Source organism: Pseudomonas sp. FG86 (assembly GCF_057808775.1).
The window spans coordinates 1-57,671 of record NZ_JBMDIS010000037.1 but is presented as its reverse complement, the minus strand read 5'-3'; the positions used below and the strand labels follow the sequence as shown (position 1 = coordinate 57,671).

Genomic DNA, 57,671 nt, shown 5'->3' with positions numbered 1-57,671 from the left:
CGGCAATCGCATCGCGGTAGGTCGCGAAGTGCCGGGGTTGGCCATCGATCAGGATGTGCCCTTCGTCCTGATGTTCGACGCCGCCGAGGATTTTCATCAGGGTCGATTTGCCGGCGCCATTTTCCCCCAGCAACGCGTGAATCTCGCCACGCTCCACCTGCAGGTCGATGGACTTGAGGGCCTGCACACCGGGGTAACGCTTACAGATATTTTCCAGCTTCAGAAGACTGCTCATACCGCCGACCTCGTATTCAGAAGGATGGCCTCAAGCCCCACGACGCACGTGGGGCCTGGGTGATTTACCAGCTGAAGTCCTTGGCCTTGGCCTGGTCGATCAGGGTGATGTCCACTGGAATGGTGGCGGGTACCTGAGCGCCCCACTTCTTCGCCAGGGCGATGCCCAGGGCCAGGCGGATCTGATCGCGGGGGTATTGGGCGGAGGTGGCGATGAACTTGCTGCCGGGTTTCTGGATCGCCTTGATCGCTTCCGGCGCACCGTCGACGCTGACCAGTTTCACGTCCAGGCCACTGGCTTCGATGGCCGAGAGTGCGCCGAGGGAGCCGTTGTCATTCACGCTGAAAATGCCTTTGAGCGTCGGTTGCGCCTGGAGCATGTTCTCGGTGACGGTCAGCGCCTGGTCACGTTCCTGCTTGCCGTTCTGGATGCTGACAATCTTGATGTCCGGATGCTTGGCCACGGCCTCTTTGCAGCCGCGCACACGCTCGAGGATCGGCACCACGGCGATGCCGTCGAGGATCGCGATATTGCCTTTGTCGCCGATGTTCTTAGCCAGGTATTCACAGGCCTGAAAGCCGGCGTCGAAGTTCTTCGAACCGACGAAGGAATCCAGTGGGCCTTCGGCCTGTGCGTCGACCGCCACGACCACCACGCCGGCAGCGTGGGCGGACTTGACCGCCGATTGCACGCCGACCGAATCCGTAGGGTTGATCAGCAGGATATCGATGCCCTTTTGCAGCATGTCTTCCACGTCACTGACCTGCTTGGACACGTCGTGGCGGGCGTCGGTGATGATCAGTTTCGCGCCGATGGTGGCACCCGCCTCTTCCAGGGCGTTTTTCATGGTGACGAAATAGGGGTTGTTGATTTCCTGGAAGGACGCGCCGATGCGCAGCGGTTTGGCGGCGTCGGCAAAGGCCGGGGAAACGGTACCGAGGGTGATGCTTACAGCCAATAAACACAGGGTTTTCGGAAGCATTTTCATGGCGTGGGTCTCTGTTTTGTTTTTATTGTTAGAGCAAATGTTATCGTTAACATTTTGCGAGAAGCTAGCAAGGAAATCCGGCAGGCGCAAGGGGCCACTGGTCGGGCGCGGTCGAAATATGGGAGGCGGCTTGTTGGAGGTACGCCGCAAAAGCTCGCACAATCTTGAGCACCAACTAAGCTCAGCCTCCAACAAAAAAAATCCGAGCACCCCGCCATGGCCCACCCTACCGAGACCTTTCGCGCCCGCTACCGCGCCAATGTCGCGCCCCATTACAACCCCTGGCTGCATGCCGGTTTCGTGTTCGGCTACGGCATCGCCGGCATCCTCCTGGCCTGGTCATCCACGCATCGAATCACCCCGCTGCAATGGCTGACCGTGCCCGCGACCCTGGTGTTCTTCAACCTGTGTATCTACCTGGTGCACCGTCACCTCGGCCATCACAAACATGCCTTGTCACGCCTGTTCTACGCGCGCCACACCGGCGATCACCACAGTTTCTTCACCCCCGGCCACATGACCTACGACAGCCCCCGCGACTGGCGGGTGATCCTGTTCCCCGCCTGGCTGATCGTGCTGCACAGCCTGGCGATCACCCTGCCCGCCTGGTGGCTGCTCAAGCAGTTGAGCCCCAATGTCGCCGGATTGTTTGCTGGCTGCATGATCCTCGGTTATTTGCTTTACGAAGTGTTTCACGCCTGTGAGCACTTGCCCGTCGCACATCCATTGGCACGCCTGCCGTGGATTCGCCAGATGCACCGGTTGCATGCCCTGCACCACCGTCGCGAGCTGATGCAGGGGCGCAACTTCAATATTGTCTTGCCGCTGATGGATTACCTGTTCGGCACCCTGCATTGGGAACCGAACCCCCACGACAACCAGGAATCGTCATGAGTACCCGTCCCAAAAAACTGCGTCATCTGTTGTTTGTGCTGCTCCTGGCAGTGATCGCCTTTTTGCTGTTGATGCCCACCCCAGTACAACCGGTGAACTGGGCGCCACCCAGGGCGCCCTCGCTGAAAGACGGCCCCTACGCCGACAACCAGCGCCTCAAGGGCATACAAAAAATCGGCGCCCAGGACATCGACGGGCCCGAGGCCCTGCTGGTGGATGCCCAGGGCTATCTGATCAGCGGGTTGCATGACGGGCGCATCATCCGCACCTCGCCCGACAGCCGCAGCCTGGAAGTGCTGGCCAATACCGGCGGGCGCCCACTAGGCATGGCGCTGCACCCGGATGGGCGCTTGATCATCGCCGATGGGGTCAAGGGCCTGCTGGCATTGGACGGCAATCGCCAGCTCAGCACCCTGAGCACTGCGGCCAATGGCGTGCCGTTCGGGTTTACCAATGACGTGAGCGTGGACGCCGGTGGGCGCTACGCGTATTTCAGTGATGCGTCGAGCCGTTGGGGCTACGGGCAGGACGGTGAAGCCGTGATCGAGCATGGCGGCGACGGGCGGTTGCTGCGTTACGACTTCAGCAACGCCCGCACCGAGGTGTTGCTCGACCAGCTGCAATTCGCCAACGGCGTGGCCTTGGGGCCGGATGAACACTATGTACTGGTGAATGAGACCGGCGCCTACCGCATCAGCCGCTACTGGCTCAAGGGCGACCGCGCCGGCAGCCATGACCTGTTTATCGACAACCTGCCCGGCCTGCCGGACAACCTCAGTTTCAATGGCCAGGACCGCTTCTGGGTCGCGCTGTATTCGCCGCGCAATCCATTGCTGGACAGCTTTGCCGGCTACCCGCTGCTGCGCAAGGTGATGGTGCGCGCGCTGATGGTGGTGCCCAAGCCCATCGAGCGCAAAGCCTTTGTGCTGGGGCTGGATACCAAGGGCAAGGTCATCGCTAATTTGCAGGATGGCAGCGCGGGCAACTACTCACCGATCACCACCGCGCGGGAGTATGGCGACTGGCTGTACCTGGGCTCGTTGAAGAGTACGAGCATGGCGCGCTTGCCATTGAAACTGGCGTTGGCGCCATAACGCAAACAGGGCATACAGGCGCCTGGCCTGTATGCCCTGGGGACTACGGGTCAATCATGTTCAGCTCTTGGTGCTGCTCAGCAAGGTCTGTTTGCACAGGTGGCCGAAGCTGACGAACTCGGTGTTGTCACCACCGACGCCGATACCTGGGTATTCCAGCACTTCCATGCGCCACACGCCGTAGTTGAAGTCGGTACGCCAGGTGTTCTTGTAGCCCTGGGCGTAATCGACAAAGGTGGTCTGGAAATCACCGAAGCAGGTGCCCACGTTGATCGTGCCCGACGCTAGCCCCGAACTGCCGGTCGCCGCCGAATACGCCTTGTAGACGATGTCGCCGTTGGCCGGGTCGATCCGCTGATCGAGATAGACAATCGGGTGCAGGCCCACCAGTGGTGCACCGGTGCTGTCCGACAGGCCCATGGTCCAGGTCAGGTCCCGATAGGCTTGGGTGGTCATGTAGCCGTAGCCCACGTCGGAAGCCGAGTACGGGATGCGCAACACGTTCGCCTCGCCCTTCACATCCGGGTTGTTCACCCGTGGATTGGAGCCAAACGACAGGTTGTATTTACCCGTCGCGCTCCACGGCTCATTCGGGTGCTGGTTCGGCCGCACACGCACCTTGACCACGCCGCCGACGCCCGGGCTCGGGATTGATGTCGACAGGACATTGGCCCCCACGGTGACCCACTGGGCACCATCGAAACGCTCAAGGATCCACTTGTTACGCGTGCTGCCACTGGCTGCATCGGCCGTCAGCGCAATACCGACACTCTGGCCACGGACTGCGGTGAAATCGAAGTAATCGACGTCATCCAGGCTGTCGGCATTGCCGCTGATGTAGTTGAGGGTGTCCGGCAGTTGGAAGGCCGTGTCCGGGGTGTCATTGGGTTCAAAGGCGTCGAGGTTGGTATCGACCGCAACACCGAACTGAAAGCTCGACCCTTGGACCGCCGCGTTGGCTTCCATGAACCAGTAGTAATCGCCGGCCGGCACCACGCCGCCGAGGCTTTCATCGCCAGTACCAGGGTTGTTCGAGGTGCCCAAAGGCAGCGGATTGCCCTGGCCGTCATCCTGGAACAGCGACAACGACATGTCGGTGCCCGCGGTCTGGTTGACCAGCAGGACGTTGATTCGCGCTTTCTGCGGCAGGTTGAAGTGGTAGCACAGCAGGTCGCCGGTTTGCACGCCATTGATCGTGTAGAGCGCGTTGACATCCAGCGTCTGCTCACAGCCCTGGACCAGCGCGGCCTGCACGGCGGGCGCCGACTGGGCCGTGGCTTTTTGTACCTGGGTCACCCGGGCCGGCGCGGTGTTGTCTTCCACCACCGAGTCGGCTTGCGCCTTGGCGGCAAACAGCGGTTTCTTCAACTGGGCACCCGTCTGCAGTTGCTGCTTGAGGGCAGTCGGCGCCTTGTTGGCCTTGATCTTCGCAGCGTTTTTCAACCCTTGCTTGACCGCGGGAGGCGCCGCTTGCGCAGCCAGGTGAGGGTATTGTTCAGCGAGGGCAAAGGCCGAGACAAAGCAGGTGGCAGCCATGGCCGCGCCCAGCATAAAGGCTTTTTTCGATTTCATTTTTTATCCATCCATAGTTAAAAACTGAAGGTCAGGTGACATCCGGTCACCTGGGATGGAATGTAGGATAAGACTGGATGGATGTACAGTATTTTTTCAGAGAAATGTGGTTTTAAGGAGAAATTCGAGTAGGAAAAAACGGACCCCCTCTGGAGCCAAGTGCCCCAATAGCCCCAGCTGACAGCCCAAATCTTCAGCGACCAGCGTGTAGGAATGTGACGTCCGTCGATCACCGCTGTGTCCAGCGGTGCCAGTTGGATGTCGGCGTTGTACAGGGTCTGGGGGCAGCCTTCGCGGTCGATCCAGGTGCCGGTCAGGTGATATCGGCCCATCTACGCCAAACGGTCCAAACGACTGTTGCAATAACCCAAATGAAACCTACGTAATAAGGCCACAACACCCAACGCTTCAGTCCTAAGGGAACCGACGCCAGCTCGGCCTCGGTCACAACACCTGCTTTCACATAGCGTGCTGAGTCAGACAGGAAATCAAACATCAACAGCATGCGGTATTGCCTGTCGATCCACCGGTTTCGTCTCCAGAATCGCTTATTGGCGCGGACCCTTTCGTTATGACTGAAATAACCTTCCACCTCGTCGAGTTTTGTATATTCGGCAAACAACGCCAGCCCCAAAACGACAAACGCCCCACCAAAATGCACAATGGTGAAGGCAAGAAAAAACGACACGATTAAGCCCCCTCTGGCCGCAGGTGCCGGTTGAGCACATCAAAATGATCGGAGCGCTGCTGGCTAGGGGCGCTGCCCATGAGGCGGGATTTCAAACTGCTGTAGTCCGTTGTGCGGTCGTTGATATAGCTCTGCGCCATGCCCTACATCCGAGATGCAAAGAAGATGGCGTCGAAATATAAGCAAGCACCTACGCCCCGGACACAAGCGCGGGTGGGCTGAAATGCATTTGAGAAGTTGCCTACTTCACGAAGAAACAGTACCTACAGAAACAACCCTAATATCCGGTCATCTCCAGGTAACCCACCCCGCCGTCAAACTGCACCGGCCCTTCCCAGTACGGAATACTCAGGTTCATCCAGGCGTTCGGGTTGACGGCCTGGGTGGTGATATCCAGCTGTTTACTGGGAATCTTCAGCGACCAGCGTGTGGGAATGTGGCGTCCGTCGATCACCGTGGTGTCCAGCGGTGCCAGTTGGATGTCGGCGTTGTGCAGGGTCTGGGTGTGGCCTTCGCGGTCGATCCAGGTGCCGGTCAGGTAGGCCGCGCCGTCGGTTTGCCGCACGCGAAACAGCATCAACTGCTCGCCACGGTCCAGGTGCAGGGAGAACCAGTCCCAACCGGTCTGGCTGGCGGTCAACGGTTGGCTGCTCCATTCGCGGTCGAGCCAGGCCGGGCCGCTGACCTGATACGTCTTGCCGTCGATGCTGACGCTGCCTTCGGCAGTAAAGAACGGCTGGCTGTAGTAGTACGACGCCTGGCCCTGGTCGGATTTGCGGCTGTAGCCGTTGTCGCCTTGCAACACCAATGGCCGGCTGGAGGTCAGGTGCAGGTCGTAGGCAAATTGCGCTCCGCGGGCCTTGAGTCGCATCGCCGCCAATGCGCTCGCGGCGCCGGGCTCGCTGGCGAAATTCCAGTCGTCGATCCAGGCGTTGAACGGCACTGCCTGTGCCCCGGCCTGGCCGACGCCGCCGCGGGCGAAGCGTTCGGCGGCGTAATGGCGAGTGGCGGAGGTGACCGCCGCGTGGCCGAGCCATACGTTTGAATCGTGCCAGCCGGCTTGCGTCGGCCCGGCCTTGAGGGCGTTGCGAAACAGCGTCCATTGCACGCCGAACACATTGCCCTGGGCGTCCTTGAGGTTGGCGGTGACGTACCACCACTCGATACGAAAGCCATCGTGGGGGCCGTGATCCTCGGGAAAGCTGAAGACCTTGCCGGGCAGCACCTGGGCAAAGTCGGCCGCGTCACTGCCAAGGCCGGCAAAGCTTTCCTGTGGCGCGGGGACTTTGTCACAGGCCGCCAGCAGCAATAACGCGCACATCAACGACCTAATCTTCATGGGCAAACGTCCTCAACAAGTCCGCCGGACGGCTGCGATACAACTGCCACAGCGGCCATGCCGACGCCAACAGCGTGGCCAGCAGCGCCAGCCCGAGCAATTGTGCGAGCTGCCAGGGGAACACTTGCAACGGCAGGCGCCAGCCAAACGCCTGCACGTTGATCACCGCATCCAGGCACCACGCCAGCAACAGGCCCAGCGGCAACGCCAGCAGCAGCGTGAGCACCGCCAGCAGCCAGGTTTGCCCCAGGTTCAGCAGCATCAATTGCCGCCGCGTCACCCCCAGCGCCCACAGCGGAGCGAGTTGGCCGAGGCGGCTTTGGCTCTGGGTCAGCAGGCTGATGAACAGCGCCACGCCGGCCACGCCCAAGGTCAGGCTGTTGAGCGCGGCGGTGGCGGCGAAGGTGCGTTCGAACACCTGGCTCGACCACCCCTTGAGTTGCTGTTGATCGACGATACGGCTGTCTTCCAAGGCAAAGGCGCGCTGCACTTCGCCCACCAGCGGCGCCACGTTTTCCGGCAACACCCGCAGGTTGAAACGCGCCGGCGTCAGTCTCGGCCAGTGGGCCAGCAGGTGCCGGGCGTTGACCAGCACGTGGCCCTTGGGGTTGCCGTAATCGGCGTACACCCCCACCACGGTGGGCGACCACACACCGTGCGGCGTGGGAATACTGACCGTGTCACCCAGCCTCACGCCGAGCCGCCGCGCCAGTTGTTCGCTGAGCATCAGGGTCTCGCCTTGCTGCAACTGGTCCCACGGCGCGCTCACCGCTTCCAGCAACGGCCAGTGCTGGCGATAGGCAGGGTCGTCGACCACGCCAAACAGATCCGCCGGCCAGCCCTGTAATTGCACCGCAACCTGCCAGGTAGGCAGCACGGTTTGCACCAGCGGTTGCTGCGCCAGCCAGGTGCTGAGTTGCTCGGCCTGGGCCGGGTTTTGCGGGTTGAGGTACAGCTCGGCGGTGAGGCGTTGCTCCAGCCAGTTATTGAAGGTGTGGCGAAAGCCCGAGGTCATGGAGCCCGCGCCGATATTCGCGGCCAGGGCCAACAGCAGCGCCATCAATGCCAGGCTCAAGGCCGGCAATTGTTGGCGGCAGTCAGCCAGAAACCACTGGCCGAGTACCGAACGGCTGCGCCCCAGCAGCGCCTCCAGCAAGCCGTTGAGCAACACCGGCAAACCCAGGGCGGCGCCGAGCAGCAAGGCCGCCATCAACACAAAACCGGCAGCCAGGCTGTCGCCCAGCCATAACGCCAGCAGCGCGATCAGCAAGGCCGTCGCCGCCACCCAGCCCTGGCGCCGCAACCAGCGCCCATGGGCCTCGTGCCAGGCCTGGGCGTTGGCCAGCGCCAGCAATGGCAGGCGGGCCGCGCGCCATAGGCTGTTGGCGCCGGCGAGCAAGGCGCCGAGCAAGCTCAAGCCCAACCCTGCCACCCACCACCCTGGGCTCAAGCTCAATTGGCCCGGCACCTCGGCGCCATACAAGCCACGCAGGCTGGCAGCCACATCCGGCAGCAGCAGGCTGGCCAATAGGTAACCGCTGGCGACGCCGAGCACGCCCCCCACTATCGACAAGGCACCCAGCTCCACCCCCAGGCCGAGGATCAACATCCGCGCACTCACGCCGCAGGCGCGCAATGTACGCAACAGCCCGCGTCGCTGCTCCAGGGCCAGGCCGATGGCCGCGTGCACAATAAACAGCCCCACCACAAAGGACAGGAAGCCCAGCGCATCAAGGTTCAGGTGAAAGCTTTCGGTGAGCCGCGACAGGTTGTTGTCTTCGCCCTGCTTGAGTTGCAGCTCGGCCGGCGGCGTGGGCTGGCTGGCGGCGTAAGCCTTGTCCACCAGCAAGCGCGACAGGCGCGCGGGCATGTCCAGCAATGGTTGGGCGAAGCCGATATCGGTCAACAGCATGCCGGGCGCCATGTCCGGCTGTACCTGCAACGGCGGCAAGGTGCGCCCGCTCGTCGTCAGCGGCTGCTCACCGGCGTGCAGCCCCAGCGCCTGCAAGGTCTGCGGAGCGATCCAGGTGCGCCCGGGCGGCTCGAAGAAGACGAGCATCTGTGCCTGGCTCAAGCGCTGCCCCGCCACCACGCCACTGCCGGGCAACGACAGCGGGTCGATGCCCATCAATTGCAGGCGCTGGTCTTCATGCCCCTTGAGCACCACCCGCCCCTGCACCACCGGCGACACCGGCCACCCGGCGCGGCGCAATTGGGCAAACAGCGCCTGGGGGAAACTGGCGCCGTCCGGCGTACTCAGGCTGGCCTGGGGTTCGCCGCCGATCAATTGGCTGGCCCTGGCGTAGCTGTCACGCGCCTGGCTGTTCAGGGCCTGTACGCCGGTCAGCAGGGCGGTCGCCAGCCATAGTCCGGTCAGCACGCTGAAAAACTGTACGGGATGGCGCCGCCAATGGCTGAGCAACGCGCGCAAGGTCCACTGGAATACCGCCATCAACTCGCATCCGGGGCTTGCACATGCCCGCGCTGCAGCACCACCTGGCGATCAAGCCGTGCGGCAATCCGCGCGCTGTGGGTGACCATCAACAGGCTGGTGGGGGTGTCGCGCAACAGGTCCAGCAGCAATTGCAGCACGTCATCACTGGTGGCTTCATCCAGATTGCCGGTAGGCTCATCGGCCAGCAGCAGGCCCGGTCGCGACGCCAACGCCCGCCCCACCGCCACCCGTTGCTGCTGGCCACCCGACAGTTGTTCGGGATAGCGCTTGAGCAAGTCGCCAAGGCCCAGGCGCTCCACCAACTGCGCCTGCCACTGCGGATCGAAGCGTCCTGCCAGCCGCGCCTGGAAGGCCAGGTTGTCGTCCACGCGCAAACTGCCGATGAGGTTGAACTGCTGGAATACCAGGCCGATTTCCGTGCGGCGCCAGTGGGCCAGTTGCGTTTCGCTCATTTGGTCGAGACGCTGCTGCCCCATGCGGATGCTGCCGCTGTCGACACGATCGAGACCGGCCACCAGGTGCAAAAGCGTACTTTTCCCGCTACCCGACTCGCCCATCAACGCCAGGCTGCTACGCTCAGCCAGGTGCAGATCAACGCCGGCCAGGACGGCCAGCGGGCCCTGCGCGGTGACGTAGCTTTTATGGACACCTTGCACCTGCAACATGGGAATGCTCGCTCGCCAATGGACTGCAATCGAGGATAACGGCTGACCGCCCTCGCCACGCAAATTTTTCACATGCATTTCACCGGTTACCTACCGATCAGCGCATAAAGTGCCGACCAACTGCCAATAACGACCAACTTTTTAGTTGCCGGCACTGGCAACTTTTAACACACCGTTTTTCAGCAAAAAGACAGCAACTGTATGACAGGCTCCTGCACCACTACGGGCGCACTCAGAGAGTTGCACCTGTTTGATAAAAAACGCTGCCTAACGTGTCGATGGTGAACAACGTGGTTAACCTGACCCTGACCAAATCGCGCTCATACCAAGCCCGGGCCAAACGCTTGAAGAAGCTCTGGTTGGGCATGGCAGTGGCTGCCTTCTTCGGGACCTTACTGGTCGGCTACCTGGCCTGGCCGCTGTCACCGACGGACCTGGGCGTAGGCAATCGCCTGCTCACCTCAGGCTTGCTCGCCAGCTGGCGCGACGGCAATGTGGTTGTGCTTGTGCGCCATGAAGAGCGCTGCGACCGCTCGTCAAACCCCTGCTTCGGCCCCGCTGATGGCCTGACCATCCACGGCACCCAGCAGGCCAAGGAACAAGGCCTTCAAAACCCTGGGCATGGAGAGCGCTGACATCCTCAGCAGCCCCACCACCCGCACCGCCCAGACCTCGCAGTTCATGTTCGGCAAGACCCTGCTCTCCCCAGGCCCGCTGGCGATCTGCGGCGACGCCATGGGCGAAGAAATCCTCAGCCACAAACAACCCGGGCGCAACCTGGTGCTGATCACCCACAGTGCCTGCATCAATGACTTCGAACAAGCACTCGGGTACCCCCATGCGGTGACCGCCGAGTACGGTAGCGCGCTGTTCGTGGAGGTGCTGGGCAACGGTCACTTCAAGACCCTGGGCATCATGAACAGCGTGGACTGGCCAGCGGCAATCAAGCAACTCTAGACAATTTTTTACATATACAAGGCGCAGGTGTTCAGCCAAACGACAGCCAACTTCTGGCATGTTTAGTCGCGCCTGTTAGTTAAGGACGTCATGACTATTTTCAGCGACTTAGTGAACATTGTGAGTCTTTGCACTACAACTTTCCTACATCCATTTCCCTCCCTTAGACGTCAAGGAGCGACGTTCGCATGACCCGAATAAAACCTCTGCCCTTACTGCTGCTGGCGATTGCCGCGTTTTATCTCCTGCCTCTTGGCCTGCACGGTTTATGGGTACCCGACGAAACCCGCTACGCCCAGATCAGCCAGGAAATGCTCACCAGCGGCAACTGGGTGGCCCCGCATTTCATGGGCCTGCGCTACTTTGAAAAACCCGCCGCCGGCTATTGGCTGATCGCGCTCGGCCAAGCGGTATTTGGGCAGAACCTGTTCGGCGTGCGGATCGCCTCGGCGCTGACCAGCGGGCTGAGCGTGCTGCTGGCCTACCTGATCGCCCGCCGCCTGTGGAACGACCCACGCAAAAGCTTCGCCTGCGCCCTGCTCTACCTGAGCTTTGGCCTCGTAGCCGGGCAAGCCAGCTACTCCAACCTCGATCCGCAGTTCACGTTCTGGGTCAACCTCAGCCTGGTAGCGCTGTGGTTTGCCCTCGACAGCCGCACCGTGCGGGCCCGGCTGGGAGCCTGGGCGGTGCTGGGCGTGGCCTGTGCCATGGGCTTCATGACCAAGGGCTTCCTGGCGTGGCTGCTGCCGGTGCTGATTGCCGTGCCGTACATGCTCTGGCAGCGCCGCCTGGGTGAATTGCTGCGTTATGGCCCACTGGCGATTGGCGTCGCGCTGCTGATCTGCCTGCCCTGGGTATGGGCCATCCACGTGCAGGAACCGGACTACTGGCGCTTCTTCTTCTGGCATGAACACATCCGCCGCTTTGCCTCCGACAATGCCCAGCATGCGCGGCCGTGGTGGTTCTTCCTGCCGATCATGGTGGTGGCCTGCCTGCCGTGGTCGGCGTTGTTACCCAATACCCTGCTCAAGGCCTGGAAAGAAAAACGTCAACCGGCGATGGTCTTCCTCGCCTTGTGGATGCTGTTGCCGCTGGGCTTTTTCAGCCTGAGCAACGGCAAGTTGCCGACCTACATCATGCCGTGCCTGCTGCCGCTGGCCTTGTTGATGGGGCATGCCCTGATCGACCTGATTCAACAACGCAAAGCACGCGCCCTCTGCCTCAACGGCGTGCTCAACTTCGTGATCGGCATGGTCGCGATGGTGGCACTGATTTATCTGCAACTCACCAGGCCGCTGTACGGCAATAGCCACGCTGAGATGTTCAGCCTGTCGCTGACCTTTATCGTGCTGCTGGGCTGGATTCTCTCCAACCTGCTGCAAGCCGTGCGCCCGCTGACGCTATGGGCAATGCCGGCCCTGGGTATCGGCTTGCTGGTGGTACTGCTGCCGGTGGGCATGCCCGAGTTCGTGGCGGATAACGAAATGCCCGACCAGTTCGTGTTGGAACACCTGGACGACTTGCAGCAAACCCAGGCGTTGCTGAGCAATGAACTGGAATCGGCCTCGGCCCTGGCCTGGCGCCTGAACCGCACACAGGTGACGCTCTATAACACCGAAGGCGAGCTGCGCTATGGCCTGCAATATCCCGACTCGGTGCACCGCAAGGTCGGGCTGGACGATGTCCAGGCCTGGTTGGCCGATGCCCGTAAACAGGGTTCGGTGGGGGTCCTGATGCGTGTCCGGAGCACCAGCGAACACATTGAAGAGGGGCAACTGCCGCCCGGTGGCAAACGCTATCGCAAGGGCGACCTGGTACTCACCCTCTATCCGCAATCCCCCTAGGAACCCACCATGACTTTCTGGAAAACCGAGCGCGGCGCCCTGTTGCTATTGCTGGGCGTGTCGGCCTTGCTCCTGCTGCTGGGCCTGGGCAGTCGCGATCTGTGGGGACCGGAAACCCGTTGGGCCAATATCGCATTGCAAATGCTGCAAAGCGGCGACTACTTCGACCCCTACCTCAAGGGAGCGCCGTACTACGACAAGCCCCTGCCCTCCTACTGGCTGATCACCGCGTTTGCCAACCTGATGGGTGGCCTGGGCCCGTGGTCGCTGCGCCTGTCCTCGGTGATCGCGGCATGGCTGAGCATCTGGCTGGTCTACCTGATCGGCGAGCGCCTGTTCCGCAAGGGCACCGGGCTGATTGCCGGCTGGATGCTCGCCACCACCTTCTACTTCCTGTTCTGGGCACGCGTGGCCACGGCGGATGTGCTCACCGTGTGTGGCGTACTGGCAGCGGTGTGGTGGTACTGGCGCGGGCCGGACGACACACGCCTGGGGCGCTACACGGTATTTTTCCTGTTGCTGGCGGCGACGTCGCTGTTCAAAGGCTTGATCGGTTTTGTACTGCCGGGCCTGGTACTGCTGCCGCACTTGCTCAGCGAACAGCGCTACAAACGCCACCTCAACCTGCGCCTGGTGCTGGCGCTGCTGATCGCTGCGGCGTTCTACGCCATCCCGTTCGTGCTGTCCCACCTCTACGGTGCGCCGACTTACGGTGAAAGCGGCCTGGCGTTGGTGTTCCGCGAAAACGTGGTGCGCTTCTTCGACCCGTTCGACCATATGGGGCCGATCTACACCTACCTGATCTACCTGCCCGCCTACACCCTGCCTTGGGCCCCATGCTGGCTGCTCGGCCTGTGGCTGGCCGTGCGGCACTGGCGCCAGACTCCCCCCAATGTGCGTTGGCTGGTCAGGGGCCTGGGCCTGTTGTTTGTGTTCTTCACCGCCAGCGGTAGCCGACGCAGCTACTACGTACTGCCCCTGGTGCCGTTCGCGCAGTTACTGGCGGCCTGGTGGGTGAGTGAGCGGCTGGCGAAAAAACCGGCGAGCTGGCCGCGTTGGCAAAAAGGGTTTGCCGCTGCGGCCCTGTTGATGCTGCTGGTATTGGGCGTGGCGTATCCCTGGACCAATGGCAACGGCGGCGTGACCCGTTTCGTCAAGGACGTTCAGGCCCAGGCCATCAAGAGCGCCCCCTGGAACCAATGGCAAATGGTATTGGTGGAGGTCGACAACAAACTGCCGATGTACCTGCAAAACCACGGCAAACCGTTCTACTACGTCGCCGAGACCCAGGACTTCCCGCGCCAGGGCACCAGCGCCGAGTTCATGGCCTGGCTGGAAAAAACCAGCGGCCAGGGCTTCGACGCGCAGCATACGATCATCATCGCGCAGTTCTCCAAGGAAGATCCCACACCGCTGGCTTACCTGGGCGCGGATCACCAGGTGATCACCACCCAGCCGGACAATGGCGAGCGCTTGTTTCACACGCGTTCGGGGGGCAGCGTAGCGTTTATCCCAATGGCGAAATAACCGAGCCTGGCGCGCGCCTGCCTTTAACCTTTTGGCAGGCTCGCGGCATGAATAAACGCCTCATCCAGGCTTGCAGCGTCATAGGCGTTCATGAAGCCCTCAGCATCAGTGAAGCGGTTGAAACGCCGCTGACTCAGCATGTAGAAGTCATCGCAGTGGGCAACGATCTCATCGACGTTATGCGATGAAACCAAAATCGCGACACCTTCCGCGGCGGCTCCCTTCAAGCATTTCCAGATGTGATAACGAAACTCAGGATCGACACCTGCCGTGGGCTCATCCAGTATCACCAGATCAGCGTTAACGGAGAGCAGGGACAATGTAAAAAACCATCGCTTTTCTCCGTAACTGCAAAGAGACGATTTCTTTTCCCATATTTCACAATAGCGCTCAGCTATCCCCGGGCTCCATTTCTCAATTTTTTCCAGCGCGTGCTTTTGTGTGACCTTTGTGTCAGAACAAAAAAGCATCATCATTTTAAAAACATCAAACATTCGCAGCACCGGCGGCGTCGCAATAATTTGTGATAGATAAAGTAACGTTGAGAACGAATTAGATATCTCACCAGAATTGGCTTTTTTCAGACAACACACCGCGTCAAAAAAAGTCGTTTTTCCAGAACCATTAGGTCCCAACAAGCCTGAAATTGAACCGGGACCGACCGTCAACGAGGCGTCTTCAAGCACCACATGCTGCGCATATCCGATACCCAGTGATTTTACGATAAGCCGTCTCATCAATAGCGACTCCACACTGGGTTAATAAGTAAAAAACGGATCAACATCAAAAACGAGATTACAAAAAGGCAAACAACCACCCTAACGAGAAATGCGCATTCAGCGACCCCCAGTGACATTATCTGGTTTGCCCACCACATCGGATTAAAATAGCGGATCACTTCAAACACGCGATGAGAGGCGTTCGCGCTGACAACTCCCAGCACCAGCATCAGGAATGAAAATATAGAAAAAACCGTATTTGTATTTTGAAACCCCATTGGAATCAACGTCAGCAGAAGCGAAGGTACGGAAAACAAGAGAAAGCAGATGTAAAACCGCCCAAGCACAACAAAAAACTCTGTAACGTCCATTACGCCAAAATAGTTTCTCGTGAACACATAAAAAGCAGAACAATAGATAACCGACATTACAGAATAGGCAAAAAACTGCCCCAAAAGAAAGATTGTTTTTGTGCGCCGCGTATAGACGAAGGATCGTAGAAACCCACTCTCCCTTCTCCCCACTATATAAAATGCCAAGCCAAACAGGGCAACACTCGACGATACGAACGCATAAAACCACGAGGTATTATCCAGATAACGCTGAGACAGCGTACCCTCCCCCACCCTGGCATAGGCGATCAAATAGAACGTAACCGCTGGGGATATAACGATCCAAAATAAAGCGACGGGCTCTTTTAACTGTTCTTTAATAAATAGACCCGCCAACAATAATGGCTTAAGCAAGGGGTAATATCTCATCACTCACCTCATGGAAACGGCACCACTCTTTCCACGCGCGCAGTGGCTGCGAATGTACCTTTGAAACGCCCCTGTCAGCTACGAGCAAACTTTCCGTTGCGAAATTCATGATTTCATAGTTAGGTAGGGTTATATTCATCGCGGAATACCCTATAGCGGTTTTCCAGCATCCGCCTTGGCTTCCTGATGCTCCAGCGCTCCCCACATACAGATTGAACCCACATTCATTATCAAAATAGAAAAACATCACCTCAAACTCTTCATCGCTCATCTCAATTCTCCTGAGACCACACAATCATTATCTTCAATGACTGATTAACGAGTGACGATAGCAATCTAGATCCAGCTAAAAAAAAGCGCAACCTTCCCAATTTCGCCTTGTAGGAAAATGAACCGGACACTTTAGGAGTTTTCTTTCACGACAATCAGAACACCAACAAGCCCATACGAAATAAAGCTGTGCTACCCATACTCGATATAAATATTTAACCCTCATAAAATTAATCACTTACCAAAATCTCAATCGGCACCTATAAAAATGTTCAAACCAAGAAAATGTGTAGAACACCGAACAGTTCCAACGAACCTCACAAGAAAATCCGACATACGGTCTTACTTAAAGTATCCGGCAAGAATAGGTCGGCCGCTCTTTGCCGCTGCACACAGGACGGTACAAACCGGGGACAAGGAATCACCCAGCCCGATTAAATTTGCAACTTGCCGCCTCCAAGTGATCGAACAACATGTATCTGCTTGACTGGATATTGCGCTTGAGTATCAGTATTTACGATGACCGAACGAACGGGCTCCAAGTGCAAAACGCTAACCGTAGAACCCTCGACAAAAGGAAGCGTCACGTAACTGGGCTCGGCCTGAACATCACCTCTTAGTTCTTGAGAGTAAAGCACCTCACTTGTTGCCGTCCTGACCCACATGGCAATGTAAATAGAAGGGAAATAGCCATGAGGTTTAGCGGCAAGCACTTCGATAGCCACCTGCTGAGTGACCGTATCAATTTTTATATCTGCCACCGTTCCCTGTCCAACCCCAGATTGGCGCCAGGTAAAATAACTTCCCGCCACGCCTGCGTCTCCGGTATCACCATAGAAGACAATCAAGTCCCTGATGCTTTCAAGAAGCTGATCCCGCTCGGGGCTTTCAAATGTATTGATCGCCGCCAACACATCCATGATGGGCGAAGAGCCCGCATGCAACAATAAATGCGGGGTTTTTCTGATTTCATCAGCCGCCAGTGCAATTCTCGTTTTCAAATTATTTGCCGGCCTATTATCCAGTTTCAAATTCCTTAAACCCTGCACCGTGACCGTCAACGTATTATCGACAGAGGCCTTATCGATAAAGGGTTGTAAGTTCGGAGTCTCTGAGAGACGAGAAGGCTCTTTATGATGAATCGTAACGGTACAGCCAGGCCCTATCAAAAACTCGTGTACGAACACCACTGCACCTTTGCCGGGAATGGATAAATCAAACAGCACAAAGCCATTAACGTCCTCGACGGAAATACCTGCATAGACAGACGTTCCATAGTAGGAATGGGGCTCAGCCCTTAAAACATTGAACGTTGCCCTATGAAATTCCATATCGACATTCAGTACAGCAAATAAACCATACAACCCGAAAAACTCGATCTTTTGCGACGCCAACGAGGTGCCTTGAGCATAAGCATAATCTAATGACACGTTATTATTCATGTTCGCACTCACTTCTAGATAATTGTGATTGATCGTTCGAACGCCACTGGGCACCGCTGGATGCTGCAAATTATATACACCTATCGGCAGCCCCTTCAGTTCAAGCACAGGCGAAGTGACTTTAACAATATGCGATTGATTACTACCCGTGCGCAGGATGAAAGATTTATTTTTGTTTTCGAGATAGGCTTGATTCGTCATCTCCAGTGTCAAGTCACCTTTAAGATCAGTCACGTTGAGCGATAGACAGTCGACCAGTGAAAACGGCGTCTTCAAATTCAACTGCTGCTGGAGGTAGGCCAGTTGTTCAGGAGGCACGACCCGGTAAAGCGGACAGCACGGGCGAAAGTTCCCATAGACATTTTTCAGAGCGCGGTCAGCGGAGACTTCCACCTCCAACAATGCCATCAAGGGTCCGATATCAATATTGAGCCTATCAGCCCAGCGTGCACTGAACAGATCCATCAAGGGATGTTCCCAAAGATCAAATCCGTTGGTCGTGGCAAGTGCTCGGTAGTACTGGTTAAACTCGGTGAAAGCCGACTCGCCGGCTTTATCAATGATGATCATGAATAAAAAAAGCACTTCATGTAAATGCCATCTCCCCGGCGGCACACTACTGTCCATTCGGCTGCGCATCGCATCGAATGTCGCCTGAGCATTGCCGGCATACATCCAGCCGCGCTCATATACACTTTGCCCCATCATTTTATGTTGATAATAAGTCGCATAAATATTATTCCAGACCTCGCCGGTCGGTACGACACTGTTATACATCGCGTATGTCTGGTAGCCGTGGGCTATCTCATGCAGTGAGCACCAGTTATCTGCGCGCGTGTCCAACCAGCAACCCGCGATCGAATCGCCAACCTGAGCTGTCCACCCATTCCCATAGTAGGCAGAGCCTCCACCCGTTTTATCTGCCTTGATGAAATACCGATTGTGAATATTCTTATCGGTCGGGACCGGTGTATCGAATGAGATACCCGCCAAGGAATTAAAGTACTCAAACACGCCCGTATAATATTTCTCCAGGCTGTCAAGCCCCTGCGCCTGATGCAGTGCTTTGACGACGGCTTTATCGACCGCCGGAACGAGCAAGCTGGCATAAGTTGTCTGGATGAGCGCAAACGCAGAATCAGTCTCATCCCACTGCTGAAAAAACAAATCCGCATTGCCATTCGAAACATAGATGGGCAGGACTTCGTCGCCGCTTGTCGAATATTCGATCTCGACATCTATCGGCTCATAGGGTGTAAGCACGAACGGAACGGAGGGATGGGTGACAGTCAAGCCTGCCCACTCACCGGTGATCCGAATATAGGTTTCCGTCACGCCGCTATCATTTAGCAGATCCAGCTGCAGTACACGGTCAATGGCACTGGACCGGCGAATGGATATACGTGCACCGGCGGGAAGTATCACTCCAAGGGGTTGTCGATCATGGTAAATGCCCTTGGAAAAACCGGTTCCCCAAAACCAGCCTGGATGTTCCAAGGTATAAGGTTTAAAAAACTTTGTAATTGCCTTTGAATCGTCCATATCGCTTTCCAGGGTGATTGAACTCATTACCTGGAAAAATCATGAAGCCCCCCACCTGTTTTCACGACTGTGATAATTCACAGTTTTTTATATCTATATCTTTGCCCGCCTAGACATAATCTTTCTATACCCGGGGTTGTCGTGCCTGCATCAACCAGGCGCCTGCTCAAAAACCAACACCCTGCCTTTTCCCCTGTTAGAAAACACCCTGCCTTCGCCCTGGGCGGCAGAGGTGTTGCCGTTGATACGCGCGATTAGAGGCGATATCGCCTGTCACGTCCGGGAGCGAGCTTGCTCGTGCCCCCTGAGACCGAGGGTTGAAACGATGAAATCGATGTAGGACATCAGCTATATCTGTCCGCTGCCGAGTGACGAACACGCCGCTAAAAAACGACAATTATGTTTAATATCAAATAGTTATTCGTAATGTTGAGCCGCCGCGGTTTCTTCTACAGCGCAAAGGGCCGTGAAATACGTCGGATTAATGACGCTATTTTTATGGCAGATTGTGTCCCTTGTTTCCGCCGCACACCTGGGCCCCGGCGCCCACGCCAGGGCGCCCGTTGAGGTTTTCGACATCAAGGATGAAAGATGGCTATGAGTCTGCCGCGCAGTATCAACACCATGGAGAACCCGGTTTTTTACGCCGAATTGGGCGAGTTGATTGCAACCAGCGGCCACGCCGCATTCGCCGCCCATCTGTGGCAGCTGGTGGACCAGTGGGTACCGATCCACGGTGCCGAGCTCAATGAATGGACCCTCGACGAACAGCACGGCCGCGTGCTCGACATCCAGCGATTGGGCCGCGCCGGGCAGAGAAGTGAGCTTTCGCCCGCCCACACCCCGCCCCCACTGAACGAGCATCCGCTGCTGCGGGACATGCTCGACATGCAGGACCCATTGCTGATCCAGATAAGGGCCCGCGCCGACCGCTCGCACCAGTGCAGCCTGGTGTCACGCCAGGGTGATCGACGCTATGTGATTTCGTTGTACCGTCCACCGGCCCAGCGCGGTTTTTCCCTGGCCGAGCTGTCGTTTCTCAAGTGCCTGTCAGACACCCTGTTACCGCTGATGGAGCGGCACGCACAATTGCTGCGCCAGGCTGCGCCTCCCGAACGCGAACCGGCGCACACCCTGCTGGAACACTCGCAGTTGCAGCGCGAGTTCGACAAGCGCCTTTCCCTCAGCGATATCACCCTATCGGCCCGCGAGCAGCAGGTGTGTCTCGGTCTGTTGACCGGCGGCACCGTGCCGCAAATGGCAGAACAGCTCAGCGTGAAAAACAGCTCGGTCGAAACCTACCTCAAGCGCGCCGCCGCCAAGCTGGGCGTCAGTGGCCGGCATGGGTTGGCGAAATGGATGATCGGCGCCTGATGCGCAGGCCGATGCTTACCACAAGCGGCATAGCCTGAAGCCTTGCGCGCTGGCCTCGGGTGGCGGTCGCAGCCGCTCCCGCCCCCTCTCCCCCATCTACCGACGGCCCATCGCCAGACTGAACGGTGAAAACTCCGCAAACCGCCACCTCAACGCCAACGCCGCCGGGCGGCGAATGACATGCTCCACGGTCACCGTCCACAACCGCTGTGCACCGTCGAACTCGTCGACTTCCGGGCCGCCGAGTATCAGCGAAGTCCGGCCGGCCAGTTGCATCACATCGCCTGATGCAAAATCGATGAACAACAGGCCCGCCACAGGGTTGGCCGCAAGGTTGCCCAAGGTATTGAAGAACAGATTGCCGGCAAAGTCGGGGATGGTCAGCACATTGCCTTCGACCCGCACGAACCCGGTGTTGCCGCCACGATGGGAAACGTCCACCGAGCGTTCGCCGTCCGCATCCACGTAGCTGGCAACGAAGAAGGTGTCGGCGTTGCGGATCATCACGCGGGCGGCATCATCCAGGTGGTTGGCGTGCTCGGCCATGCAACCGGGTTTACGCGCGATTGAATCGACGGGCCGCAGCTGGATGTACTTGGGGCAGTTGCCGAAGGTGTGCACCACGTTGACGGAGAAACCGTCGTGATCCAGGGCACCGATTCGCCCGTTCATGCGATTGCGTCGACGGGTATTGAGGTCGATGCCCAACAAGCCCACAGCAGCATCGCTGTGCAAAGCGGCCCTGGCGGGGTCGCTTGCACTGGGCAGGCTATCGATCTGCAAGGTGTGGGGGTCGGGTGAATGGGCAAACCCCGGAGCGCCTTCGAGCATCGTCGCCCAGGGAATGCCGTGCTCATCCACCACACCGAGTATCAGGTACGGCAGCAAGGGATAGAAATCCCGATGCTGCTCCGGCAAATGATCGCGAATCACCTTCGGCCCGATCACGGCCATGCGTTCGGCAGCGCCGGCACTTGCCTGTATCTGCCGTTCACCGGCATGCCAGGGGGACTGTTCGTTCGGGTTCATGGCAATCACCTCAAGTTTGGACAGCCCCATGCTGCACCCCGGCGAGCACCGAGAGAATGCCCACCGCCGGCAATCCACTGTTACGCCAACTGAAATGCCGGGTGTTCGCGCAGGGCTGCCACGCAGTGGTCGACAAAACTGCGCACGCGCATCGGCGCATTGCGGCCTTCGCGATACACCACGTGCACGGGCATGGCTGGCGGCTCATAGCCTGGCAAGACGCGAAGCAACTGCCCACTGAGCAGATGCTCATGCACGGGATAGCTCAAGCAACGCACCAGGCCCGCGCCCTGCACCGCGGCACTGATCGCCCCTTGTACCGTGGCACACCCCAGGCGCGCACGGGCCTTGAGCTGATAGCCCCGAAACGCCCAGGACACTTGATCGACGCTGGCGATCAGATGATGGCGCTTGAGGTCGGCGGGATGCGCTGGCGCACCGTGGGCTTGGAGGTAAGCGGGGCTGGCGCAGAGGATATGCCGCACGTGCCCGACTGGCCGTGCGATCAGCGCCGAACTGGGCAGTTCACCCACCAGGATCGCCACATCCAGCCCCTCTTCATGCAGGTTCGGGTAGTAGTCGTGGTAATGCGCCGACAGGTGTACATCGGGATAGCGGTCCATGTAGCTGGCCAACACCGGCGCCATCACGTGGCAACTGAACAGGAACGGCAAGAACACCCGCAAATTGCCCTGGGCCTGCACATGCAAGCCTTTGGCCGAGGCTTGCGCGGCCTCCACGGCGGCCAGCAGGCGCACGCAGTCGGCCATGTAGGCGCTGCCCACGTCGGTGAGGCTGGCACCCTGCGTACTGCGTTGCAGCAACGGCACGCGCAGGCGCGCCTCCAAACGGGCAATCGCACGCATCAGCGTCGGCCCGGACACCTGGGCGCTGCGCGCAGCCGCGGCCAGGCTCGGCTGCCCGGCCAATGCCACGAACAGCTGCATGTCGTGATAGCGCTCCATCAGCCGCGCCGCATCGGCGGGTTCAGGGCTGCATCCTGGCCGAGGCGATGGGCGAGGAAGTCCACGAAAGTCTGCACCTTGGCCGGCACCCGGTTGCTCTGCTGGAACACCACCTGGATCGGCAGTGGTGCCGGCTCGAACGCTTCCAGGACAATTTCCAATTCACCCGCCGCCACCGCCGCCGCGACCTGGTAAGACAGCACCCGGGTCAAGCCCCAGCCCAGCCGCGCCAGGTTGATCGCCGCGTTATTCGCCGTGACCACCAGGCGCGGCTCAATAGGCACCGTCAACGGCTGGCCAGCGTCGACAAACTGCCATTCACCCACCCGCTGGCTGGCGGACGAGGTCACCACCTTGGCCTCACGCAAGTGTTCGGGGCGTTGCGGCCGCCCCCACTGATCCAGATAACCGGGCGCGGCGCACACCACGCGGCGCACTTCACCGACCTGGATCGCCTGTTGGCCAGGCTCGTGCAGATGGCCGATCCGCACGGCCACGTCGACGCCTTCGTCGGTCATGTTCACCACGCGGTCGACCAGCAAGGCATTGATATTCACCAGGGGGAAGCGATCCAGGTAATCCCCCAGCACCGGCGCCACATACAGCTCGCCAAACAGCACCGGCGCGGTCACCGCCAGATGGCCGCAGGGGACGGAATAACTGCCCGCCGCCGCCTCCTCGGCTTCATTGAGTTCGGCGAGAATGCGCCGGCAATCTTCCAGGTAACGCTGGCCGGCTTCGGTCAAGTGCAGGCTGCGGGTGGTGCGCGCCAGAAGTTGCGTGCCGATGCGCTGTTCCATGGCGGCGATGGCCCGCGTCACGCTGGGCGGCGAGGTCTTCAGGCGGCGCGCGGCGGCGGCAAAGCCCGCCTCCTCGGCCACCGCGAGGAACACCTGCATTTCATGAAATCGATCCATCCGCGCGCCTCGTGAGGGTTACTGTGATTGCAAACCCACCGCCGTACGCGGCATGCCCACAAAGCCTGGCAAAGCCTCGATGCTGGCGAGCCAGGCACGTACCTGAGGGTAGTCGGCCAACGATACATTGCCTTCCGGTGCATGAGCCACATAGGTGTAGAAAGCGATATCCGCGATGCTCGGCTGCTCGCCAGCCAGGAAGCGGCTTTGGCCCAGTTGCTGCTCCACCAACGCCAGCAAGGCATGGGAGCGGCTGATGGCGGTGACGGTATCGACATCGGCGCCAAACACCACCGCCAACCGCGCGCTCGCAGGCCCTGCATGCAATTGGCCGGCAGCGGCCGAAAGCCAGCGCTGTACGCGCGCCTGGCCCACAGGGTCGCTGGGCAGCCATTGACCGTCGCCATATCGGTTGGCCAGGTAGACCAGGATGGCGTTGGAATCGGCCAGTATCGTGCCGTTATCGTCAATCGCCGGTACCTGGCCGAAGCTGTTGAGGGTGGCCAGGAATTCGGGGGTTTTATGCGCGCCTTGCTTGAGGTCGACCAGGATGAATTCACTGGGCAGCCCCAACAGGGACAGCATCAACTCGACCCGATGGGAGTGGCCGGACAATGGGAAACCATAAAGTTTGATCGCAGGCTGGGACATGAAAGGCTCCAAAGGTAGGGGTTCGACGCCTCGCAGGGTCCTCCGCGGCCTCGATCAATGGAATGACCAGGATTGACAATCCAGCATTTCATCCAGTGAAACAATCACCCGCCGAAGTTTTTTCCCGTCGCTGCAACGTACGCCAACTCGGCGCGGGAGAGTCCTTCAGCGTTCTTCCAAGCGATCGCGCAAGAATCGATGGCTCTTGGAAAACAACCGCCGGTAGGTCAACAGCACCGCGCCGACCGTGCCCAACGCCGACGACGCCGCGATCAAGAACATGATCACGATCTGGTAGCGCACCGCATCCACCGGGCTCTCCCCCGCCAGCACCTGGCCGGTCATCATGCCGGGCAGGCTGACGATACCGACCACGGTCATCTGGTTCAGCGTCGGGATCATCCCGGCGCGCACTGCCTGGCGAATGGCTTCCTGCGCCGCTTCCCAGCGCGAACCGCCGAGGGCCAGGATCATCTCGATGGTGTTGCGGCCCGATGTGAGTTCCTGGGTCATGCGCTCGATGCCCAGGGACACACCCGTCAGGGTATTGCCGAGGATCATGCCGAGGATCGGGATCGCGTACTGCGGCTCGTACCAGGGGTGGATGCGAATCACCGCAAACAAACCCACCGCCGTCACCAGCCACGAACTGCCCCATACCGACACGATGCTGTCGACCCGTTGCCCACGGTAAGTGCGCCGCCCGCGCCCGGCAGCCGACAGCCCGGCGATCAGCGTCATCGCGCACATCAGTGGCAGCACCACGTACCAGTAGGCGAATTCGAACACCCAGCCCAGCAGGTAACCGATCGCCAGCAGTTGCACCACGGTGCGCACGGCGGCCCACAGCAACTGGCGCTCCAGGCCCAGGCGCAACGCCAGCGACAACGCGCCGTTGATCAGGATCAGCGAAGCGGCAATGGCCATGTCCAGGGCCGTGAGGTTTTGATAATTCATGGCTGGGCGGCTCCACTCAATACCCCGGCACTCATGTGCAGGTGGATATCGCTCATGCGCCGGGCCTGGTCGAGGTCATGGGACACCCAGATATAGGCACGCGCGTTGTCAGCGGCGAACCAGGCATCGATCAACGCTTCCACCTCACGGGATGACGCGGGGTCGAGGGCAGCGGTGGGTTCGTCCAGCAACAGCACCTCGGGGTTGAGCTGCAACGTGCGGATCAACGACATCACCTGGGCCTCCCCGCCCGATAGGTCACCGGCATTCTTCGCCAGGAAGTCGGGCGACTTGCCGGCGTGGCCCAGCAGCGCGATGACAGCCGCCGGCTCGAAATGGCGTTGACGCAGGGTCTTGAGGCTGAAGGGAAACCGCAGGTTGTCTTCCACCGTACCGTCGATCAGCGCCGGGCGTTGGGACAGGTAGCTGATATGGCTGCGGTAGTGGGGAATCTGGGCGTTGCTGATCGGCTGGCCGTTCCACAGGACCTGCCCCGAAGAGGGGGCATCGAGCAGCGCCAAGGCCCGCAGGAACACGCTTTTACCGGAACCGGACGTGCCGGTGATCGACACGCGGTCGGTGCGGTTCAAGGTGAAATCCGTCGGTTGGAGCAAGGGCACCTGGCGGCGCTCGTCCATGCGCGTCAGGGCGCGGGTTTCGATCAGTGCGCTCATGAACGCGGTGTTCCTCGTCTGTCGGTCGGACGCAATGGTGAAGCAGACGAGCAGGCTTTTCATAGCAAAAAATCAAACGATGGCGCCCCGTCCCATAGCGGTGCCTTGCAATCGACACCTGCCCTGCCTATATTTGCCGCCTGGCGCTCTCTACGCCACCTTCCGCGGAAAGGGCTGCGCCCAAGACAGTGAAGCACCCCCTCATTTCTACGACTCCCAACCTTAAAGCGGAAAAGGTTTGTGCAAGGAGCTCGTATGTCACAACGCCCCCTGACCTCCACCACCGATGGCCGTATCAACCTTGAGCAGCAGCGCAAGCGCGCCAAGGAACTGCTACCGCGCCTGAAAGCCGAAAACCCCGGCGCCACGTTGTCCCAGGCCCAATGGCAGGTCGCCAGACAACTGGGTTTCAGCAGTTGGCCCAAGCTCAAGGCCCACGTCGACGCCCTCGATTTCGCCGCCCGCCATCCCGACTTCGACGCCAGCGATGAAGCCCGCACCACCCATTGGCGCTGCGGTAGTGACATTGCCCACAGCCTGCAGCTGGCCGGGTTCAAGGGCCAGTTCCAGATGCTCACCGACCCGTTGTGCATGGGCCCGGTTCGCGACCTGCCCCGCGACGCATTCCGCGCGATGCGCAGTGCGTTCATCAGCCAGGCATTCACCTTGGACCTGGCCGATGTCACGCGTCGCGTCAATGATGAGTACAACCAGCTTGAAACCCTGGCCGACGCCGAGCACAGCGTGCTCTGGTGCGAGGCGGATGCCTATGACCAGTTGTTCCTGATCCGCGCCTTGGCCAGCCTTGAACGTGTACCCCGTAAGCTGGAGCTGATCGAGGTCGACCGCATCCCCGGCGTCGAACGCTTTATCGGCATAGGCCAACTGGCCCCCGATGTCCTCGCCTGGCTCTGGCCGCAACGACGGTTGATCGATGAGGCTGCGCTGCAACTGGCCCGCGAGGCTTGGTCAGCCTACTGCGACAGCGCTCCACTCAAGTTGGCCGCCCTGGCCCAGCACCCGCATCCCGCCTTGCCCTTGCTGGCACCCGCCTTGCGGCGACAACTGCAGGAATTGCCAGGCGCGCGGGATGGGTTATCGCTGACCGAACGCCTGTCCCTGGCGTACATCGCCGAAGCCGGCCCGGTGACGTTCGGGCGCGTGTTTGCCGAATTGATGGCCAAGCGCGAACCGCTGCCGTTCCTGGGAGACATGATGTTTCACGCGCTGTTGCGGCCGTTGATCGATGGTGAGCAGCCGTTGCTGATCGAGCACGATCCGGATCGCGAGTGGCCGCGACGCGAACTGGCGCTGACCCCGTTGGGCCATCGCGTGCTCAATGGCGATGCCTGTTGGCGGGACCATGCCAGTCATGAGCGCTGGGTTGGCGGGGTTTGCCTAAGGCCCGGCCAGCCCCAGTGGGCGATGGGTGAGGAGCACCTGCCTGTCTGGGTTCACTGACTCAACAGCGCCACCACTGGGGTGGGCTCACGGCCACACTGGCGCCCCAGGTTCAACATCAGGCGAAGATCGCGATGGCGTGAATCAGGTCAAGGATCTCACCGTTATCCAGGCCCTGTTCGCGCAGCGCCAGGAGTGATTCGCCATGCACTTCATCCGGGTGAAGCGCCAGGTCGATCGCAAACTGCACGATGGCCTTTTCCCGTGGCGTGGTGCCCGCGGTGCAGGGGTCGGCAAACACCTGGGCAATCACATCATTGCGCTTGGCCAACGGCTCAAAACGCTGGGCATGCGGCGAGGCTGCAGAACACACATTGATTGATGCGCGACACCACCGCACTCGCCAGTTCGCACTCGGCCAGCATCTGCCCGGCGCCAGTGACACTGCCTGCCGACCTAACCGCGGCAAATGCTTCCAGTTGGCATAGATCCTCCAGGATCTCCTTTGAGGTGACTGTTGGCCAGGGAGTGTACACAGCAGCCACTCTTCAGAGCAGAGCGGCGCGGTTATAACCATAGCAATAAAGGATATTGGTATATACCAGATTGCTCCCTTATAAATCGCCCCCATCAAAGGACGTTGGGCTGGAGTAGCAAGCGATGGTGTTGGTAAAGGTAATGCTGGAGTACTTTCACCCCTGGCCGAATTCGGCGGGTTTGTACTTGGCACGGGAACGCGGTTGGTATGAGGAACTGGGCCTGGATGTGGAGCTGGTGGTGCACGATCCCTATCGTGGCGACACCCTGCAACACCTGCTGGCCGGTGCTGCGGATTTTGGCGTATTCCCCAGCAACCGCCTGCTGGTACGTCGCAGCCTGGGCCAGGCGTTGCAGGGTATCGCGGCAATCAACCATGCGGGGCTGGAGTCGATCCAGACCCTGACCGACTCTGGCATCCGTCGCCCTCGCGACCTGGTGGGCAAGCGCCTGGCGCTCAACCCTACACCGCGCGGCCTGGCCATGGTGCGCCACCTGGTCAGCCGCGATGGCGGCGATCCCGATGGCGTGATTCTGGTGGACAGCGGCGTGCGTGAGCTGCGACCCGAGCAATTGGCCGAGGGTATTGCCGACGCCAGTTTCGGTGGCTACTGGGCCTGGGAAGCGCTTATGCACAGCCCTATCGAAGCCGCGCGCCGGGTCGTGTTGCCGGTCGACGAGATCGGTGCACCGGCCTATCACAGCTACCTGCTCGGCGCCCATGAGCGCACGCTGGCGGACAAGCCCGAAGTGGTACGTGATTTTCTGGCCGCCACTGCCCGTGGTTATCTCGCGGTGGCGCGGGAACCGGCGATAGCCCTTGGCGCCTATGAACACACGACGCCGTATTTCCCTGCCGAGCTGCTCAACGCCTCGCTGCATAAAATCGCCCCGACGTGGCTGCACGAAGGCCGCTGGGGTGAACAACGGCAGGCGTTACTGGCGCCGTATGCGCAGTGGTTGCATGAGCATGCGGTGCTCGACAATCCGTTGGCGTGGCAAGGCGCGACCAGCAACGCCTACCTGCCCGAGGTGCACCCATGAATCCGCAACGCACAGCACATGGCCTGAGCCTGGAACCCGTCGTCGCTGACTGGCCGGCCCTGCACGAAAGCGATATCGAACAGTTGCTGCGTGATTACCCTCAACTGGGCCCGCTGCACAGCTTGCACTGGCACAGCCCACGGCCATTTTCCGCCGCAGGGCTGATCACCACCCGCGATGCGACGCTGTTCATCAAGCGCCACCACCGGCAGGTGCGGCAGGCTGCGTGGCTGGAAGAAGAACACCGCCTGATCGCCCATTTGCATCACCAGGGTGCGCCCGTTGCGGCGTTGGTACCGAACCGCCAGGGGGCGACGGCCACCGCGCAAGGTGAGTGGACGTATGAAGTCCACCACCTCGCCGAGGGCCTCGACCTGTATCGCGATGCGCTGTCGTGGTCGCCGTTCCAGAACCACACACACGCCCTTGCCGCCGGCCAGGCACTGGCACGCTTGCACCAAGCGGCTGCGCACTACGACGCCCCCCGGCGTCACACCCAAGTGCTGCTGGCCAACGCACGGCTGATCGAACAGTCCGCGCCGCTGGAGGCCATCGCCAACCTCAACAGCGCCTACCTGGCGGACAAAGACTGGCAGGTCCAACTCAGCGAGCTGATGCTGCCATGGCACCGGGCGTTGCATCCTTTACTTGCTGAACAACCACCGCTGTGGACGCACAACGATTGGCATGCATCGAACCTTCTGTGGGCTTCTGAAGGCTCTGTCTCCAGCGTGCTGGATTTTGGCCTGGCCGACCGCACCTTCGCCCTCTTCGACCTGGCCACGGCCATCGAACGCAACGCCGTGCCCTGGCTGGAACTGGACACTGGTGGTGTGGCTCGCGCCGACCTCGACAGCGTCGATGCCCTGCTTACCGGTTATCACCAGGCGCGCCCGCTGAGCGCGAAAGATTTACATACCCTCAGCGCCTTGCTGCCGTTGGTACATGTAGATTTCGCGCTGTCCGAAGTGGCGTATTACCAGGATGTGGTGGGCTCCACCGCCAGTGCAGATGTGGCCTACTACGCTTATCTGCTGGGCCACTTACGCTGGTTTGCCGGGCCGCAAGGGCAACGGCTGCTCGACCATATCCGGCGCACATCCGTATGAACATCCTGGTCGACAGCCAATGGCTGCAAGTGCATTTGAACGACCCCGCACTGGTGGTACTCGATGCCACGGTGCTGCTGCCGGCGCCGGAATTCGACGGCGACTACCGGGTCGCCAGCGGCCATGAGGGCTGGGCTCAGACGCATATTCCCGGCTCACGGCATGCCGATCTAATCACGGAACTGGCAGACCCCCACGCCCGTTTCAGCTTCGCCTTGCCAGCGCCCGAGGTGCTGGTGCAAACCCTGGCGAACCTCGGCGCAGGCGTCGGCAAAACTCTGGTGATCTACGACCGTGCCGATGGCTTCTGGGCGGCGCGCCTGTGGTGGATGCTGCGCAGCCTGGGCATCGACGCGGCGGTCCTCGATGGTGGCCTCAACTCCTGGCGCGCAGCAGGACTGCCCGAACATAGTGGCCCCGCTGCACCGATAGCGGCAGCCCCACCCTGGCCAATCAACCTGCGTCCGGCGTCGTGGATCGACCGCAGCGGCGTCGAAGCCATCGTCGCCGGCCAAGCCTCGGGGGTGTTGATTTGCGCCTTGGGCGCGGCACTGTTCGAAGGCACCGTGCCGACGCGCTACGCCCGGCGCGGGCATATCCCAGGCAGCCGCAACCTGCCGGCACGCAACCTGTTCGACACCCACGGCCGCTACCTGCCCAAGGATGCCCTGGCCCTGGCCATCGGCCCCACGCTGCTGCACAGCGAAGGCCCACTGATCCTATATTGCGGCGGCGGTATCTCCGCGGCTGCCAACGCGTTGGCCCTGACCCTGCTGGGTCGCCAGGACATCGCGATCTACGACGGTTCCTTGCAGGAATGGGCCGCCGACGCACGTTTACCAATGACTACCGGAGCAGCTCCGGCCTGACGCCACTTTCGGCGAACTCGGCTTTTTCATTACGAACTGGCAACCCGTCCGTTGCGCAGCGCTGGGCCCCTTTGCGCCCGATAAAAGCGTACGGCAATGGCCGGCAGACCTTTGGAGCGCTCTTTACATGGCTACACCTTACCGTCACACGCTACTCGCCCTGAGCATCACCCTCGCCACTGCAGCGGCCCATGCCCAGGATACGACACTGGACACCGTCACCGTCGTCGGCCAGGAAACCACCGACTATCAGGCAAAAAAAGCCGCCGTGGCCGGCTTCGATAACGCGCCGTTGCTGGACACCCCGGCGTCTGTCTCGGTGATTACCGAAGGCCGCCTGAAAGACCAGCAAGCGCGACTGCTCAGCGAAGTATTGAAAAATGACGCCTCGGTGGGCGACAGCTATGCCCCGGTCGGCTACTACGAGAATTTCGTGATCCGTGGCTTCGCCCTCAACCCGGCCAGCAGCTACAAAATCAACGGCCGCACCATCACCGGCGAACAGAACGTCGCGCTGGAGAACAAGCAGCAAGTGGAAGTGCTCAAGGGCCTGGCCGGTTTGCAAAGTGGCGTCTCCGAGCCCGGTGGCCTAGTCAACTACGTGAGCAAGCGCCCGGAAAATGTGCGCTCAGTCACCGTGTCCACCAACGAACAGGGCGAGCGTTACCTGGCCACCGACATCGGTGGCTGGCTCGGCACCGAGCAGCAAGTGGGCGTGCGCATCAACCTGGCCCACGAAGACATCCGCTCCTATGTCGAGCACGCCGACGGCAAGCGCGATTTCGCCTCGTTGGCGCTGGACTGGAACATCAGCCCCAGCGCCCTGCTGCAACTCAACGCCGAGTACCAGGACCGCGAGCAGCGCTCGGTGCCGGGCTATCAATTGCTCGGTGGCACCGACGTGCCGCATCACGTCTCGCCCAAGGACCTGCTGGCGTACCAGAGCTGGTCGAACCCGGTGGGCATCCGCTCTCTGAACCTCGACGGGTTGTTCGAATACCGCTTCAACGAGGCCTGGAAAGGCAGCTTCAGTGCCTCCCGCAGCCGCGTGGTGATCGATGACTACAGCACCTTCGCCTGGGGTTGCTACGGTGCCGCCAGTTGCGCTGGCATCGCCGTGCCCAACCACTTCAGCGCAGAGGGCGACTACGATATTTCCGACTACCGCAGCCCGGACGATACCCGCAGCAACGAAGAGGCCCAGGCTGCACTCAATGGTCAGTTCGACACGGGCTTCCTCAAGCATGACCTGACCGTCGGCACCACCGCCTTCCGCCGCCTGGTGGACCGACGCACGTCAGTCAACGAATACATCGGCGAAGGCAATATCTACCAGCCATCACCGGTACTGGAACCCTACTATGGCCCGCTTGGCCACACCTACCGGCGCCTGGACAGTCGCCAGTACGGCCTGTTCGCCAGCGACCGCATCAGCTTCAACGAGCAGTGGCAAACTATCCTCGGCGGGCGCCAGGTACGCCTCGATGAAGAGACTTACAACCAGGCCGGCGCCACCACCCGGCACACCCAGCGCAGCGTGTTCCTGCCCCAGGTGGCGCTGATCTATAAACCGCGCCCGGACACCTCGTTGTACGCCAGCTACAGCAAGGGCCTGTCCCTGGGCGGCGAGGCCGCGTGGTTCAGCAGCAACGCCGACGAGGTGCTGCCGCCGACCACCTCGCGTCAGCTGGAGGTCGGGATCAAGCGTGACTTCCAGCGCCTGAGCCTGACCGCCGCGCTGTTCCAGATCACCCAGGACTTGCAGTACAACCGCCCCAACGATGACGGCAGCACCACCTTCGTGCAGCAAGGCAAGCAGAAAAATGTGGGCATCGAATTGTCCGCCAACGGCCACGTGACCTCCGACCTGCAAGTGTCGGCCAGCGTTGCTGCGATCCGCGCCCGGGTCAGTGGCAGCGGCACCGACGACTACGACGGTCATCAGGCGATCAACGTACCCAAGCTGCGTGCCAGCCTCCACGGTGACTACAGCATTCCCGGCATCCCCGGGCTGGCGCTGCTCGGCGGGGTGCAATACAGCGCGAGCAAATACGCCAACCGCACGGCTACGGTGAAGGTCGACGACTACGCGGTGTTCGATGTGGGCGGTCGCTACAGCACCAAGGTCGGCGATTACGATACTGTGCTGCGCCTGGCCGTCGACAACCTGTTCGACAAACGCTACTGGCGCGATGTGGGTGAGTCCGCAGGCGACGGCTACCTGTTCCTGGGCGCCCCGCGTACCGCGCGGTTGTCCGCCACCGTCAATTTTTGAGGCCAAGCGTTTATGCGTAATCTGATATTTGCCAGTGTATGCCTGCTCTCGAGCGCCCTGGTGGGCTGCCAGCAGCAACCGCCCGCCAACGACCAACTGGACGCAGTGCTGTGGACCCAGACCTCGATCGAGCACGAGCTGATTTACCAACAGGTGTTCGCCAGCGCCACGCGCCAGCTCGACGCGGCCCTGGCCGACCCGGCCTGGGACGCCCTGCCCTTGCCGCCGCGCAACCTCGCCGGACTGCCGCCAGCCGTAGTCGTCGATATCGACGAAACCTTGCTCGACAACGTGCCGCTTAACGCCAGGGACATCCTCAGCAATCAGGTCTATTCCTACGAGCGCTGGAACACCTGGGTCGAGCAGGCCAAGGCCCAGGCACTGCCCGGCGCCGTAGACTTTTTGCAAGCGGCCCACCACAAAGGCATCACCGTCTACTACATCACCAACCGCGAACACAGCCAGGTCCAGGCCACGGTCAACAACCTGCGCCTGCGCGGTTTTCCGGTTGAGCGTAACGAGCAAGTACTCGCCGCCAGTACCCCCACCGGCCACTGCGAACAGGCCGGCTACGGCAAGAACTGCCGGCGCCAATGGGTCGCCAGCCACGCCCGCGTACTGATGCTGGCCGGCGATTCCTTTGGTGACTTCGTGCAGGCCGATCACAACACCCTGGCCGACCAACGCAAGGCGGCCGCACCGTACCTCGCCTGGCTGGGCAAACGCTGGTTCCTACTGCCCAACCCGACTTACGGCAACTGGTACAGCGCTCCCTACGCCGACCAGGAAAAACTGCCCTTCGAACGCAAGCGCCAGCTCAAGCAACAGGCGTTGCACCTGGAAAATTAGTTTTTGAGAGAAGCCTATGTCGCCACTGGAAATCGTCGCCGTGTTCTTCAACATCGCCGGGGTCTGGCTCACCGCACAACGGGTGCGCTGGTGCTGGCCGGTCAGTGTGGTTGCGGTGTTGCTGTACGCCTGGATCTTCTTCGACGTGAAGCTGTATTCGGACATGCTCCTGCAACTGGTCTTCGCCGTGCTGCAAGGTTATGGCTGGTGGCGCTGGAGCACCGGACGCGTCGAAGCAGGCAAGGTGCGGGTGGAGCGCCTGCCACGCCATGAGGCCTGGCGGCACCTGCTGGCCGGAGTGATCGGCGCCGTGGTGTTGGGCGCCGTGATGCACCACTTCACCGACGCCGCCCTGCCCTGGCTGGATTCGCTGCTCACGGCCTTCAGCCTGGTCGCCAGCCTATGGGCGGCGCGCAAGTACGTGGTCAGTTGGTGGCTGTGGATCGTGCTGGACGCGGCCTATGTGGGCTTGTTCCTGTACAAGGACCTGCAACTGACCGCTGCGCTGTATGCCGGTTTTGTGCTGCTGGCCGCCTACGGTTTGCGTGCCTGGCAACGTGACCTGCAGCAGCAGGAACATATAACCAAAGTGTCGGTTCACAGCGTTTAATATCATTAAACACAAAGCGTTTATCACGTTTAAATATAAACAAACGCCCGGTTGTTCTCAGCCAGCAGACCCGCCTCCCCCGCGTGTCCCCCGACCCTTTTGCCCGCAGGAAGCACCATGTCCGATCCCACCCCGCTGTTATTCGGCCTCTATGAACAAGCCAGTGTCGGCTGCGGCGGCGCGCCCAGCCTGTGGACCCACCCGGCCGATGAACGGCTGGGCATCAACACCCTCAAGTACTGGTCGAACCTGGCCCGCACGGCGGATGAAGCCAACCTGGACCTGATGTTCTTCGGCGATGTGCTGGGCTTTTACGATGTGTTTGGCGGCTCTGAAGCGATGGCGTTGAAATGGGCCGTCGAAGCCCCCGCCAACGACCCGCTGACGATCATTCCGGCGCTGGTGGCCCTCACCGAAAAACTCGCGTTTGGCGTCACCGTCACCACCAGCTACGAGCACCCGTTCACCCATGCCAGACGCTTCAGTACGCTGGATCATTTGTCCGAGGGGCGCATCGGCTGGAACATCGTCACTTCGTACCTGTCCAGCGCCGCGCGCAATTTCGGCCTGGAGCAGATGATCAAGCACGACGACCGCTACGAGCGCGCCGAAGAGTTCCTGGAGGTGGTCTACAAGCTCTGGGAAGGCAGCTGGGCCGATGACGCCGTAGTTGCCGACAAACTCACGCAGACCTACGCCAATGGCGCGCGGGTACGCCCGATCCAGCACGCGGGTGAACATTACCGCGTCGCCGGCCCGCACCTCAGCTCGCCATCGCCACAGCGCACGCCGTTGCTGATCCAGGCCGGCTGGTCGGCACGCGGCCGGGAGTTCGCGGCCAAGCACGCGGAACTGGTGTTTATCGCCAAGTCCAACCCGCTGGACATCCGCCAGGGCCTTGAAGATATCTGGCGTCAGGCCGAAGCCCGTGGGCGTCAGGCCGCCGATGTGAAGTCGCTGACCGTGCTGCGTATCGTCACCGCTCCCACCGCCATCGAGGCACAGAAAAAATACGACACCCTGCAAAGCAACTATCACCTGCAAGCACAGTTGGTGAGCTATGCCGGCGACACCGGCATCGACATCAACCGCTACGCCGACAACGAAGCGCTGTCGACCCACACCGAAGGCATGACCTCCTACGTGATGCGCCCCGATGGCAGCGGCAAACCGTTGACCGCAGGCGAGGTGCGCCAACGCTTTGCAAATGTCACCCGTGGCAGCGACCTGATCCTGGTGGGCACCCCGGAGCAGATCGCAGAAAAGATCCAGGAGCACGCACGCATCTCCGGCACCAGCGGCTACATGCTCAACCCGCTGATCAGCCCTGGTTCGTTGAATGACTTCGTCGAACGGGTGATCCCGGCCCTGCAAAAACGCGGGTTGTACCGCACCAACGCGCAAAGCGGCACACTGCGCTCGCGCCTCAGCGCCGATGGCAGCGATCGCCTGCCAAGCTCGGCCCATGGCGCTTCGTTCCGCTTTGCCTGAAGCCTGCGTGGGACCAGGTGACCTACGCCAACAGGAACGGTAGAGTCACCCCCACGTCATGCTTGCACACGGAACCCCAGGATGCCTTTCGACCCAATTTCCCCACACTACCAGCGTATCCGCGAACAGATCGCCAACGACATCGCCGCCGGTGTACCCCAGGCCGACGAGAAATTCCCCTCCGAACGAGACATGATCGAACGCTTCGGCTGCACTCGCGTGACCTTGCGCCAGGCTTTGCAGCAACTGGAGGCCGAGGGCCTGGTATATCGGGAAAATCGCCGGGGCTGGTTCGTCAGCCCCAGGCGCATTCGCTACGACCCGACACGCATCAGCGGCTTTATGGATTACGTCAGCGCCCAGGGCCGCACGCCCCGCACCGAATGCCTGCATGCCGAACTGCGCCCGGCGGGACCATGGCTGGCCAAGCGCATGGGTTTGGCGTCGGTGGACGAGCCGCTGTTTTTCCTGCAACGCCGCCGTTGGATCGACCGCCGCCCGGTGCTGCTGGAATTCAACGCACTGCTTGCCAGCTGGTGCCCAGGCCTGTTGGAAGCCGACCTCAACACCTCGCTGACCCAACTGCTGCGCGAGCGCTTTGCCCGCGTGCAATCACGTTGTGAACTGGAGATGCATATTGGCACGGTGAATGAAGAACAGGCCGACCTGCTGCAACTGTCCCCAGGATCCACCAGTGTGTACCTGGAGCGCTTGAATTTTGGCGAAGCTAACCAGGCGGTGGAATTCGACCAGGAATTCTGGCGCCCGGATGCGCTGTCGATAGTGATGGAGACGCGGTATCCGGGCACACGTTGAGGCCTCGGGTCTTTACGTTATGCCGGATGCTCCAGCCAGACGTCACCGCCCCACCGTCCTTGGTAGCGTCGGCTTTTTGCGCCTGATAACTGACGTCGACGGTAGCGAAGTTCAAGGCGCTACTGACCTCGTACGCCCCTTCATCCTGGCCAGTGCGCCGCGCATGGCGCTGCTGGCCGGCGATGCCCTGGGGGCAGACATCCGTCCACCACCCTGCGCACACAGGCTTGACCGTATCTGGTCAGCTGACCGCCAATAAACGCCCAGGAATGTCCGCCAGCAAACGGCGTGTGTAGTCACTTGTCGGCGCGGTGAACACCCGCTCGCAATCACCCTGTTCCACCACCCGACCCGCTCGCATCACCACCACATGATCGGAAATCTGCCGCACCACCGCCAGATCATGGGAAATAAACAAATAGCTCAAGCCCAAGCGCTCCTGCAGTTGCGCAAGCAACTTCAAGATCTGCCCCTGTATCGACGCATCCAACGCCGACAACGCCTCATCCAACACCAGCAACTGCGGCTCCAATGCCAGCGCCCGCGCGATTGCCACCCGCTGCCGCTGCCCACCGGACAGCTCGACCGGCCGGCTGCCCAACAACCGCGCCGGCAACTCGACCTGTTCCAGCAAGGTCGCCACGCGCTGTCGACGCCAGGCGCCATTGCCGAGGTCAAACGCATGCAACGGTTCGCTGATGATCTGCTCCAGAGTCAGGCGCGGGTTCAGCGATGCATAGGGATTCTGGTAGACCACTTGGATCTGTCGGCGCAAGGCCAACCAGTCACGGCGGGATACGCGACTGATGTCCTGCCCGTCAAACAGCACGCTGCCGTCGTCCAGGCGCTCCAGGCCGAGGATCAAGCGCGCCGTGGTGGACTTGCCAGACCCCGACTCTCCCACCAGGCTGGTGGTGCCATGGCGCGGCAGATGAAACGACACGTCGTCAACCGCCAGCGGCGCAGGGTGGCGCCAGGTGGAGAAATCCTTGCGCAGGCCCTGCACCGTCAACAGCGGTGTGGCATCGACACGTAATACGCTCACTGGCCGTCGCTGTTGCACCAACAAGCTCGGTGCCGCCTGCAGCAGTTGCCGGGTATAGATGTGCTGCGGGGCCTGGAATACACGGCGAGCGTCACCGCTTTCGACAATGCGCCCCTGGTGCATCACCAGCAACCGGTCCGCTCGATCCAGCGCCACCCCTAGGTCATGGGTAATCAGCAGCACGGCCGTGCCGCGCTCACGCGCGAGGGTTTGCAGGCGGTCGAGGACTTGCCGCTGCACGCCCACATCCAGGGCGCTGGTGGGCTCGTCGGCGATGATCAGTGGCGGGTCGTTGGCCAGGGCGATAGCAATGAGCACGCGCTGGCGCATGCCGCCGGAGAGTTGATGGGGATAACCGCGCGCCACGCGTTCGACTCCCGGCAGGCCGACCTCGCGCAACAGCGCCAGGCTGCGTTGGCGTGCCAGCGGCTTGGGCACGCCGTGCAGGGTCAAGGCCTCGACCAATTGGTGGCCGACACGCTTGACCGGGTCCAGGGACAGGCCCGGGTCCTGAGGTACAAAGCCCACACTGCGTCCGCGAATGTTTTGCCAGTGTCGCTCGCTGGCCGTCGTCAATTCCTGGCCGGCCAGGCGGATACTGCCAGACTCGATCTGTGCGTTGCCCGCCAGCAACCCCACCAGGGCCGCCGCGGTGGTCGACTTGCCCGAGCCGGACTCGCCGACAATCGCCAGGATCTCACCGGCCTTGAGTTGAAAATCGATCCCGGCCACTCCGAGGGTGTGTCCGTCGCGACCGTGGTAGGCGATGCGCAGGTCGCGCACGTCGAGCAAAGGTTGGTCTGTCATCGTGCAGTTCCTTGATCGTGTTGCAACGCGCGCGCCAGTTGATTGGCGGAGACCACCACCGCCGCGACCACCAGGCCCGGCAGGCTGGTGTACCACCAGGCGGCGATCATGTAGTTGCGTCCTTCAGCAACCAGCAGGCCCCATTCGGGTTGCGGCGGTGGTGCGCCAAAACCGAGGAAGCTCAAGGCCGAGACCGACAACACCGCGCTGCCGAATTCCAGGGCCGCCAACGCGAGTACCGGCGCGCTGGCGTGGGGCAAGACATGGCGCACGATGATGGTCCATGGCCCGACACCGCAGGCCGCTGCCGCCTCGACAAACGTACTGGCCCGCCAGCGCAAGACTTCGCCACGCACCAGGCGGGCAAAGGTCGCCACCGACGACAGGCCCACGGCAAGGGCGATATTCACCGTGCCGAACCCCAGCACCGTGATCACGGCCATCGCCAGCAACAGCGCGGGGATTGCCATCAATACCTCCACCAGGCGCATCAGCACTGCGTCCACCCAGCCGCCAAAGAAACCGGCAAGCACGCCCAGCACAATGCCGCTGAACAAGGCGATCAGTACCGCCAGCAAGGTGGCGCGCAACGACAACCCGGCGCCGTACACGGTACGGCTGTAGAGGTCCCGTCCCAGATGATCGGTGCCAAACCAGTGCACCAGGGAGGGGCTCTGCAAGGCATTGGCCGGCACGCCGAGCAACGGATCGAAATGGCTGAACAGCGACGGCCACAGCGCCCAGCCCAGCACCAACAGCAAGACGATCACGCCCAGGGGCAATAACGGGCGGCGGCGCAATAACCTGAAATAGCGCGGGCGTGGCGCAACGGTGCTCAATGCAAGGCTCATCGTACGGCTCCACGGATTCGGGGGTCCAACAACGGGTACAACAGATCCACCAACAGGTTGACCGCGATAAAGATCAACGCCGCCAACACCACCACGCCTTGTACTACCGGAATGTCCTGGGTGCTGACCGCGCCCTGGGCCAGGCGGCCGACGCCTTCGCGGGAAAACACCGTTTCGGTGACCACGGAGCCGGCCAGCAGCGAGCCGACGATCACCCCGCTCAAACTCAGGATCGGGATCACCGCGTTATGCAGCACATGGGTCAGCAGCACCCGTAGCGGGCTCAGGCCCTTGGCGCGCAAGGCGTCTACAAACGGCAGGCGCCAGGTAGCGGCCAGGGAGCGCGCCAGCACCTGGGCGATCACCGCGCTGGTGGGAATCGCCAGGGTCAGCGTCGGCAACACCAGCGAGGCCAGGCCCTGGTTACCCATCGCCGGAAACCAGTGCCAGCCGAAGGAGAACCACTGCAACAGCAGCAAGCCGACCCAGAACGTCGGCAGCGACACCGCGATCGCCGGCAACCCCAGCAACAGATCACGCAACCAGCGCTGGCGCGTCAGGCTGGCGACCAGCGCCAGGCTCACCCCCAACACCAACGCCACCACCAGTGACACCAGCGCCAATGCCGCCGTCTTCGGCAATGCCTCGGCCAACGACGCCGATACCGGCTGGCCACTCTGGATCGAGTTACCAAAATCCAGCTGCACCGCATGCCATAGCGCAATGCCGTACTGCACCGCCAGCGGTTCGTCGAGGTGGTATTGCGCACGCAACGCTGCCACTTGCTGTTGGTTGACCGTGCTCTGTTCGCCGCTCTGGTTGAGCATGATGCTCACCGGATCGCTGGGCAGCGCATACAGAATCACGAACGACAGGCTGAACGCCGCCCACAGCACCAACAGTGCCTGGCCGCCACGGGCCAACAGGTAAAGCACGGTGCCCTTCATGGTTGCAACCAAGTGTCGAAGAATTGCAGCCGTGAGGACGCTTCGTAATGCAGGCCCTGCACCTTCTTGCCATGGGCCAGCACCGTCGCCAGTTCTACCAGGGCAATTGCGTGGCCGTCGCGCAACAACAACTCGCTGGCCTGGTCGATCAGCCCCTGGCGCTTGGCGCTGTCGAGGGTCTCGGACGACTCACTCAACAGGCGGTCCACCTCCCCCGGCTCGCGCTGGTTGATGTTGTAACCCTGGGCGTAATACACCGTACGCAACACATCCGGGTCGGCACGGGTCAGGTTGAGAAAGCGCACGCTGAAATCCCCACCGGCCTGGATCGCCGTGACCTGGCTGATGGTGGATTTATTCAACTGGAACTCGATACCTACGCCTTTCAACTGTTGCTGCACCAGTTCCAGGATTGGCGTCTGTTGCCAATAGTCCAGGCGAAACGCCAGACGCTGGCCGTCCTTGACGCGCACCCCATCGGCCCCCACCGACCACCCGGCCTCGTCCAGCAGCTTGCGCGCACCTGCCGGGTCGTAGGCCAGCAGGCTGGAAAAGTCGCGGTACAGCGGCGTGCTGCTTGCCAGCAAGGCCGTGGCGGGTTTCTGGTAGCGGGAAATAATGCGCTGCAACTCGGCACGATCGATCGCCTTGTTCAGCGCCTGGCGCACCTTGATATCGGCGAACAGCGGCGTCGACTCATTCAATGCCAGGTTAAACACCACACCCGGGTTAGCACGTGTCAACAGCACCAGGCCCTGCCCGTCGATGCTCGGCTCATCCTGGGGCGCCACGCTGGTATTGACCTCGATCTGCCCGGAAGCCAGGCTGCCCAGGCGTACACCAGACTCTGGAATGATCAGGAACTCGATGCCGTCGAGCCAAGCCTTGCCTTTATGGGCTGCCAGCGAAGAGCCCCACGCATAGTCTTCGCGTCGGGCCAGTGAAACCTTCTGGTTATGCACGAACGACTTGAGCACAAACGGCCCCGAGCCCACCAGTTGGCCCTGGCAGCGGTCACCGGAAGGCAGCGCCAGGTTGGCCGGCGACAACAGCCCCAGGGTCATGGTGGACGTGGCTTGCAGGAATTGCGCATTGGGTTGCTCGAACTCGACCACCACCGTATGGCTGTCCGGCGTGTCGACACGCTTGAGCCCGGCCAAGTAGGTCGAGCCCAGGATCGAACGCGCGCCGAGGGCCACGATGGCTTCCAGGTTGGCCTTGACCGCTGCCGCATCCACCGCCACGCCATCGCTGAAGGTCGCGCCCTGGCGCAGTACAAAGGTAAACCGTCGCGAGTCCGCGTCCACCTCCCAGCGCTCAGCCAGCCACGGCACGATCGCGCCAGTGAGCGGGTCCTGGTCGGTCAGGGAGTCGACCACCTGCCGCCCCACATTCAACGCGGTGTTATTGCCGGCCTGCTGCGGGTCGATGCACTGCGGGTCGCCGTCCAGGGCCACGCGCAAGGTACCACCGGTGTGGGGCTTGGACACGTCAGCCTGGCGGCCTTCGCCGGAGGGGCCGCCGCATGCCGCCAGCAGCAGCGCCAGCAACGCAATTGAAAGCGGCTTCATGATCGCGCCCCTTGATGATGACGGTTAACGACATACGGCAACCCGAGGTTTTCACGCAGGGTCTGGCCTTGGTACTCATGTCGGAACAGCCCGCGGCGCTGCAACTCGGGTACGACGCCGTCGGCAAAATCGGCAATGCCCTGGTGCAAGCCCGAAAACATCACGTTGAAGCCATCGGCAGCGCCACTTTCGAACCATGCCTGGAAATCGTCCGCCACGCTTTGCGGCGTACCGATCAGGATCCGATGCCCGCCGGCAGTGAGCTTGTTGAACAGCTCACGCACCGTCGGGCGTTCGCGACGGATCAAGTCGAAGACCAGCTTCTGCCGGCTCTTGTGGGTGTTGGTGTCGAACTGCTCCGGTGGCAGCGGTACCTGCGAGTCGAAGGGCAACTCAGACAAGTCGAAGCCCAGGCTGGTAAAGCGTGAGATCGAACTGAGGAACGCCTTGGGGTCTTGCAATTCCTGTAACTGATCGTATTTGGCCTGGGCTTCGGCCTGGGTGCGGCCGATCACGGTTGAGACCCCCGGCAGCACTTTCAGGTGCGCGGGGTTGCGGCCCAAGGCGGCGGCGCTGTGCTTGATGTCACGGTAGAACGCCTGGCCCTGCTCCACCGTGTGCTGGGCAGTGAAGATCAACTCGCCGGCTCGCGCCGCCAGCCGTCGGCCGGCGTCGGAAGAACCGGCCTGGGCAATCACCGGGTAGCCCTGCACCGGCCGCGCGGCATTCAGCGGGCCTTGCACCTGGAAGTGTTTACCGTGATGGTTGAGCACGTGCAGCTTGTCGGTGTCGAGCCATTGCCCGCTGGCCTTGTCCTGGATAAACGCATCGTCGGCCCAACTGTCCCACAGGCCGGTGACCACGTCGTAGAACTCTTCCGCGCGCTCGTAGCGGTCAGCATGCTGGATATGGTCGTTGCGGTTGAAGTTCTCGCCGCCGCCCAGGGACGTGACCAGGTTCCAGCCCACGCGGCCGCCGCTGAGATGGTCGATATTGGCGAACTTACGCGCGATGTTGTAAGGCTCGTTGTAGGTGGTGCTGGCAGTGGCGATCAGGCCGATATTACGTGTGGCCAGAGCCAACGCCGGCAACAGCACCAATGGGTCCCAGCGCACACTGTTGGGGCCGCGCGCCAGCGCCAGCGGGTCGAGGTCGACATTCACCGAGTCGTTGAAGAACAGCGCATGAAAGCGCGCGGCCTCAAGTTTTTCGGCAATCCAGCGAAAGTGTCCAAAGTCGCGGAACGAATCGTTGGCCGCGCTGGGATGTCGCCAGGCGGAGCCCATGATGCCGGCACTGGGGATGAAGGCGCCGAGCAGAATCTGTCGTTCTTGTTGGCTCATGTCGCAGTCCTCATCAGAAGGTATAGGTGGCGCGGGTGTACCAGAAGGCCCCGTAGGGATCGAACGGCGAGATGCTGCCGAACTTCGGAAACCCGTTGACATCACCCTGGGGAAACGCGTTGTTGTCGGCCTTGACGTTGAGCAGGTTATTAGCGCCCACGGCCAGGTTGAGGTCCTTGGTGAAGTTGTAGGCCACCTCCAGGTCAGTCAGCCATTTGGCCCCGTAGGTCACGTCATACGCGGGGTTGGCGTCGCGGGCGATAACCTTGTCGTATCGGTTCAGCGAGGCGTTGATGTCGAACTGGTCGACCTTCCAGTTGGCACTCAGGATCAGTTTGGTCTTGGGGTTGGCCACGGTCAGGTAGCCCTGGGCCACGCGGTCGAACAGCACCAGGCTGCTGCCCACGGCGGTGAGTGCGGCCGGGGTCGACTTGATGCTGTCGATGGTGGTTTTGTTGTAGTTGGCGGCCACGCCATATTTGACGGTGCCCAGGGCGCCGTAATCGACGCGGTAATCGGTGACCAGGTCGATGCCACGGGTGGTGGTGTCGGCGGCATTGGTGAAGTACTTCACCCGGTAGCCGGGGCGATAACCGTTGGCTTGCAGGATCTGGTCGACGCCGTTGCCGAACAGGAAACCGGTCTGGGCAATGCGGTCGCTGATTTCGATCTGATAGGCATCCACGGTGATATTGGCTTCAGGCACCGGTTTGTAGGCGAAGCCGACGCTGATATTGCGCGACTTCTCGGGCTTGAGGGCTTCGGCGCCCAGGGCCTGGCCCAGGGGCGAATCGACCCGCACCGACTTCGCTTCGACGAACTGCGACACGCCATTGACCGTGGTGTATTGGTTGGCGGTTTGCGCATACACCGACTGCGACAACGACGGTGCCCGGAAGCCATTGCTTAACGTGCCACGCAGGGCGAACTCGGGGGTCAGGTCGTAACGCAGCGAAAGCTTGCCACTGCGGGTGTTGCCCGAGCTGTCATCGTAGTGCTCGAAACGCCCGGCCACGCCCACATAGAATTTTTCGGTGGGGTTGAGGCCAACGTCCACATAGCTCGCGTAACTGTTGCGGCTGGCCTGGCCCTCGTCTTCCGGGGTCAGAGTGATCGCGCCCTGGGCGCCCACCGCACCCGGCTGCCCGGCCAGCGGGCCACTCGGGTATACGTAGCCGCCATTGATGTAGGACAGCGGGTCGCCGGACTCGGTCTTGTAGCGCTCATGCCGGTGCTCCAGGCCGGCCGACACCTGCAACGGCTTGCTCAGCCCGACTTCAAAAGCGCGAGTCAGGTCGAGGTTGTTGGTCCACTGGTCGAAATAGTTGGTGTAGGTGGTGAAGTGCGTCGGGCTCGACGGGCCGAGCGAGGCGTTGAGGGTCTCGTCGGCACCGGCCACGCCTTTGTCGCGGCCAAAGGTCGAGCTCAGGTCCCAGTTCCATGCGGCCACCTGGCCCTTGCCGCCAGCCGCCACCTGGTAGTCGGTCTCGCGCAGGGTATAGAACGGCGCGGTGCCATCGGGATAAATCGACGGAATGATGTTGGTCGAGTTCGGCCGCCGGTAGTTCTGTCCGCCGCGCGCATCACGCTGGCTGAGGGTGGAGAACGAATACAGGGTCACATCGTCCAGGGGCAGTTCGGCGTTGTAGGCGACGTTGATCGCCTTGATTTTCGGCAGGCCGTTCTTCTGCACATCCTTGTCGTTGGCCTCGCGTGGGTCGGCGGAGCCGTCGGGCTGGCGGTAGTAGAACGCACCGGTCGCGTCCCGCGCACGCACGGCAGTCTGCTGGGACTTGGCATCCAGGGACAGATTGAAGAAGCCATCGTTGGGCAGTGCAAAACCGTTGTCGAGGGTCTGGCGGATCGTGCCGCCATCGCCCTTGGTGTACTCGCCATAGGAGGTGCTGACCGAACCGCCGTTGTCGTTTTGCTTGAGGATGATGTTGATCACCCCGGCAATCGCATCCGAGCCGTACTGCGCCGAGGCGCCGTCGCGCAGCACTTCGATATGGTCGATGGCGCTGACCGGGATCATGTCCAGGTCCACTGGGTTGGTGCCGTAGGCCGCCGTGGAATCGAGGTTGATCACCGCACTGTTGTGGCGGCGCTTGCCATTGACCAGCACCAGCACGTTGGAGCCGTTGAGACCACGCAGGCTGTAGGGCCGGGCGATGCTGTCGTTGGACGAACCCGAGGGGCGCTGGGAGAACGACGGCAAGGTTTTCTGCAAGGCGGTACGCAGGCTGCTGGAGCCGGTTTTTTCCAGCTGTTGGGCGCTGATCACATCGATGGGCGAGGGGCTGCTGGTGACGGTGCGTGCTTCGCTGCCGCGGGAGCCGGTAACGATCACCGTGTCGAGGGTGTCATCGGTGGCGCCATAGGCAGGCAGCATCGTGAAGCCTGCGAACATCAGCGGCGCGAGTTGCAAGGTGGGACGGTAGGCAGTGAGTTTCATGGCAGGTCAACTGTTCAGAATAGGGTTGAAGTCGTCACGCCACAGCTCACGGGCATCTATGCTCTGGCTGATCAAATGGTTGGCGTGAAACAGATCGGCCACTTGCTGCTGGGAGGCGATGGCACCAGCGTCGATCCCCACCAGCCGGCCCGGCTGGCTGCGCTGCTGGAACTGGCGCAGGTACAGGGTGCGATCGATACCGGTCAGCGCTTCACTGCGCTCGGCCCAGCGTTCGGGATGGGCATTGACCCAGGCCCAGGTGGCTTGCTCACGCCGCAAAAAATCGCCTACCTGGCTGCGGCGTCGAGGGTCGGCCAATACCGGTTGCGTGGTCGCAATCACATAGTTGCCGGAGTAATAGCGGCTGACATCCGCCAGCCGCTCGCCGTCCATCAGGCTGGTGGCTTGCAAGGCGCTGATGCCACCGGTGGCGATGGCGTCGACATGGCCGTTGCGAAAGGCAGTGAGCGCGTCCTGCATCGGCAGCGGCACGGGCGTCACATCGGCCAGCGACAGGCCGTTCTGGCGCAGCATGTTCAACACAAAATAGTGGGTGTTGGTGGCGCGCACGTAGCTGATGGTCTTGCCTTTGAGGTCCTGGACCGTGCGGATGCCGCTGCCTTTTTTCACCACCAGCGTGGTGTCGTTACGGTCGCCCTGGTACACGGCTACCAGCGCAATCGGCACCTTGGCAATCGCCGCGAACACCGGCGGGATCTCGCTCATGTAGGCGTAGTCCAAGTGCCCGCTGCTCAGGGCTTCGAGCACCAGGTTGCCGCCACTGATATCCACCCACTCGACCGGGTACGGCGTATCGGCCTGGCCGGCGTCCGCCAGGAAGGAAGCCGCCGTGCCCTTATAGCGCCATACGCGCAGCGGCTCGACCGCCTGGGCACCCAGCAGGGAACCGGCCGCAAGCACGCCGCTGGCCACCAGCAATTGCCGTCGGGAAAGGGTTTGCATGGGCAGTGCCTCAGTCGAGCAGGTCGGGTTCTTCGGTACGGATCTGGTCCCACAGCGGCAGGAAGTTGAGCCAGGCGAAAAACTCCTGACGTGCCTTGTCCACGCCGCCGTCACTGGCGTCCGGCGGCGGAATCAGCGGCTGGCCCGCCGAGTGCGCCAGCAGGTGCACGCGGGCGGTGTCTTCGGCGAGGATGAAACGCCAGGCGGCACTTTCGACCGTTTCGCCGGTGACCCACAGGCCGTGGTTCTGCCACACCAGCAGGTTGTTTTGGGCGAAGGCCTTCACGAAGGCCCGGCTGACGATATGGCGGTCCTGTTCCAGGGCGCCACTGGCCGTGCGCAGGGCGTGGCGCGCAAAGATCACCTGGTCATTGAGGAACGCACCGGACTCGGCGGTAATCGGGTCGAACAGCCGCCCCAGCGACGACCACACCCGGCCATGAAAGCTGTGCAGGTGAGCGATGCCGACTACCTCCGGCCGCGCCTGCTGCAAGTCGTGATGCAACTCCAACGCGCTGGTATTGAGTAAGCCTTCGCCCTCCACTACTTGGCCCTTGCCATCGACCCGCAGCAGATGCGAGACGGTGATCTGCGAGAACGGCACACCCAATGGGTTGATCCAGTATTGCTCGGGATGGATCGGGTCACGGGCCGTAAAGTGCCCTGCGACACCGACTTCATAACCCAGGCGACCAAACAACCGGTAAGCCGCAGCCAGGCGCTGTTTGCGGTGCAGGCGCTCGAGCAACGGATCGTCATGCTTGGGTATGCCGTCCAAGGCCAGGCGATTATTGTCGTAGGGCAAGGTGTAAATGGTTTGCGGGAATAACGTGGAATGACTCATGCGAGTGGACCCTGATCAGGTAACTTTTCTAGAGGCGAGCGAAAGCATGGCGCGGCCTGGGCCGGCGGCGGATCGTCAGGTGGTTTGAGTGGCAGGAGGTGAGGTCAGGTGGTCATGATCAGGAAGCCCCTCGCAGGTGGGTAAGGTCATTGCTCTCCTCCACCGTGCGAGGGGTCGGGTCGAGTGTGTCGCCAGAGGAATACCTCTATGACTGAAAGGTATTCGTCTAAGAATCGTCTGTAAAAGGCTTTGTAGTTATATTCTAATAATCAGCTTTTTTAATATTTATTAAAAATATAATTATATAATTGCATTTTTTAGAGAGGACGTTCGATCCCCCCGTGGAGTGGGCTTGAGGGCCAGGCATGCCTGAAAAAGCCAGCCCCAGCTTCGCTGTCGAGCGGGAGCAAGCGGCTTCGCCACCGCAGGCCCGCTCGCAGCGTTCTTCACCGCGTTTACGCGCCTACGGCCTGCAACGGTTCTGGCGCGGCTTGCGCACGTGCCGCCGTATGCCGATTCACCGGCACCGGCAACCCCAGGTGCCCACGCAACGTGCTGTGGCTGTACTCACGACGAAACAACCCACGCTCACGCAGCAGCGGCAGCACCTGGTCGGTAAAGCGCGCAAAGTCATCCGGCGCCCCTACATGGATGTTGAAGCCATCCACCGCCCCGTCCACAAACCAACGCTCGATCTCATCTGCCACGGTCTTGGGCGAGCCGACGAAGCTGGAGAACGGCTTGGCAAAGCGCAACGCCGCCTCACGCAGAGTCAGGCCCTGTTCGCGGGCGACTTGCTTGATGTTTTCGGCATGCCCGCGATAGCCATTGCTGCCCAGGTCGCCCAGGTCGGGGAAGGGTTCGTCCAACGGGTACTGGCTGAAGTCGTGGTAGTTGAACGGCCGCCCCAACTGCACCAGTGCCTTGTTCAAATCCAGCTCGCCATTGCGTTCGCGGTCGATGGCCTGGGCCTGCTCATCGGTGTCGGCAATGATCGGCGAAATACCCGGCAGGATGGTCACGTGATCGGGGTTGCGCCCGGCAGCGGCGGTACGTTGTTTGATATCGCTGTAATAGGCCTGGGCGTCCTCGAAATTACCCACCCCAGCAAAAATGCCCTCGGCATAGTTGGCCGCCAAGCTGCGCCCGGATTCGGAAATGCCCGCCTGGAAAATCACCGGTTGGCCTTGGACTGAGCGCGCGATATTCAGCGGCCCGGTCACCGAGAAGAACTCGCCGTGATGGTCGAGGCGGTGCTGGCGCTGCGGGTCGAGGAACACCTTGCTCGCCTTGTCGCGCACAAAGGCGTCGTCCTCGTAGGAATCCCAAAGGCCTTGCACTACCTCCAGGTGCTCGGCTGCCCGACGATAGCGCTCGGTATGGTCGATATGCTGCTCACGGCCGAAGTTACCGGCCGCGCCTTCCAGGCCGGTGGTGACCACATTCCAGCCGGCGCGGCCGCCACTGATCAGGTCCAGGGAGGCGAACTGGCGGGCGACGTTGAAAGGTTCGGTATAGGACGTGGTCAAGGTGGCGACCAGGCCGATCTTCGACGTCGCGCCGGCAATGGCCGAGAGCAGGGTCAGCGGCTCCAGGCGGTTGAGGAAGTGCGGTGCCGAATCCGGCGTGATGTAAGGGCTGTCGACGATGAACACCAGGTCGAACTTCGCCGCTTCCGCCTGTTGCGCCCGCGCGCGGTACCAGTCGATATCGACACTGGCATTGCCCGGGATTTGCGGGTGCAGCCATTCGTTTTGCGCGGTGCCGACCCCAGTGAGGATGGCGCCGAATTTGAGTTGCCGGGGTGCTGTAGACATAGGGATTCTCCAAGGTGGACATAAGGATCATCTGGCTGAACCGGATAAAAGGTGGGAGCAAGCCCCCTCCCACCGTCTTTCCCGCTCGAATCAGGCTGTTCTGGCAGCGATGGCTTCGACTTCGACCAGCGCTCCGGGCAAGGGCAGCGCGACGACTTGCAGCGCGGTGCGTGCAGGTTTATTCGGCTGTTCAGGGGTGCCGAAGAACTGCGTATAACCGCGCTGCAATCCGGCAAAATCCAGCTTGCCGCCGGTTTCTTCGGCGCCCACCAGGAACACGCGCAGCTGCACGATATCGCCCAGGTCCAGGTCTTGCTGGCGCAGGATCTTGCGTAGTTTGTCGAACACCGACACGGTCTGTACTTCGGTACTGCCATAGGCCGCCGGCGTGCCGGCCGGGGCGTTCGGATCAGCCAGGTCCGGCAAGGTCCCGCTGACAAAAATCAGGCTGGCGGACGCGGGTACGGTGACGGTTTGCGAGATCGGGAAATCGCCGACGCTGGTGCGTTGAATGCTGTCGCTCATGGTGGGGTTCCTCAGGAGGCGGCCACTGCCGCAAGGTGGGTTTGTCGGGTAACGCGCTCAGCCAGTTGCGCCACCACATGCCGCGCCGAGTTGGCCGCCGATTCCTGCCAGATGCCCACGCCGCTTTGCACCAGGCCGTCGCCAGCGAAGTACACGCGGCCGTGGCCTGCTTCGAGCAAGGCGCTGGCAGCGGCCGGGAAGTGCTCACGTTGCAGCCACGGCCCTTCGCTGAAAGGGATCTGTTCCCAGGACACGGCCAGCGGGTGGCGCAGGTACCTGGAATACCCAGGATGCAACAACTCCACCGCCTCCTTGGAGGTGGCGTACTGCTGGTCGAACGGTTGCGCGCCAAACACATCGGCACCCTCCCCGGTCACATAGCCCGCCACCAACAAGCCCTCGCGGGTGTTGAGGTCGTTGCTGGGGTACCAGAGCAGGCGTGCCGGGTGTTCGATCCAGGACAGGCCGCCGTAGGTGCGGTAGTCGGTTTCCCAGAAACGCGGCGATTGCCACGCCACTTTCGTCGCCTGGTCGCTGCGGGTGCTGAGCAGCGCGGCTTTGATCGGCTCGCTGAAGTCGGTGTCGAGCCTGGCCACCAGCGGCAGCGGTAGCGTCGAGACCAGGTAATCGGCGCGCACCACCTGTTCGCGGCCGCTGCGCTGGTCGTGATAGGTCACCGCGACACCGTCGTCCAACTGGCGGATCTGGCGGACCTGGGCGTCCAACTGCACGTGATCGCTGACGCGCTGGTAGAAGGCATCGGTGATGCGGTCCATGCCGCCCACCGGCTGGAACATGGTCGCCGAGAACTCCGGGAACTCGGTGTGCAGCAAGGCGCCCCACAGCTCGGGGTGCAGCAGTTGGTCCAGCGCCAACGGGCGGCGGCTGGCAGGCAAGGCGCCAGGGTGGGCGGGGGATTCCAGGTGCCCCGAACGGATCGTGCCCTCAAAGGCCAGCTCCTGGGACAGGTCGCCATACACCTGCAGGAATGCCAGCAAGCGCGTGCGTTCCTCGGCGCTCAGCACATCGTCAAGCGCATCGCGCTGCACCGCTTTGGCCAGCAACCCGGACAAGTGCCCGCGCGCATCGTTGATCGCCTGGCCAACCGTAAACGCCGGCTGGTTCACATCCGGCCGTACCTGGGCGCCATGGCTGCTGTTGACCAGCACTTCCAGCGGCACGCCCAGTTCACTGCAATAGTCGAGGATCGTGCGGTGCTGGCTGGGAATACGCGCAGGCCCGGCATTGAAGTAATGCCCCGGGTCAAACGCTGCGGTCTGTGTACGGCCATCCTTGTAATCCACACGGTCGCCATGGCGCAGGGTCCAAGTGCGCCCGCCTACGCGGTCGCGGGCTTCCAGCACCTGCACGGCGAAGCCGGCGCGGGTCAGTTCCAGGGCGGTGACCAGCCCGGCAATCCCAGCACCGAGCACCAGCACGCGGGTGCCCTGCCCCAGGCCGTCCTTGAGTTTCAGCGGTTGCGGCCGGCGGTGCGACGACGGCCCCAGGCCGAGTACCGCGAGTGCATCCTTGACGGCTTTTTCGCCGCCTACCGCAGCGATGCTGGATAAGGCTTCACGTCGTGTCAGTCCCATGGTCGATACTCCTTAATCCGGCAAGCCCGGCGGGTTGATCAGCGACTTGTCGACCCGCTCCACATCCAGGCCCCAGCGTTGCAGCACCTGTTCGTATTGGCCGCCGGCAATCGCGCCTTCCAGGGCCGTGTGGATTGGCTTGACCAGGCCGTTGTCCTTGCGGGTGGTCACGGCAATGTCCGCCTGCAACGGCCAGCCACCGTTCACCGTGCCGACGCGCTTGATGCCGCCGGTGATCGCCGCCGAATAGGCGTACACCGAGTTAGGCCCGAACAACGCATCGCTGCGCCCGGATTGCACCGCCAGTTGCGCGGCGGCCTGGTCGTCGAAGTACTGCAACAGCGCGGGCTTGAGGCCAGCCTTTTCATTGGCCTCGTTCCAGGCCAGCAGGACCTTTTCCTGGTTGGTGCCGGAACCCACGATGATCTTCAGCCCGGCGATATCGGCCGCCTGTTTGATCTCGCTGATCTTGCTGGTGCTCTTCACATAAAACCCGAGCACATCCTGGCGATACGTGGCGAAGTCAAAACGCTTCTTGCGCGCCTCGGTCACGGTGACGTTGCTGATCACCGCGTCGTACTTGCCCGAGCTGACGCCCAGGGGCCAGTCTTCCCAGCTGGTCTGCACCACATTGAGTTGCAGGCCGAGGCTGTCGGCCACCAGTTGCGCGGTGTCGGCTTCGCTGCCGATGGTGGTCTTGTCATCGCTGGCCAACAGCGCCAGGGGCGGCCCGGCCACACCGGACACGGCCACGGTGAACTTGCCCGGCTGGGCGAACTTGAAGCCCGGCGGGATCTGCGCGATGGCCGCTTCATTGCGCGGCGCATGGATGCGCGGGCGGTCGGGGCTGAGGTCGACCTGTTGCACGGCAAATGCGTGTTGCGCGGTGCTGACGGCCAGCGCCAGCAGGGCCACGCGGGCAGTATTGATAAACATGGGCAGTCACTCCTTGAACTAAAGCACCTTGCCGAGAAAGGCCGCGGTGCGGGGATGTCGGGGTTGGCGGAAAATCTGTTCGGGCGGGCCCTCTTCGATCAACTCGCCGTCGCAGAGGAACACCACGTGGTCGGCCACTTCGCGGGCAAAGCCGATTTCGTGGGTGACGATCACCAGGGTCACGCCCAATCGGGTGAGGCCCTTGATCACGTCGAGTACTTCGCCCACCAGTTCCGGGTCGAGGGCTGAAGTGGGCTCATCGAACAGCAGCACCTTGGGGTCCAGCGCCAGCGCACGGGCAATCGCCACGCGCTGTTGCTGGCCGCCGGAAAGCTGGCGGGGGTAGGCATCGACCTTGTCCGCCAGGCCGACCTTGGCCAGCAGCGCCGTGGCCTTGGCCTGGGCGTCGGCCTTGCTCCAGCGCTTGTGCGCCAGCGGCGCCTCGGCGACGTTCTCCCAGGCGGTCAAGTGCGGGAACAGGTTGAAGTTCTGGAACACGAAACCCACGTCGATGCGGCGCTTGAGAATCTCGCGTTCCTTGAGTTCGTAAAGCAGGTCGCCCTTGCGTCGATAGCCGACGTATTCACCGTCGATGGTGATGTGCCCGCTGTCGATCTTTTCCAGGTGGTTGATGGTGCGCAGCAAGGTCGATTTACCCGAGCCGGACGGCCCGAGAATCACCGTGACCTTGCCTGGATCGATGGTCAGGTCGATGTCTTTCAACACCTGTTGATTGCCAAAGCGCTTGCCCACGCCCTGGATCTGGATACGGCCGGCGCGGGCGTCACTCATGGGATTTCTCCTTGAGCCAGCGACGGATGCGCTGCAGCGGGGTCGGCGGCAGTACACGCGCAGTGCCACGGGCGAAATACCGCTCGACGTAGTACTGCGTGCTGGTGAGCACGGTGGTGATGATCAGGTACCAGACGGTGGCGACGATCAGCAGCGGGATCACCGCCTGGGTGCGGTTGTAGATGACCTGCACGGTGTAGAACAGCTCCGGCAAAGCCAGTACGTAGACGATGGACGTGCCTTTGACCAGGCCGATGATTTCGTTGAACCCCGACGGCAGGATCGAACGCAGCGCCTGGGGCAGGATGATCCGGAAGATACGCCGCGACGCAGGCAAACCGAGGGCCGCTGCCGCTTCATGCTGGCCGGCATCTACACCGATCAGGCCACCGCGGATGATCTCCGCCGCGTACGCCGCCTGCATCAGGCTCAAGCCCAGCACGGCCACGGTGAATTGGCTGAGCACGTCGACCGTCGACCACTCGGCGAACACCACGCCGGTGAACGGTACGCCGAGCACGATGTGGTCGTACAGGTAGGCGAAGTTGTAGAGGATGATCAACACCAGCAGCGCCGGCATCGAGCGAAAAAACCAGATATAGCCCCAGGCCAGGGCCGCCAGCAGTGGCGAGCCCGAGAGCCGTGCCAACGCCAGCGCGGTGCCGAGGATGACGCTGAACAGCGTGCTCAGCAGCGTCAGCAACAGCGTCTGGCCAAGGCCGCGCAGCACCGACGGCGAGAAGAACCACTGGCCGAACACGCCCCACTCCCAGCGCGGGTTGGTGGCCAGGGAATGCACGATGGCGAGCAGCACCAGCGCGGCAAAGATCGACCCGGCCCAGCGCCAGGGATGGCGCGCGGGCACCACCTGCAGGGCTTTGATCGGTGTGGACACACGGGCCTGGCGCACCGTGCTGGGCGAGTCAATCAGGTCATAGGATTTGGCGACGATGGGCATGTGTGACTCCTCGGCCTTAGAAGGCATAGGTCAAGCGGGTGTAGTAATACCCGCCGGTAAAACCGTAGGGCGAATAGGTGCCGTAGCTGGCAAGCATGGTGCTGCTGGGCACGCCTTGTTTCTTGGGATAGAGGTCGAACAGGTTCTTGGCGCCGACGGCGATGTTCAGGTCCTTGGTGAGGTGGTAGCCAAGGTCCAGGTCAGTGATCCACTTGGCGCTGTAGACGCGGTCCAGGTCGCGGTTGGCCGATGAGTTGACTTCCTTGTAGGTGCCGTAGCGGGTCAGGGCCAGGTTGAGGTTGAAGCGATCGATGCTCCAGTCGCCGCCGAGGATCAACTTGGTGTTGGGCTGCACCCCAGTGATCAGGTTGCGCGCCTCGCGATCCATCAGCTCATAGGAGGTGCCCAGGATGTTGGTGGACTCCTTGTAGTTGAGGATCTTGGTCTGGTTCCAGTTGAACGCCGCCGTCCACTTCAGCGAGCCGTATGGGCCAAGGTCCTGGTTGTAGCTGCTGACCAGGTCCAGGCCCTTGGTGCGGGTATCGGCGCCGTTGATGAAGTACTGGCCGCCGGAGGTGGAGTTGATGCCGTTGTTCTGCAATACCTGGGTGACTTCCGGGCCGAGCAAGGTGCCGGTGAGGGTGATGCGATCGCGCAGGTTGATCACGTAGGCGTCGGCGGTGAAGCTCAGGCGATCGGTGGGGGTCAGGGTAAAGCCGAGGCTGAAGTTGGTGGAGCGCTCGGGCTTCAAGTCCTCTGCGCCCAGGGCCTTGGCGGCGGCCGAACCGACTGGCAGGACACCGTAGTTGATCGACTGGTACACGCCGTCGACCACGCCATAGGTGGTCGAGCGCGCACTGAACAAGCTGTTGGCCAGGGACGGTGCGCGAAAGCCATTGCTGACCGTGGCGCGCACGGCAAATTGTGGGGTGAAGTCATAACGCGTGGTCAACTTGCCGCTGCGGGTGGCGCCCACGCCTTCGTTGTAATGCTCGTAGCGAAAGGCGGTGCCGATATACCAGTCGGGCAGCGGGTTGAAGCCCACGTCAACGTAACTGGCCAGGCTGTTGCGCGAGGCGCTGCTTTCTTCGTCCGGTGAAATGCCGTTGGTGACCTGGGCCCCGGACGAGGCGCAGTTGCCCGGCGCCACGCAGTAGCCGCCATTGGCGTAGGACGCGTAGTCTCCGGCCTGCACCTCATAGGTGTCACGTCGATGCTCAAAGCCATAGGACAGGTCCAGCGGCTTTTGCAGGCCGATATCGAAGCCGCGCTTGAAGTCGAGGTTGGTGGTCAGCTCGGTGGAAATCCACGTGCCGGAGGTGAAGCTGTTCGGCGTGGCCTCGCCTAAGGAGGGGTTCTGGTTATGGGTGGTGCCCTGCTCCGCCTCGTTGCGCCCATAGGTGGTGGACAAATCCCAGTCCCATGCGCCCACGGTACCTTTGCCGCCGAATGCGGCCTGGAAGTCGTCCTCGTCGATGTACCAGGTCGGCGTGTAGCCGGACGGGTAGCCATTGGGTCCGGTGGTGATGGTGTTGGTGATGGTCGGCAGGCGGAAGTTCTGGCCCTGCTCGGCCTTGCGCCGCGAATAGGTCGTGAAGGAGTACAGGCTCAAGCGGTCATCGATCGGCAGCTCGGCGTTGTAGCCCAGGGTCAGCAGGTTGGTCTTGGGCGTGCCGTAGCCGCCGTAGGTCGACTTGCCGGCCAGGCCATAGGCTTGCTCATAGGTGTAGCCGTTGGCGCTGGCCTTGTTGTCATCATTCTGGCTGCGCGCGTCCAGGGCCAGTTGCACGATGCCGCCGTTGCCGATTTCAAACCCCTTGTTGAGGCTTTGCTGCACGGTCTGCTTCTTGCCGTCATAGCCCTGGCCGGCGTTGGTCACCGAGGTACCGCTGGTATCAGCCTTGAGGATCACGTTGATCACCCCGGCGATCGCATCGGAACCGTACTGGGCGGCGGCGCCATCGCGCAGCACTTCCACATGGTCGATGGCGCTGATGGGGATCAGGTCCAGGTCTGCGGGGGCGGCGCCGGTGTTGATCCCGTTGATGTTCAGGGTCGCGCTGGTGTGGCGGCGCTTGCCGTTGACCAGCACCAGCACCTCGGCGGCGCTCAGGCCACGCAGGTTAGGGGCACGGGCAATGCCGCTGGCGTCCCAACCGGTTTTTTCCGGCAGGGTCAGCGACGGGATCACCGCACTCAGCGCTTCCATCAAACCGGGCTTGCCGGTGTTCTGCAATTGCTTGGCGCTGACCACATCGATCGGCACCGGGCTGCTGGTAACGGTGCGTTGTTCGGCGCCACGGTTACCGGTGACCACCACGGTGGACAGGGTGCTGTCGTCCTGGCCCTGTGCCGCTGCGGCCAGCACGGCCAGCACCAGTAAGACGGTCGGTTGTAAGACTTGCTTCATAGCCACTCCAGACATTCCAAATCGCGAAGTCGGGCAGTCACGCGGGCGGGCGCGGTGCTCGGTTTTTTCAGGGGTGTTGCGGCGATGTGGGGCTAGGTGTGGGGCAGTCGAGGGGTTTGAGTCGGCAACATACGTTGAGCTCCCTTCCAACGATTCTGCCGCGGGGCTATCACCCGGTTATGGCGCGCAGAATCTGAATCACGCTGGGTACCATCCGAGGTCAGGGGTAGGCTGTTGCGATCAAACATAACGGAATGGGTTTTGAAAATATAATGCTGTTTTGGTATAAGCTAATATTCTCTAATTTTATTATTTTCTAGTTTTTTTATTCATATAAATAATGTTTTTTTGAGGTTGGCCTTTAGTTCAGGCCGAGGTCTACCTGATGTGGGGAGATCAAACTGTGGGAGGGGGCTTGCTCCCGATGAGGGCGTGTCAGTTGATAACTCTGTGGATGACCCACTGCTATCGGGATCCCCCCCTCCCACACTTAAGCGGCGGGATAGGTTTTATCCAACGCCTTGTCTACCAGCAGTTGTACGCCTTCCAGCATTCGGCATATACCCAGCGCTACGTTGCGCGGGGCACCGTCGACCTCAAAGGCCAGGTGGGTGGCTATATCGCTGATGGAAGCCAGGTCTTGAGAGGCGTTGACTAGCAAGGTCTCCATACCTAAGTTGGCGCGCACGTTGAAGAGCCCTTCACTGGGGTCGAAGTCTTGAGGGCTTGGGGGATTTGGGCTGTCTTTGATCATGGTGGAACTCCTTGGGGAATGGAGCTGCCACGGTTCGCGGTCAAACGAAATTAGGTGGCGGCTATACGCGGGTTGACCGACCGGTCCCAAGGAACACCGGCATACCCGAAGGTATCCCGCGTACAGCTGCCGCGACACGATACAGCAGACGTAAAAAAAACGCCTGAGTCGATGTTGGCACAGGTGTACTTGGGATGCCGGACGGTCAAATCCGGTCGCTGAATTGGCAGCGACGGCGAGGAGGTTAGTCAGCACAGTTCCGAGCGACAACCTGAAAGCCTTGTCGGAAAATTCCGAGATCAACAACAGCGTCTTGTGGAGATCCAAATGTGGGAGGGGTGTTGCGACGATTCGACTTGCCCCCCGATAGCAGTGGGTCAGCCAAGGATGCATCAACTGACACGCCCTCATCGGGGCACGGGTATCTACACCACTTTTCAGATCCTGACAAATCTCCCTGTGGCGAGCGGGCTTGTCCCGCGTTGGGCTGCGAAGCAG

The 57,671-nt window shown here is 61.5% G+C and carries 48 protein-coding genes and 3 pseudogenes (1 of these 51 running past the window's edge); 15 read left to right on the top strand and 36 right to left on the bottom strand.

Annotated elements, in window-relative coordinates; genetic code table 11:
• Together ACODSV_RS21730 and ACODSV_RS21725 are read right to left on the bottom strand one after the other, a co-directional pair.
• A protein-coding gene (locus tag ACODSV_RS21730) for a sugar ABC transporter ATP-binding protein (RefSeq protein WP_024076371.1) crosses the window boundary here: on the bottom strand, positions 1-235 show its start. 1,274 nt of this gene lie to the left of the window's left edge; 235 of the gene's 1,509 nt are visible here — the first part of the coding sequence; it begins with the start codon at positions 233-235; the stop codon falls past the left edge of the window.
• A gap of 64 nt (positions 236-299) precedes the next feature.
• On the bottom strand, positions 300-1,223 hold the full coding sequence (locus ACODSV_RS21725) for a substrate-binding domain-containing protein (protein ID WP_024076372.1): 924 nt from the start codon (positions 1,221-1,223) through the stop codon (positions 300-302).
• 216 nt (positions 1,224-1,439) lie between these two features.
• On the opposite strand from ACODSV_RS21725, the gene ACODSV_RS21720 reads away from it, so the two are divergent.
• Entirely contained in the window at positions 1,440-2,117 is a 678-nt protein-coding gene (locus ACODSV_RS21720; RefSeq protein ID WP_150054932.1) for a sterol desaturase family protein, read from the top strand.
• Positions 2,114-3,211, top strand: a complete 1,098-nt coding sequence (locus ACODSV_RS21715) for an SMP-30/gluconolactonase/LRE family protein (protein ID WP_150054933.1) — start codon at positions 2,114-2,116, stop codon at positions 3,209-3,211. The genes ACODSV_RS21720 and ACODSV_RS21715 overlap by 4 nt, the downstream gene beginning before the upstream one ends.
• A 60-nt stretch (positions 3,212-3,271) precedes the next feature.
• Here the strand turns inward: ACODSV_RS21715 and ACODSV_RS21710 are convergent, their stop codons facing one another.
• From ACODSV_RS21710 to ACODSV_RS21685, 6 genes and pseudogenes are all read right to left on the bottom strand, one after another.
• Positions 3,272-4,783 carry a hypothetical protein gene (locus ACODSV_RS21710; protein WP_150054934.1) on the bottom strand — a complete coding sequence of 504 codons (1,512 nt, stop codon included), beginning with the start codon at positions 4,781-4,783 and terminating at the stop codon, positions 3,272-3,274.
• A gap of 188 nt (positions 4,784-4,971) precedes the next feature.
• Positions 4,972-5,112 (bottom strand): annotated as a pseudogene (locus ACODSV_RS21705) (lipocalin-like domain-containing protein); the annotation flags it as partial.
• Positions 5,097-5,471 (bottom strand): hypothetical protein, encoded by a 375-nt coding sequence (locus ACODSV_RS21700; RefSeq protein ID WP_024076376.1) that lies wholly within the window; start codon positions 5,469-5,471, stop codon positions 5,097-5,099. The pseudogene ACODSV_RS21705 and the gene ACODSV_RS21700, both read right to left, overlap by 16 nt.
• A gap of 277 nt (positions 5,472-5,748) precedes the next feature.
• Positions 5,749-6,810 carry a lipocalin-like domain-containing protein gene (locus ACODSV_RS21695; RefSeq protein WP_454844043.1) on the bottom strand — a complete coding sequence of 354 codons (1,062 nt, stop codon included), beginning with the start codon at positions 6,808-6,810 and terminating at the stop codon, positions 5,749-5,751.
• Positions 6,800-9,262, bottom strand: a complete 2,463-nt coding sequence (locus ACODSV_RS21690) for an FtsX-like permease family protein (RefSeq protein WP_150055096.1) — start codon at positions 9,260-9,262, stop codon at positions 6,800-6,802. The genes ACODSV_RS21695 and ACODSV_RS21690 overlap by 11 nt, the downstream gene beginning before the upstream one ends.
• Positions 9,262-9,930 (bottom strand): ABC transporter ATP-binding protein, encoded by a 669-nt coding sequence (locus tag ACODSV_RS21685; RefSeq protein ID WP_150055095.1) that lies wholly within the window; start codon positions 9,928-9,930, stop codon positions 9,262-9,264. The genes ACODSV_RS21690 and ACODSV_RS21685 overlap by 1 nt, the downstream gene beginning before the upstream one ends.
• A 278-nt stretch (positions 9,931-10,208) precedes the next feature.
• Here ACODSV_RS21685 and pmrG point away from each other — a divergent pair.
• The 3 genes and pseudogenes from pmrG (at position 10,209) to ACODSV_RS21670 (ending at position 14,258) form a co-directional block, all read left to right on the top strand.
• Positions 10,209-10,887 (top strand): annotated as a pseudogene (gene pmrG, locus ACODSV_RS21680) (lipopolysaccharide core heptose(II)-phosphate phosphatase PmrG).
• Positions 10,888-11,075: 188 nt separating this feature from the next.
• Positions 11,076-12,731 (top strand): lipid IV(A) 4-amino-4-deoxy-L-arabinosyltransferase, encoded by a 1,656-nt coding sequence (gene arnT / locus ACODSV_RS21675; RefSeq protein WP_069076620.1) that lies wholly within the window; start codon positions 11,076-11,078, stop codon positions 12,729-12,731.
• Positions 12,732-12,740: 9 nt separating this feature from the next.
• Positions 12,741-14,258, top strand: coding sequence for an ArnT family glycosyltransferase (locus tag ACODSV_RS21670; protein ID WP_150095247.1), 1,518 nt, complete (start codon positions 12,741-12,743; stop codon positions 14,256-14,258).
• Between the two features lie 23 nt (positions 14,259-14,281).
• Here ACODSV_RS21670 and ACODSV_RS21665 read toward each other — a convergent pair whose 3' ends face one another.
• From ACODSV_RS21665 to ACODSV_RS21650, 4 genes are all read right to left on the bottom strand, one after another.
• Positions 14,282-14,995 carry an AAA family ATPase gene (locus ACODSV_RS21665; protein WP_150054957.1) on the bottom strand — a complete coding sequence of 238 codons (714 nt, stop codon included), beginning with the start codon at positions 14,993-14,995 and terminating at the stop codon, positions 14,282-14,284.
• Positions 14,995-15,738, bottom strand: coding sequence for an ABC transporter permease (locus ACODSV_RS21660; RefSeq protein ID WP_150054958.1), 744 nt, complete (start codon positions 15,736-15,738; stop codon positions 14,995-14,997). Before ACODSV_RS21660 ends, ACODSV_RS21665 begins: the two co-directional genes overlap by 1 nt.
• Positions 15,716-16,009, bottom strand: a complete 294-nt coding sequence (locus tag ACODSV_RS21655; RefSeq protein ID WP_024076386.1) for a hypothetical protein — start codon at positions 16,007-16,009, stop codon at positions 15,716-15,718. Before ACODSV_RS21655 ends, ACODSV_RS21660 begins: the two co-directional genes overlap by 23 nt.
• 433 nt (positions 16,010-16,442) lie before the next feature.
• Entirely contained in the window at positions 16,443-18,992 is a 2,550-nt protein-coding gene (locus tag ACODSV_RS21650) for a putative mucin/carbohydrate-binding domain-containing protein (RefSeq protein ID WP_190300934.1), read from the bottom strand.
• 597 nt (positions 18,993-19,589) lie between these two features.
• Here ACODSV_RS21650 and ACODSV_RS21645 point away from each other — a divergent pair.
• The gene (locus ACODSV_RS21645) at positions 19,590-20,366 is read left to right on the top strand and encodes a helix-turn-helix transcriptional regulator (protein ID WP_150054967.1); all 777 of its coding nucleotides are present in this window, start codon (positions 19,590-19,592) and stop codon (positions 20,364-20,366) included.
• A gap of 96 nt (positions 20,367-20,462) precedes the next feature.
• On the opposite strand, the gene ACODSV_RS21640 is transcribed toward ACODSV_RS21645, so the two are convergent.
• The 6 genes from ACODSV_RS21640 to ACODSV_RS21615 form a co-directional block, all read right to left on the bottom strand.
• Positions 20,463-21,395, bottom strand: a complete 933-nt coding sequence (locus ACODSV_RS21640; RefSeq protein ID WP_041161260.1) for a pyridoxamine 5'-phosphate oxidase family protein — start codon at positions 21,393-21,395, stop codon at positions 20,463-20,465.
• Positions 21,396-21,475: 80 nt separating this feature from the next.
• A complete protein-coding gene (locus ACODSV_RS21635) occupies positions 21,476-22,360 on the bottom strand; it encodes a LysR family transcriptional regulator (RefSeq protein ID WP_102625499.1) in 885 nt (294 codons plus the stop codon).
• A complete protein-coding gene (locus ACODSV_RS21630; RefSeq protein WP_024076391.1) occupies positions 22,360-23,277 on the bottom strand; it encodes a LysR family transcriptional regulator in 918 nt (305 codons plus the stop codon). Before ACODSV_RS21630 ends, ACODSV_RS21635 begins: the two co-directional genes overlap by 1 nt.
• Positions 23,278-23,295: 18 nt before the next feature.
• Positions 23,296-23,928, bottom strand: a complete 633-nt coding sequence (locus ACODSV_RS21625) for a glutathione S-transferase family protein (RefSeq protein ID WP_150054960.1) — start codon at positions 23,926-23,928, stop codon at positions 23,296-23,298.
• Between the two features lie 165 nt (positions 23,929-24,093).
• A complete protein-coding gene (locus ACODSV_RS21620) occupies positions 24,094-24,885 on the bottom strand; it encodes an ABC transporter permease (protein ID WP_024076393.1) in 792 nt (263 codons plus the stop codon).
• Positions 24,882-25,559, bottom strand: a complete 678-nt coding sequence (locus ACODSV_RS21615) for an ABC transporter ATP-binding protein (RefSeq protein WP_150054961.1) — start codon at positions 25,557-25,559, stop codon at positions 24,882-24,884. The genes ACODSV_RS21620 and ACODSV_RS21615 overlap by 4 nt, the downstream gene beginning before the upstream one ends.
• 255 nt (positions 25,560-25,814) lie before the next feature.
• Between ACODSV_RS21615 and ACODSV_RS21610 the strand changes: the two genes are divergently transcribed.
• Positions 25,815-27,020 (top strand): DUF1835 domain-containing protein, encoded by a 1,206-nt coding sequence (locus tag ACODSV_RS21610; RefSeq protein ID WP_150095248.1) that lies wholly within the window; start codon positions 25,815-25,817, stop codon positions 27,018-27,020.
• A 58-nt stretch (positions 27,021-27,078) separates the two neighbouring features.
• On the opposite strand, the gene ACODSV_RS21605 is transcribed toward ACODSV_RS21610, so the two are convergent.
• The gene (locus ACODSV_RS21605; RefSeq protein WP_411736782.1) at positions 27,079-27,333 is read right to left on the bottom strand and encodes a carboxymuconolactone decarboxylase family protein; all 255 of its coding nucleotides are present in this window, start codon (positions 27,331-27,333) and stop codon (positions 27,079-27,081) included.
• 287 nt (positions 27,334-27,620) lie between these two features.
• Between ACODSV_RS21605 and ACODSV_RS21600 the strand changes: the two genes are divergently transcribed.
• The 8 genes from ACODSV_RS21600 to ACODSV_RS21565 all read left to right on the top strand — a co-directional run bounded on the left by ACODSV_RS21600 (position 27,621) and on the right by ACODSV_RS21565 (position 36,560).
• Positions 27,621-28,541, top strand: coding sequence for an ABC transporter substrate-binding protein (locus ACODSV_RS21600; protein ID WP_150054963.1), 921 nt, complete (start codon positions 27,621-27,623; stop codon positions 28,539-28,541).
• Positions 28,538-29,650, top strand: coding sequence for a phosphotransferase (locus ACODSV_RS21595; RefSeq protein WP_150054964.1), 1,113 nt, complete (start codon positions 28,538-28,540; stop codon positions 29,648-29,650). The genes ACODSV_RS21600 and ACODSV_RS21595 overlap by 4 nt, the downstream gene beginning before the upstream one ends.
• Complete coding sequence (locus ACODSV_RS21590; RefSeq protein WP_150054965.1) at positions 29,647-30,519, top strand: sulfurtransferase; 873 nt, start codon at positions 29,647-29,649, stop codon at positions 30,517-30,519. Before ACODSV_RS21595 ends, ACODSV_RS21590 begins: the two co-directional genes overlap by 4 nt.
• A gap of 127 nt (positions 30,520-30,646) precedes the next feature.
• On the top strand, positions 30,647-32,794 hold the full coding sequence (locus tag ACODSV_RS21585) for a TonB-dependent siderophore receptor (protein ID WP_454844047.1): 2,148 nt from the start codon (positions 30,647-30,649) through the stop codon (positions 32,792-32,794).
• 12 nt (positions 32,795-32,806) lie between these two features.
• A complete protein-coding gene (locus ACODSV_RS21580; protein ID WP_150056318.1) occupies positions 32,807-33,643 on the top strand; it encodes a 5'-nucleotidase, lipoprotein e(P4) family in 837 nt (278 codons plus the stop codon).
• Positions 33,644-33,659: 16 nt separating this feature from the next.
• The gene (pnuC, locus tag ACODSV_RS21575) at positions 33,660-34,253 is read left to right on the top strand and encodes a nicotinamide riboside transporter PnuC (protein ID WP_150056319.1); all 594 of its coding nucleotides are present in this window, start codon (positions 33,660-33,662) and stop codon (positions 34,251-34,253) included.
• Positions 34,254-34,370: 117 nt separating this feature from the next.
• The gene (locus tag ACODSV_RS21570) at positions 34,371-35,744 is read left to right on the top strand and encodes an LLM class flavin-dependent oxidoreductase (RefSeq protein ID WP_150056320.1); all 1,374 of its coding nucleotides are present in this window, start codon (positions 34,371-34,373) and stop codon (positions 35,742-35,744) included.
• 81 nt (positions 35,745-35,825) lie between these two features.
• Positions 35,826-36,560: a UTRA domain-containing protein gene (locus ACODSV_RS21565; protein WP_150056321.1), complete on the top strand. Its 735-nt coding sequence runs from the start codon at positions 35,826-35,828 to the stop codon at positions 36,558-36,560.
• 10 nt (positions 36,561-36,570) lie between these two features.
• Here ACODSV_RS21565 and ACODSV_RS21560 read toward each other — a convergent pair.
• The 17 genes and pseudogenes from ACODSV_RS21560 to ACODSV_RS21480 all read right to left on the bottom strand — a co-directional run.
• Positions 36,571-36,681: pseudogene (locus ACODSV_RS21560) on the bottom strand (type VI secretion system tube protein Hcp); the annotation flags it as partial.
• A gap of 120 nt (positions 36,682-36,801) precedes the next feature.
• The gene (locus tag ACODSV_RS21555) at positions 36,802-38,412 is read right to left on the bottom strand and encodes a dipeptide ABC transporter ATP-binding protein (protein ID WP_150296304.1); all 1,611 of its coding nucleotides are present in this window, start codon (positions 38,410-38,412) and stop codon (positions 36,802-36,804) included.
• A complete protein-coding gene (locus ACODSV_RS21550; RefSeq protein WP_150054687.1) occupies positions 38,409-39,263 on the bottom strand; it encodes an ABC transporter permease in 855 nt (284 codons plus the stop codon). Before ACODSV_RS21550 ends, ACODSV_RS21555 begins: the two co-directional genes overlap by 4 nt.
• Positions 39,260-40,210, bottom strand: coding sequence for an ABC transporter permease (locus tag ACODSV_RS21545; RefSeq protein WP_150054688.1), 951 nt, complete (start codon positions 40,208-40,210; stop codon positions 39,260-39,262). Before ACODSV_RS21545 ends, ACODSV_RS21550 begins: the two co-directional genes overlap by 4 nt.
• A complete protein-coding gene (locus tag ACODSV_RS21540) occupies positions 40,207-41,781 on the bottom strand; it encodes an ABC transporter substrate-binding protein (protein ID WP_150054689.1) in 1,575 nt (524 codons plus the stop codon). Before ACODSV_RS21540 ends, ACODSV_RS21545 begins: the two co-directional genes overlap by 4 nt.
• Positions 41,778-43,124 carry an LLM class flavin-dependent oxidoreductase gene (locus ACODSV_RS21535; RefSeq protein ID WP_150054690.1) on the bottom strand — a complete coding sequence of 449 codons (1,347 nt, stop codon included), beginning with the start codon at positions 43,122-43,124 and terminating at the stop codon, positions 41,778-41,780. Before ACODSV_RS21535 ends, ACODSV_RS21540 begins: the two co-directional genes overlap by 4 nt.
• 13 nt (positions 43,125-43,137) lie before the next feature.
• A complete protein-coding gene (locus ACODSV_RS21530; protein ID WP_454844050.1) occupies positions 43,138-45,579 on the bottom strand; it encodes a TonB-dependent receptor plug domain-containing protein in 2,442 nt (813 codons plus the stop codon).
• Positions 45,580-45,585: 6 nt separating this feature from the next.
• A complete protein-coding gene (locus ACODSV_RS21525) occupies positions 45,586-46,542 on the bottom strand; it encodes an ABC transporter substrate-binding protein (protein ID WP_150055595.1) in 957 nt (318 codons plus the stop codon).
• Positions 46,543-46,552: 10 nt separating this feature from the next.
• Positions 46,553-47,386 carry a class II aldolase/adducin family protein gene (locus ACODSV_RS21520; protein ID WP_150055596.1) on the bottom strand — a complete coding sequence of 278 codons (834 nt, stop codon included), beginning with the start codon at positions 47,384-47,386 and terminating at the stop codon, positions 46,553-46,555.
• A gap of 455 nt (positions 47,387-47,841) precedes the next feature.
• The gene (locus ACODSV_RS21515) at positions 47,842-49,203 is read right to left on the bottom strand and encodes an LLM class flavin-dependent oxidoreductase (protein WP_150095163.1); all 1,362 of its coding nucleotides are present in this window, start codon (positions 49,201-49,203) and stop codon (positions 47,842-47,844) included.
• A 90-nt stretch (positions 49,204-49,293) separates the two neighbouring features.
• Complete coding sequence (locus ACODSV_RS21510; protein ID WP_150055598.1) at positions 49,294-49,728, bottom strand: RidA family protein; 435 nt, start codon at positions 49,726-49,728, stop codon at positions 49,294-49,296.
• Between the two features lie 11 nt (positions 49,729-49,739).
• Positions 49,740-51,323, bottom strand: coding sequence for a flavin monoamine oxidase family protein (locus ACODSV_RS21505; protein ID WP_150055599.1), 1,584 nt, complete (start codon positions 51,321-51,323; stop codon positions 49,740-49,742).
• A gap of 12 nt (positions 51,324-51,335) precedes the next feature.
• Entirely contained in the window at positions 51,336-52,259 is a 924-nt protein-coding gene (locus ACODSV_RS21500; RefSeq protein ID WP_024076400.1) for an ABC transporter substrate-binding protein, read from the bottom strand.
• A gap of 18 nt (positions 52,260-52,277) precedes the next feature.
• A complete protein-coding gene (locus tag ACODSV_RS21495) occupies positions 52,278-53,051 on the bottom strand; it encodes an amino acid ABC transporter ATP-binding protein (protein WP_024076401.1) in 774 nt (257 codons plus the stop codon).
• On the bottom strand, positions 53,044-54,009 hold the full coding sequence (locus ACODSV_RS21490; protein ID WP_150055726.1) for an amino acid ABC transporter permease: 966 nt from the start codon (positions 54,007-54,009) through the stop codon (positions 53,044-53,046). Before ACODSV_RS21490 ends, ACODSV_RS21495 begins: the two co-directional genes overlap by 8 nt.
• Before the next feature lie 16 nt (positions 54,010-54,025).
• The gene (locus ACODSV_RS21485; protein ID WP_454844051.1) at positions 54,026-56,419 is read right to left on the bottom strand and encodes a TonB-dependent receptor plug domain-containing protein; all 2,394 of its coding nucleotides are present in this window, start codon (positions 56,417-56,419) and stop codon (positions 54,026-54,028) included.
• Positions 56,420-56,909: 490 nt separating this feature from the next.
• Entirely contained in the window at positions 56,910-57,173 is a 264-nt protein-coding gene (locus ACODSV_RS21480) for a DUF6124 family protein (protein ID WP_150095566.1), read from the bottom strand.
• Positions 57,174-57,671 lie beyond the last annotated feature (498 nt).

Excerpts from the sequence above, each read along its gene's own strand:
- ACODSV_RS21500 (WP_024076400.1), bottom strand. The coding sequence starts at position 52,259 with ATGTTTATCAATACTGCCCGCGTGGCCCTGCTGGCGCTGGCCGTCAGC.
- ACODSV_RS21665 (WP_150054957.1), bottom strand. The coding sequence starts at position 14,995 with ATGAGACGGCTTATCGTAAAATCACTGGGTATCGGATATGCGCAGCAT.
- ACODSV_RS21635 (WP_102625499.1), bottom strand. The coding sequence starts at position 22,360 with ATGGAGCGCTATCACGACATGCAGCTGTTCGTGGCATTGGCCGGGCAG.
- ACODSV_RS21595 (WP_150054964.1), top strand. The coding sequence starts at position 28,538 with ATGAATCCGCAACGCACAGCACATGGCCTGAGCCTGGAACCCGTCGTC.
- arnT (WP_069076620.1), top strand. The coding sequence starts at position 11,076 with ATGACCCGAATAAAACCTCTGCCCTTACTGCTGCTGGCGATTGCCGCG.
- ACODSV_RS21615 (WP_150054961.1), bottom strand. The coding sequence starts at position 25,559 with ATGAGCGCACTGATCGAAACCCGCGCCCTGACGCGCATGGACGAGCGC.
- ACODSV_RS21725 (WP_024076372.1), bottom strand. The coding sequence starts at position 1,223 with ATGAAAATGCTTCCGAAAACCCTGTGTTTATTGGCTGTAAGCATCACC.
- ACODSV_RS21720 (WP_150054932.1), top strand. The coding sequence starts at position 1,440 with ATGGCCCACCCTACCGAGACCTTTCGCGCCCGCTACCGCGCCAATGTC.
- ACODSV_RS21515 (WP_150095163.1), bottom strand. The coding sequence starts at position 49,203 with ATGTCTACAGCACCCCGGCAACTCAAATTCGGCGCCATCCTCACTGGG.
- ACODSV_RS21525 (WP_150055595.1), bottom strand. The coding sequence starts at position 46,542 with ATGCAAACCCTTTCCCGACGGCAATTGCTGGTGGCCAGCGGCGTGCTT.
- ACODSV_RS21480 (WP_150095566.1), bottom strand. The coding sequence starts at position 57,173 with ATGATCAAAGACAGCCCAAATCCCCCAAGCCCTCAAGACTTCGACCCC.
- ACODSV_RS21485 (WP_454844051.1), bottom strand. The coding sequence starts at position 56,419 with ATGAAGCAAGTCTTACAACCGACCGTCTTACTGGTGCTGGCCGTGCTG.
- ACODSV_RS21535 (WP_150054690.1), bottom strand. The coding sequence starts at position 43,124 with ATGAGCCAACAAGAACGACAGATTCTGCTCGGCGCCTTCATCCCCAGT.
- ACODSV_RS21660 (WP_150054958.1), bottom strand. The coding sequence starts at position 15,738 with ATGAGATATTACCCCTTGCTTAAGCCATTATTGTTGGCGGGTCTATTT.
- ACODSV_RS21510 (WP_150055598.1), bottom strand. The coding sequence starts at position 49,728 with ATGAGCGACAGCATTCAACGCACCAGCGTCGGCGATTTCCCGATCTCG.
- ACODSV_RS21530 (WP_454844050.1), bottom strand. The coding sequence starts at position 45,579 with ATGAAACTCACTGCCTACCGTCCCACCTTGCAACTCGCGCCGCTGATG.
- ACODSV_RS21570 (WP_150056320.1), top strand. The coding sequence starts at position 34,371 with ATGTCCGATCCCACCCCGCTGTTATTCGGCCTCTATGAACAAGCCAGT.
- ACODSV_RS21555 (WP_150296304.1), bottom strand. The coding sequence starts at position 38,412 with ATGACAGACCAACCTTTGCTCGACGTGCGCGACCTGCGCATCGCCTAC.
- ACODSV_RS21715 (WP_150054933.1), top strand. The coding sequence starts at position 2,114 with ATGAGTACCCGTCCCAAAAAACTGCGTCATCTGTTGTTTGTGCTGCTC.
- ACODSV_RS21520 (WP_150055596.1), bottom strand. The coding sequence starts at position 47,386 with ATGAGTCATTCCACGTTATTCCCGCAAACCATTTACACCTTGCCCTAC.
- ACODSV_RS21655 (WP_024076386.1), bottom strand. The coding sequence starts at position 16,009 with ATGAGCGATGAAGAGTTTGAGGTGATGTTTTTCTATTTTGATAATGAA.
- ACODSV_RS21580 (WP_150056318.1), top strand. The coding sequence starts at position 32,807 with ATGCGTAATCTGATATTTGCCAGTGTATGCCTGCTCTCGAGCGCCCTG.
- ACODSV_RS21490 (WP_150055726.1), bottom strand. The coding sequence starts at position 54,009 with ATGCCCATCGTCGCCAAATCCTATGACCTGATTGACTCGCCCAGCACG.
- ACODSV_RS21505 (WP_150055599.1), bottom strand. The coding sequence starts at position 51,323 with ATGGGACTGACACGACGTGAAGCCTTATCCAGCATCGCTGCGGTAGGC.
- ACODSV_RS21590 (WP_150054965.1), top strand. The coding sequence starts at position 29,647 with ATGAACATCCTGGTCGACAGCCAATGGCTGCAAGTGCATTTGAACGAC.
- ACODSV_RS21585 (WP_454844047.1), top strand. The coding sequence starts at position 30,647 with ATGGCTACACCTTACCGTCACACGCTACTCGCCCTGAGCATCACCCTC.
- ACODSV_RS21690 (WP_150055096.1), bottom strand. The coding sequence starts at position 9,262 with ATGGCGGTATTCCAGTGGACCTTGCGCGCGTTGCTCAGCCATTGGCGG.
- ACODSV_RS21600 (WP_150054963.1), top strand. The coding sequence starts at position 27,621 with ATGGTGTTGGTAAAGGTAATGCTGGAGTACTTTCACCCCTGGCCGAAT.
- ACODSV_RS21620 (WP_024076393.1), bottom strand. The coding sequence starts at position 24,885 with ATGAATTATCAAAACCTCACGGCCCTGGACATGGCCATTGCCGCTTCG.
- ACODSV_RS21685 (WP_150055095.1), bottom strand. The coding sequence starts at position 9,930 with ATGTTGCAGGTGCAAGGTGTCCATAAAAGCTACGTCACCGCGCAGGGC.
- ACODSV_RS21565 (WP_150056321.1), top strand. The coding sequence starts at position 35,826 with ATGCCTTTCGACCCAATTTCCCCACACTACCAGCGTATCCGCGAACAG.
- ACODSV_RS21670 (WP_150095247.1), top strand. The coding sequence starts at position 12,741 with ATGACTTTCTGGAAAACCGAGCGCGGCGCCCTGTTGCTATTGCTGGGC.
- ACODSV_RS21545 (WP_150054688.1), bottom strand. The coding sequence starts at position 40,210 with ATGAAGGGCACCGTGCTTTACCTGTTGGCCCGTGGCGGCCAGGCACTG.
- ACODSV_RS21650 (WP_190300934.1), bottom strand. The coding sequence starts at position 18,992 with ATGGACGATTCAAAGGCAATTACAAAGTTTTTTAAACCTTATACCTTG.
- ACODSV_RS21640 (WP_041161260.1), bottom strand. The coding sequence starts at position 21,395 with ATGAACCCGAACGAACAGTCCCCCTGGCATGCCGGTGAACGGCAGATA.
- pnuC (WP_150056319.1), top strand. The coding sequence starts at position 33,660 with ATGTCGCCACTGGAAATCGTCGCCGTGTTCTTCAACATCGCCGGGGTC.
- ACODSV_RS21550 (WP_150054687.1), bottom strand. The coding sequence starts at position 39,263 with ATGAGCCTTGCATTGAGCACCGTTGCGCCACGCCCGCGCTATTTCAGG.
- ACODSV_RS21645 (WP_150054967.1), top strand. The coding sequence starts at position 19,590 with ATGAGTCTGCCGCGCAGTATCAACACCATGGAGAACCCGGTTTTTTAC.
- ACODSV_RS21695 (WP_454844043.1), bottom strand. The coding sequence starts at position 6,810 with ATGAAGATTAGGTCGTTGATGTGCGCGTTATTGCTGCTGGCGGCCTGT.
- ACODSV_RS21625 (WP_150054960.1), bottom strand. The coding sequence starts at position 23,928 with ATGTCCCAGCCTGCGATCAAACTTTATGGTTTCCCATTGTCCGGCCAC.
- ACODSV_RS21540 (WP_150054689.1), bottom strand. The coding sequence starts at position 41,781 with ATGAAGCCGCTTTCAATTGCGTTGCTGGCGCTGCTGCTGGCGGCATGC.
- ACODSV_RS21495 (WP_024076401.1), bottom strand. The coding sequence starts at position 53,051 with ATGAGTGACGCCCGCGCCGGCCGTATCCAGATCCAGGGCGTGGGCAAG.
- ACODSV_RS21630 (WP_024076391.1), bottom strand. The coding sequence starts at position 23,277 with ATGGATCGATTTCATGAAATGCAGGTGTTCCTCGCGGTGGCCGAGGAG.
- ACODSV_RS21710 (WP_150054934.1), bottom strand. The coding sequence starts at position 4,783 with ATGAAATCGAAAAAAGCCTTTATGCTGGGCGCGGCCATGGCTGCCACC.
- ACODSV_RS21610 (WP_150095248.1), top strand. The coding sequence starts at position 25,815 with ATGTCACAACGCCCCCTGACCTCCACCACCGATGGCCGTATCAACCTT.